Below are 55,379 nucleotides of genomic sequence, written 5' to 3'. Positions count from 1 at the left end.
CCGGGCTTGCCGAAGCTGAAGCCACAGGGCGACGTCGAGGCCGTAGCGCTTTCCCGCCGCGTCGACATCATCGCCGATCGCCTCGAGCTCGACGCGCTCGCTCAAGGATACGGGCTCACCGAGCAGACCCGGGCGATCTCCATGCTGGAGGTCACGGGGATCGCCAACCGAGCCCGCTCGGCCGAGGGCGAGAAGGCGAACCCGAAGGGCTTCGAGGTCGCCGTCCAGATCCCGATCTTCGACTTCGGCAAAGCGCGATCGGCGAGAGCCCGCGAGACCTACATGGGCGCAGTCAACCGCCTGCTGGAGAAGGCCGTCAACGCCCGCTCCGAGGCCCGCGAGGCCTACCAGACCTGGCGCGGCCGCCACGACATCGCGCGCTCCTACCAGGCGAGGGTCCTGCCGCTCCGCAGGACGATCTCCGAGGAGTCGATGCTCCGCTACAACGGGATGCTGGTCGACGCCTTCGAGCTCCTGACCAACGCCAGAGAGAACGTCGCGAGCAACGTCGCGGCGATCCGCGCCAAGCGCGACTTCTTCATCGCCGACGTCGACTTCCAGGCGGCCCTGATCGGGGGCGGCGCGCCCGCCTCCGCGACCTCGGCCGCCGTAGCGTCGGCTTCTCCCGCATCCGCGTCCGCGGCCTCACCCCATTGACCGGGAGACAGACCATGACCGTCTCGCGCCGATCCTTCCTGTCCGCCTCCGCGGCGGGAGCTACCACGCTGGTTGCGGCGAGCGCCGTTTCCGGCCGCGTCCAGGCCGCCTCGATCCCCGAGGCCGCCATCATGAAGGAAGCGACGATGCAGCCGCCCGTCGTCCCTACGACGGGCCCAGACTACAACCCCGTGGTCACGCTCAATGGCTGGACCGCGCCCTGGCGCATGAACGGCGACTGGAAGGAGTTCCATCTCGTCGCCGAGCCCGTGGTGCGCGAGCTCGCGCCGGGCATGGTCGCGCACCTCTGGGGCTACAACGGCCAGTCGCCTGGTCCGACGATCGAGGCGGTCGAGGGCGACAAGGTCCGGATCTTCGTCACGAACCGCCTGCCCGAGCACACGACGGTGCACTGGCACGGCCAGTTGCTGCCGTCCGGCATGGACGGCGTCGGCGGCCTCACCCAGCCGCACATCAAGCCCGGCCAGACCTTCGTCTACGAGTTCCAGCTCAGGAAGAGCGGGACCTTCATGTATCACCCGCACGCCGACGAGATGGTCCAGATGGCCATGGGCATGATGGGCTTCTTCGTGGTGCACCCGAGGGACCCGGCGTTCCGGCGGGTCGACCGCGACTTCGTCTTCCTGATGTCGGCCTACGACATCGAGCCCGGCGCCTACGTGCCGCGCGTCGCCGAGATGACGGACTTCAACCTCTGGACCTGGAACACCCGCGTGTTCCCCGGCATCGACCATCTCGTGGCGGGCAAGGGCGACAAGGTCCGGGTGCGGTTCGGCAACCTCACTATGACCAACCACCCGATCCACATGCACGGCTACGACTTCAAGGTGTCGTGCACCGACGGCGGCTGGGTGTCGGAGGCCGCCGCCTGGCCCGAGGTCACGATCGACTGCGCCGTCGGGCAGATGCGCGCCTTCGACTTCGTCGCCGACGCCCCTGGCGACTGGGCGATCCACTGCCACAAGTCGCACCACACCATGAACGCCATGGGGCACGGGCTCCAGAACTTCATCGGCGTGAACAAGAAGGACGTGGCCAAGCGCATCCGGAAGCTCGCCCCCGGCTACATGCCGATGGGACAGGCGGGCATGGCCGACATGGGCGAGATGGAGATGCCGCTCCCGGACAACACGCTGCCCATGATGACGGGCTTCGGCCAGTTCGGCGCGATCGAGATGGGCGGGATGTTCTCGGTCGTGAAGGTCCGCGAGGGGCTCGCGCGCGGAGACTACCGCGATCCCGGCTGGTTCGAGCACCCGGAGGGGACCGTCGCCTTCGAGTGGAAGGGCGAGGCCCCCGTGGCCTCCAAGGCCGCGGCCGGACCGACCAGGCCCGGCTCCGTCGAGATGAACGTCGTCAAGCCCAAGGGCGGCGGCGGGCACGCCAACCACTGACACACCAACCCACGAGAGAAAGCCCATGAGGAAGCTCATCTTCACCGCCGCGTTCGCAGCGGTCCTCGCGCCAGCCGTCGCGCTCGCCGACCCCGGCCATGACGGCAAGGCGCGCGCATATGGCGAGCCGGGAGATCCGGCCAAGCCCGCCCGCACCGTCGAGGTCGTCATGAAGGAGACCGACGACGGCAAGATGCTGTTCGAGCCCGGCGCCATGGCCGCCAAGCGCGGCGAGCAGGTGCGCTTCGTCCTTAAGAACGAGGGCCGGGTCGACCACGAGTTCATGCTCGCGACCCGCGCCGAGAACGACCGCCACGCGATCGCGATGCGCAAGAACCCGGACATGGAGCACGACGACCCGAACGGGCGGCGCGTCTCACCCGGCAAGTCCGGCGAAATCGTCTGGAAGTTCACCAAGGCCGGGGAGTTCAACTTCGCCTGCCTGATCCCCGGCCACCGCGAGGCCGGAATGGACGGCACGGTCGCCGTCAAGTGACCCGCAAACCCCAGGAGACCCAGATGAAGAAGTTCGTCACCGCCGGCGCCGTTCTGGCCGCTGCGCTGTTCACCGCATCCGCCGCCCTCGCGGCCGATGGCACGGTGAAGAAGATCGATGAGGCCGCCGGCAAGATCACGCTCGACCACGGCCCCATCAAGAGCCTCGACATGGAGGACCCGATGTCGATGGTCTTCAAGGCCGCCGACCCCGCGATGCTCAAGTCCGTCAAGGTCGGCGACAAGGTGACGTTCGAGGCCGAGCGCGTGAACGGCCAGATCACCGTGACCAAGATCCGCAGGAAATGACTTCGAGCGCGCGGGCGCGACCGGCGCCCGTCGACATCCCATCAGGAGATTCGACATGAGCAAGTTCATTCTGGCCGCCGCGGCCTTGGTCGCGACGTGCACGACCGCGATGGCGCAGGACGCCAAGCAGGCCCCGAGAGGCACAGAAAGCCTCCCCAAGGCCTGTCAGGACGCCTCGCCGGGGCAGGGCATGACAGGCAAGGCCATGGAGATGGGCGACATGGCGGCCCATTCGATGTCCGACATGGGCGAGGCCCAGACGGCCTCGATGAAGGCGATGCAGGACATGGACAGGACCATGCGCGCGACCCACGGGATCAAGGACCCCGACCTCGCCTTCGTCTGCGGAATGATCGCCCACCATCTCGGCGCGGTGGCGATGAGCAGGATCGAACTCCAGCACGGCAAGGACGAACAGGCCAGGTCCTGGGCGAAGAAGATCATCGCGGACCAGGAGAAGGAGATCTCCGAGTTCGAGGCGTGGGCGAACGCCCGGGCCAAGTGACGACCACACGGCAGGCGTCGGGGGCGGCCGCGATGGCGGCGCCCGGCGTCGAGGAGACGACATGAGCACGACCACGCACCCGACGGCCTCGATCCACCGCATGGTGATGCCGTCGCACGTCTGTCCCTACGGGACGAAGGCGGTCGACCTCCTGAAGCGCAGGGGCTTCGAGGTCGAAGACCATTGGCTGAGGACGCGCGAGGAGACCGACGCGTTCAAGGCCGAGCACGGGGTGAAGACGACCCCGCAGGTCTTTGTCGAGGGACGGCGCATCGGCGGCTACGACGACCTGCGCCGCCATTTCGGGCTGCACGTCCCGAAGCCCGGCGAGACCAGCTACAGGCCAGTCGCCGCCGTGTTCGCGATGGCCGCTCTGATCGCGCTTGCGGTGAGCCACGCCGCGTTTGGCACGCCCTTCACGGTCCAGGCCGCGGAGTGGTTCGTCTCGATCAGCATGTGCGTGCTTGCGCTGCTGAAGCTGCAGGACGTCGAGAGCTTCTCGACGATGTTCCTCAATTACGACCTGCTCGCGAAGCGCTGGGTTCGCTACGGCTACGTCTACCCCTACGCAGAGGCCCTCGCTGGCGTTCTCATGACCGCAGGCGCGCTGCACTGGGTGTCGATCCCGGTCGCGCTGTTCATCGGCTCCATCGGCGCGGCGTCGGTGTTCAAGGCGGTCTATGTGGACAAACGAGAGCTCAAATGCGCCTGCGTCGGCGGCTCGAGCAACGTGCCGCTCGGCTTCGTCTCTCTGACTGAGAACCTCATGATGGTCGGCATGGCCGTCTGGATGCTCCTGCGGTAACTCGCATGGCCGCCGACAAGAGCGGTCGCCGATCCCAAACATCCAGAGCCGAGGAGGGAACGATGCAGCAGTTGATCACCCGAAGGATAGCGCTCTCCCTGATCGCGACAGTCGTCGCAGTCGGCCAGGCTCGCGCCGGGGCCAAGCCGCGGATGGTGGTCCACAAGGACCCGTCCTGCGGCTGCTGCGAGGCCTGGGTCGACCATGTCCGCGCGGCCGGCTACCCGGCGGAGTCCGTCGAGACCGACGCCATCAACGCCGTGAAGGCGAAGCTCGGCGTGCCCGTCGGCCTGCGGTCCTGCCACACGGCCGAGATCGACGGCTACGTGCTCGAGGGTCACGTGCCCGCCTCGGCGATCGACCGCCTGCTGGCCGAGCGCCTGAAGATTCGTGGCCTCGCGGTTCCCCGGATGCCGATCGGCTCCCCCGGCATGGAGGTCGAGGGTCGCGATCCCGAAACCTACGACGTGATGGCTTTCGGAGATGGCGAGCCGCGCTCCTTCATGAAGTTCAAGGGCGGCAATTCGATCTAGCGCTGCGTTGGAGATCGATGTATAGTGTCTGCACATATGAGGCAGTGCATGCCTGATGTGTGTAGAGCGAAAAAAAAGGCCGCCGGGACTAGTCACCCCGGCGGCCTTTTTATTGACCGATGCGCGCGCGGTGCCGCATAATGGAGGTCAACTTCGCTCTACATCAATTTGCGGCTGACCCCGCACGCGGAAAATGCACCAGCAGCTCGCCTACAACGACGTTCATCACCACGACCACGACCTTCGCAGCGGCCCGCGCTTCCTCGCGGATGTCAGCTCGCGGCCCTCGCACGTGCGCTTGGCGGCCTCCAAGGGCCAGACACACGCGCCCGTCGACGGCCACGAGCCGGCCTCAACTAGGCCGTCGTCGAAGCCGCGTTCTGACAGATGCGTAAATTCGGGCCGCGTGATTTCACGTCGTCGCGACGCGGCGCACGCCTTAGACTACCAGACGTTCGCGCAGGGTCGGCTCAGCGCCCGTCACGGGGTCGGTGTAGTCTATAAGGGAAAGACCTTCTCCTCCTCCTTCCACCCTGAGGCTGAGAACGACAACGAGAAGGCCGCGGACGACCTCCTCGAGGACCTGCTGACCGACGGGGACGCCTCGGCCGCGCCCACGTCGGTCAGCAGCTTTCCGCACTGGTCCACCCGCTGGATCGGCCACCCGACCACGCACCGAACCTGCGCGGCGGAGCGCGACCTCTCGGCCAACATGCGGCTCGACGCGGCGTTCTATGCGGCCCTTGAGGCCGGACAGGTCTACGCCTTCACGCTGCACCTTAACGACGCCAACGAGGCGAAGGCCCGCGCCGTCGACGACGCAGCCGACTGGATCTACCGCCGGATCTGCCTGCGGCTCGGCAAGATCCAGAAGCTCATGCTGTTCGCGATGGCGGTGGAGGATCGCACCTCCGACAAAAAGCGATCGCTGGCGTTCGACCTCGAGCGGGACTTTGACCGCAAGAAGAAGGCGCTCGCCAAGCTGTTCATGCGCGACGACCGGCGCGTTCACGTTCACGGCTTCATCGTCATCGCCGACCACGAGATGAAGGACGTCAAGAAGGCCCTCAAGCTCGCGGGCGGCGTCGGTTTCGGCCGCGGCCGTCAGCTTATGGTCAAGCCCGTCTACAGCGTGGGTTGGGCAAGCTACATGATGAAGCACGCGCATCTCAGCAACCCGAAGTTCCTGCCCCGCATCGCCGGCACGAGCTGGGCGCCGCGCTTCAAGGGCGAGCCCATGAAGATGTCCGGCCCGCTCCGCTCTCTCGCGAAGGCGCACTACGAGGCCTTCAGGGCGCACCAGAAGGCGCGCGTGGCCGGAACGCCCCGCGCCTCGAGGCCGACCCGCAAGCCCCGTTTCCGGTGGCCGACCGACGTGCGGGCGATGCTGGGGTCGACCACGCTGACGCCTCTGTCGCCGCCCGCCTCGGTGCTCGAGGCCCTTGCGGCCCACCTCGATCGTGCCGCCGCGCGCCCATCGGCCGCTCCTCGCTGCGCCCGGCGCGCCGCCGCACGTCACGGTCGTCGCGTCGTCAGCCGCCCGCGCAGCGTTGCTCGGCGATCAGATCCTGTCGCCGGCGCCCGGCGCGCAGAACCACCTGTATTGCTGGCCGCCTGAGTGGGCTCTTCGCAGCAGGGAGCGCCTAAAGCTCCATTGCTGAGAGAGCCACCTCACCGGACATAGCACCGAGGGCTTGATCGAGCGCTGAGGCAAATCTGTTGAGCTCTTCATAGCTCGTCAAGAAGCGAGCGGTGCAGGTCTGCTGAAGGTCAACGTCCGCGCCGTTCCAAACTTCAGTCGCAACATCGGTGTGAACGAGGATTGCTCCTCGAGTTCCATGCGGTCGAACGACTACTCTAAGATGGATCTGATCGAGCTGGCCTTGCACGCCCTGTTTCCAGAACCCTCCCTCAAGAGTGGCGGGATTATCCGAGGAGAGAGGGAACGCCATCAGTGCAGGGACGAATGTCTGGCGAACGCTCATCGGTTCGAAGTGAGCCGCGCTGTAGCCGGAGAACGTCGACGTAGTGACTTTGGCGTGGATCACCACGGTCAGCGTGTCGTCCTGTTCGATTGTTAGGCGGAGTTGGCTCTTGGTCATGGTGCAGCGACAGTCATGCGCCCGTGCCGCGGGCGCCTCGGTGTGCGAGGAGGCGAACCCAGACTATCGCCCGGCGCGCGGTTCGCCGCCAGTCGATCGAAGACGTGAGGCAGGCAGCTTAGGGGATCTGGAATGTCGCCCGGTGACTCAGCGAGCGCCGCTGGCGGCGTTCTCGTTATCGGCAGCTACCCAGCAGCTTCCGACCGCAGTGTAAGCTGGCGAGCGCATGAGCTTGACCAAGCTGCTTGGAATTCGGTTATTGCGAGCCGCAGACTAAGGTCGACCAGACTGGAGTGGGAGGCAACTTTGATGGACGCCAGCCTTCGCGTTGTCACATCGATCCCACTCGATGAACTCTGGGACGAGGTAGGAGCTTTCGGGCGTCGTGTGGCCTATTTGTCTGTAGAAGAAATAAAGACGCGTTTAAGGGTCAGTCCGATGCTGTTCGTTGAGGCGAACGTTGGGGACCGACTTCGCTGGACGTCACCGGACCAATGCTACGAGCGCTGGAAGCAGATCTCGCTTCACATTGCTGACCCTAACAGCGTCTTTCTCGAACATTTTTCTGGCGGCTGGGCCTTCGTCGCCTCCGAATGGGAGGGGCGATTGGCCGAGCAAATGATCGTCTTCGAAATGCATCATTGAACCTTGCCGCAGCGGCGGTAGTAGGTGCCTGGAGTAAGCCGGGAGCGGTCGCTCGCTTGGATATCGCCGAGGCGCGGAAGATCGCTGCCGCCACCGCGAGGGCGTAAGGCCGACGGCCGGGCCGAGGAACTGGTGCCTCTGGTCGAGGAGGCGCGGTCGCAGAACATCACCGCGGTTTCGAAGATTGCGGACTTCCTGAACGCTCGGGGACATCGCCCGGCCCGCGGGGACAAGTGGACCGCCGCGGCCCTGCGTCGGCCTCTCGCGCGGGCGAACGAGATCATCGCCCTTCGCGATGAGGACCGCCGGCGGCAGGAGGAGGCGATTACGCTCGAGGCGAACCTGAAGAACCCGGAGTGGGGCATGTGGTGACGACAAGGTTGGCGCGCCGAGAACGCCAACACGCGCCCCAGCGCGCTCAGGGCGCCGCTGGCCGCAATCTCGACATCGAAGGCCACACCAGCAGCTCCCGGTCGCGCCGGCTGCTGGTGAGTCTGTGAACGAGCCGCAGCACCGACCAGCAGACGATCATGCGCCCGCGGTCGCTTGGTCAGCACGGGCGCGCAACGCCTCGTAGAGCTGCGCAGGCCCCAGCAGCACGTCCTTGAGCCCGTCGCGCACCTTTGAAGAGTCGAGGGCCTGCTTGCTGAGCGACGAGTGCGCCTCGAAGGCGTCGATGATGGCGTTCATCAGCTCCGCCGTCAGGGTCGGCGAGTTGTCGAACTGCGCCTTGGTGTTGTTGGCCGCCTGCGTCACCAGGATCTCGGACTCGAGCATCTTGTCCCGCAGCGTCGTCACGTAGCTCAACTGGTCGCCGTCGGTGGTGTCGCCGCCGAAGAGGTCGTTCACTCGCGCGATGATTTCGGCGAGGAGCGCCTTCTCCTTCTCCTGCACCGAGCCCGAGCCCATCCCGGTGATGGGCATCAGCTTCGTCTCGTCGCGTTCCGAAACGTCGAGGCGGCGCTGGCCCTCGTTCCTGAGGTTGTGGTGGGTCAGCGTCACCTTCGAGAGGTCGACGCCCTCACGCTCCCGGCCGAACTCGAGTAGCGGCACGAGACGCTTGTAGAACAGGAAGCGCTTCTCGACGGCCGTGTTCGCGTAATCGAATATCTGGGACAGGAAGCTGTAGGCGCTCTGGTAGGCGACCGTGTCGGCCCTGAACAGCAGCAGCGCGTCGAGCTCGTCCTTGGCCTCCCCGGCACCGACGCCGTCTTCCTGCTCGGTGGCGCGCAGCAAGCGCTCCTGTGCAGCCTTGAACCGCTTGAGAAGGCGATCCGCCACCGGCTCGATCGCCGCGATCAGGTCGCCTTGCTTGGACTTCGGGTCCATCTCGACGGCGGCGACACGGTCCACCTCGAACTCGTCATAGTGCCCGCTGGCGTCGAGCTTGGCCTTGAGGTCGAGGACGATGTTCGGATCCGTGACGCCTTCGAGCTCCGCCGTGTCGTAGTAGGTGCGGAAGGCGGTCAGGATCTCCTCGGACGAGTTCACGAAGTCGAGGACGTAGGTGGTGTCCTTGCCGGGATGGGCGCGGTTGAGGCGCGAGAGGGTCTGGACCGCCTGTATCCCTGCGAGCCGCCGATCGACATACATCCCGCAGAGCAGGGGCTGATCGAACCCGGTCTGGAATTTGTTGGCGACCAGCAACAGGTGGAAGTCGGCACCGGCGAAGGCCTCGCGGATGTCCCGTCCCTTGAGGCCGGGGTTCAACGTGGCGCTCGCCTCCGTGAACGGCTCTTCGCTCGACTCCCGGTCGTTCACCTCGCCCGAGAACGCCGCCAGCGTGCCGAGCCCGTAGCCCTTCGATTTGATGTAGCTGTCGATCGCGAGCTTCCAGCGGACCGCCTCGACCCGGCTTCCGAGCACGACCATCGCCTTCGCCTTGCCCTCGAGCAACGGCTGGACGTTCTCGCGGTAGTGCTCGACGACGATCTCGACCTTCTTGGCGATGTTGTAGGGGTGGAGGCGCACCCAGCGCATAATGCCCTTTAGCGCGGCGCTGCGCTCGACCTCCTGCTGCTCCCAGTCCTGCCCGTCGTTCGCGAGCCGAAAGGCCAACTTGTAGGGCGTGTAGTTCTTCAGCACGTCGAGGATGAAGCCCTCCTCGATGGCCTGGCGCATGCTATAAACGTGGAACGCCGCCGGCAGGTTGGCGGGGCCGGGCGGCTGGTCAGGGTCCGGCCTGCGGCCGAACAGCTCGAGCGTCTTGGCCTTCGGAGTCGCGGTGAAGGCGACGTAGGTGACGCCGGTCTCGCCGGCTCGCGCGGCCATCTGGGCGGCGAGGATGTCCTCGGCGCTCATCTCGCCGCCGTCCTGAAGGTCGGCGATCTCCTGCGGCGACAGCAACTGCTTGAGCTTCTTCGCGGCCTCGCCGGTCTGAGAGCTGTGCGCCTCGTCGGCGATCACGGCGAACCGCTTACCCTCGGTGGCCGCGAGCTCGCGCACAGCGTCGAGCGCGAAGGGGAAGGTCTGGATCGTGCAGACGATGATCTTCTTACCCTGCGCCAGCGCCTCGGCGAGCTGGCCGCTCTTGGCGCCGCCCTCGCTGCGGATCGTCGCCACGACGCCGGTGGTGCGCTCGAACCCAAACAGCGCATCCTGCAGCTGGGAGTCGATGACGTTGCGGTCGGAGACGACGATCACCGTCGAGAACAGCTTCCTGTCCGCCTCGTCGTGCAGGTCGGCGAGGAAGTGCGCGGCCCAGGCGATCGAGTTCGTCTTGCCGGAGCCGGCGGAGTGCTGGATCAGGTATTTGCCGCCTGGTCCTTCAGCGCGCACCGCCGCCGCGAGCTTCCGGGTCGCGTCGAGCTGGTGATAGCGCGGGAAGATCACGCTAGTGATCGCGTTCTTGGCGTTCCGCTGGGCGACGAGGTAGCGGCCGATGATCTCGAGCCAGCTCTCGCGTTCGAGAACCTCCTCCCACAGATAGGCGGTCCGGTGCCCGTGCGGGTTCGTCGGGTTGCCGGCGCCGCCATGGTCGCCCTTGTTGAATGGCAGGAACCGCGTCGCCGGGCCGGCGAGCTTGGTCGTCATGTGGACTTCGCTGTTGCTCACCGCGAAGTGCACCAGCGCGCCGCCGGGGAACGACAGCAGCGGCTCGCGTGCCTTTCCCTTCGGCTGTGGCAGTCGGTCGAACCGAAACTGGTCGATGGCGTCGGCGATCGACTGGGTGAAGTCGGTCTTGAGTTCGAGGGTCGCGACTGGCACGCCGTTCAGGAACAGCGCGACGTCGATCGAGTTCTCGTTCGCCGCGGAGTAGCGGAGCTGCCGCACGACGCGCAGACGGTTCGCCTGATAGGCCGCGATGATGACAGGGTTCGTCCCGAACGCCGGGCGGAACTGAGCGAGTTCGATGCGCCCCTTCACGCCCACCATGTCGACGCCGTGCCGGATGACGTCGGGAGCGCCACGGTCGTCGATCTGCTTGCGGACGCGGTCGAGCAGCGCCGCGGCGGCGTCCGCGCTGTGGCTGCGGCCGAGAGCCTCCCACGCCTTGGGCTGGGTCTGCTGCACCCATGCCACGAGGTCCGCCGGGAACAGCGCCCGCTGACGGTCGTAGTGCGCGGCGGCGCCCGGCTCGTAGATCCAGCCATGCGCCGCGAGATGCGCGCAGATCTCGTCCTCGAAGCTGATCTCCTTGTGCAGGCTCAAATCAAAGCCTCTACCTGCGCATCCAGCTCCTGAGCTTCCCACTCCTTGTAGGTCAAGCCGCTGCCCTCCAACCGCCAAGACGTCAGGCCGTTGGAGTTGCGGCCTTTGATGACGGCGGCAGCGGCGCTGGGGCTCTTGAACGCGTAGTTCTGAGTGAACACGCAGTGCCCCCCTTGAGGGGCCAGCACACCGGCGCGAACAAGCTCGTTGTGAAGCTTTTCATAGGAGCTGTTGGGCTCCCCGGTCCAATGTATTCGCGCCCTGGATCCGCTCTCAACGACCAATTCACCGTCGAGATAGAAGGCGGTCGCCGTGATCCCGTGCTTCTTTAGGTCGAGCGTGAACCGCACGGCTTCCGACTTCGGGTCCGGCGCTGTCTCCGTTCTCGGCTTCACCGGAGGACGGGCGCTCTGCACGAACAGGTCGACTCGAACAGCAGGCAGAACCATCAGGAGGTTCTCGAGGAACGCCTCCATCTTGGCGATGTCGGCCTCCGAGAGGCTGGGGCGAGCAGGCTGGGGGCCATTCTCGAGCGGCGTGCGGCCGACGCGGCGGGCCACCTCGATCAGCCGCGACTCGAGATACTTCGCGTGCGCCTTGTTCAGGCGGTTCGCGGTCGCCGTGACCAGCACGGCCGTCGTCCACCAGTCGCGCTTGACGTCGTGGCTCCGAATGCGGCTGCTGATGTCCTCGCCTTCTCCCACGTAGGCGAGCGGCTGGCCTTCCTCTGTCTCGCCGAGCAGCAGGTAGACGCCGGTGTATCCCGCCTCGGAGCGCCCGAGCGCCGCCTGGATCTGCGTGCGCGGCGCCGTGAGCACGTGCCCCGTCCAATTGAACATCTCCGCCGTGACCATGCCGTCTGGGCGGCCGTCGACATAGTAGAGCTCCAGCGACTGCCCGACGGTCTGGCTCATGCGAACAGCCCGCCGATGTTGGTCTTCGGCCCGGCGCCTGTCGGCACGAGGCCGTGGCGGCGCATCCAGCCCAACCGGTGCGGAAGCTCATGGCGGTCGAAATTCTCGGCCTTCGTCTTATTCCACGCGGTCAGGAAGCCGTTGACGATCCAGTCATCTGACGGCGTCTCGCCATCGATCAGGGCGTCGTTCCAGACGGCGTAGAGCGTGGCGACGGCCTCGGCGGCGCGCGTGTCGAGGTCGGCGAAATCTGTGATGAGCTTGTCCAGCTTGGCGACGCGATCGTCGCCTAACCATTCAGCGAGTTCACCACGACTACGGCCTCGAGCCGCAACGGGGCGATATCGAACCATCTTGCGGTTGCCGGGATCATCGACGGCGAAACCCATATCAGCGGCCGCACCCTCTATCTCGTCGATCATATCCTGGTCCAAAGGACCGTAGGGCATGCGGACGTAGCGTCCCGCGAGTTCGTTGACGTTGGCGTGGGCCTCGACGAGGTAGAGGAGCTTTTGCAGTTTTGTCCGCCCGAAGGTCGCTTGATGCGCCGAGCGGTCGATGATCTCGGCGGCGATCAGCCGGCGAGCGCGAGCTCGATCGACGGGGAACGGCAGCACCTTGGCGGAGCCGCGCACGTCAATCTTGCCTGTGACTGCCGCCGAGATCAGGGCAGCACGGCGCTCATTCAGCAAATCGATCGCGCTCTCGCAAACGCTTACCGCCTCATCGATCTGGCTTTCCTGCGACTGCAAATATCCGACTATCTGCTCTTGTTCAGTTGGAGGAGGGACGGATACTTTCAGCGGATGGACGTCATTACGATCAACGCCAGGGACGGCTGATTTTGCTGCATTCATCACAAATAGATGCGAGACATTCATTAGCAAATACTTCACGAAATGTGGATTCGGAAGCGCGATCTCGACGCTATAGAGCGCTGTATTTAAAGGCCAACACGGCTGTTGCAATAAGTAAAATTGCCCTATTGAACCATATCGTCCAGTTACGATCGTTGCAGACGACGTTATCGCAGTGTCGTGATAGCCGGAAATACCTGCTGAAGACACTATCGGGATGGGCCCAGAAACCCTGTCATCGGCAGGAAGATCATGCCCTCGCTGGAAGAACACCGCTCTTTTAAGCGCCTTGACCTCCCAGTGCGCCGGCACCTCGCCAAGCCACTCGACGCCGCTGTCCATCATCGCGGCCTCGGGGTTCAGGCCCTTGGTGACGGCGTGGGAGATGACGGCCTGCCGCTTCTCCTTCAGCAGCGCGATCAAGCGCCGCTGCTCCTCCACCAGCGCGTCGATCTTTGCCGTCTCGCGGTCGAGGAAGGCGGCGATGGCTGTTTGCTCGTCCAAGGGCGGAACCGGCAAAGTAAATTCGTTGAATGCGTCAGACGGAAGTCGCCATCTACCTAGTTGCGAGGACCCCTGACCCAATGGATAGAAAAGCTCCTGCTCATACCCCATCTGGAAGATGTATAAGAAATATCGCGAATTGATGTTGTCATTATCTCGTTTGGCGAATACGCGATAATCAGGACTAGTTACGCCGGGAGCGCTCGCGATGTCGATCCATCCGGTTAGCAGGTCCATGTGATTCATGGCGTAGTCGCCAGGGTAAACTAATTGATACTTAGAGTAGTCCATTGAGAGCTGGCCGTCGTTGCTCTCCGTGTCCTTGATGCGAATGCCGGACTGAGTAATGGACAGTATGTCATGGCCGATCTCTCCAGCTATTCGCTTCTTGATGCAGAATAGATGTCTGACGCGAGCAATGGTCCAATGGCTTGGTATTTCTCCTAACCACGCGATATTGCTTTCTGAGACGTTAGGGTAAGATTTGAAACTCATGCCGCCAGCCCCTCGAGCATGGCCTTGATGCGCGTCGTGACAGCGTCGAGGTCAGCGTCGATCTCGCCAAGCGCCCGCGGCGGCTCGAACACGTAGAAGTGCCGCGTGAACGGGATCTCGTAACCCGTCCTTGTCTTGTCGTGGTCGATCCACGCGTCGGCTGCGTGCGGCAGCACCTCGCGCTCGAAGTAGGCCTCGACCTCCTCGTCGAGCGGCACGTTCTCGGTGTCGCGCAGGCTCGAGTCCGCCTGCGGCTTGCCCTTCGTTTTACCGCGCTGGCCGATGACGGGCTTGCCGGCCTCGTCGAGCAGCGGTCGCTCGACCGTGATGGTGCGATAGCCGAAGGCGCTGTTCGCGAAGATGCGTGAGAGCGGCGCGAACTTGACCTTGCCGCCCTCGGGCGCCGCAGGCTCGGCCGCGCCCTCGAGCACGACCTCGCGGCCGATCTCCTTGCCCTCTGCGTTGAACAGCGTCGCGAGCCGCGCCTCGACGAACCCGCCGAACAGCCGCGTCACGGTGTCGATCTGCTCGGGCGACATCTCCTTGCGCTTCGAGCCGAGCGTCTTGCGCATCTTGCGCCAGAACGAGCTTGCGTCGATCAGCTGGACCTTGCCGCGGCGCGTCTCGGGCTTCTTGTTGCTGAGGATCCAGACATAGGTGGAGATGCCCGTGTTGTAGAACATGTCCGTCGGCAGGGCGACGATCGCCTCGACCAGATCGTTCTCGAGCACGTAGCGACGGATCTCGCTCTCGCCGCTGCCGGCGCCGCCCGTGAACAGCGGCGAGCCGTTGAGCACGATGCCGAAGCGACAACCGCCTTCTTCGCGCAGGCGCATCTTCGAGAGCAGGTGCATGAGGAACAGCAGCGAGCCGTCCGACACGCGGGGCAGGCCGGGGCCGAAGCGCCCGTCGAAGCCCCGCTGCTCGTGCTCGGTGCGGACCTGCTTCTCGACCTTCTTCCATTCGACGCCGAAGGGCGGGTTCGACAGCATGTAGTCGAACCGGCGCCCGTGGTGGCCGTCTTCGGAAAGCGTGTTGCCCGGCGCGATGTTGGCGATGTCCTGCCCCTTAATGAGCATGTCCGCCTTGCAGATCGCGTAGGACTCCGGGTTCAGCTCCTGACCGAACATGGTCAGGTGCCCCTGGGGATTGTGCTCGGCGAGATACTCGCCCGCGATCGAGAGCATGCCGCCGGTGCCGGCCGTCGGGTCGTAGATCGTGCGGACGACGCCCGGCTTGGTCAGCGCCTCGTCGTCCTCGACGAACAGCAGGTTGACCATGAGCCGGATCACCTCTCGTGGGGTGAAGTGCTCTCCGGCCGTCTCGTTGGAGATCTCCGCGAACTTGCGGATCAGCTCCTCGAAGGCGAGGCCCATCGCGGCGTTGTCGACCTTCTCGGGGTGGAGGTCGATGCGCGTAAACTTCTCGGTGACCTGATAGAGCAGCCCGGTCTTAGCGAGCCGGTCGATCTGGGTGTGGAAGTCGAACTGCTCGAAGATGTCGCGCACCGCCGGCGAGAAGCCCTCGACGTAGCGGCTGAGGTTCGCGCGGATGTTGTCCTGGTCGCCCATCAGTTTGGGCAGGTCGAGCGGGTCGGCGTTGTAGAAACCGGCCTTGGCGGCGCGCAGCAGGAATGGCTCCGGGTTCACGCCGAGCGCGCTCTTCGCCTTGTGCTCGGCCAGCACCACAGCCTTGGTGGGCTCGAGCACGCAGTCGAGGCGCCGCAGCACCGTAAAGGGCAGAATCACCCGGCCGTATTCGGACTGCTTGTAGTCGCCGCGGAGCAGGTCCGCGACCGACCAAATGAACGACGCCAGCGCTTGATGGTTCATGCTTCACCCGTCGCCCCGGCGGCCCGAGGAACGGCCGCGGAGCGTTTTACCCCGATCGAAAATCAACGATGGTCGCCAACCAGCGCGGCGACGTCTTCCCCGAAGCAGATTCCCCTGCGGGTGCAAGCCTAGATAGCGGCGGGGAAAAGCGGAACACCTGACGGCGACCAGCCGAGCGGATCGCTCGGCGGTGCGCCTGATGGGTCACAGGCACCGGAGGCACACTCCTGAGAGGCCGATCAGGGAGCGGTCTGGTCTGCGCGTCGAGATCGCTCCGGCCGCGTTGCAGGCCAACGACGTCATCAAGTGGCGCGGCTGTAACGAAATAACGAAAGCGCTAATTGACGAAAAATGTAAATAACGAATGACTTACTATTCTTGCTTGCTGGTCAAATACATTTTGACGTCTGCTGACGAATCAAGCATTCGGTGGCTCGGTGTCGGTCACTAGTGATAGCCGCAGATGCGCGAGATGTATTTGTCCGACGGGACTTACTTCCTCCTCCGCGCGCGGATCGTGTGCGGGGGCCCGCGGGAGATCGAGGTCGCGCTCGTCGATATCGGTCGCGAACCATTTCCTGAACTGGTGGACGCCTTATTGAAGGCGGCGGCCACCACCTGCATCCTGACTGGCGGACCGGACGTCACCAAGATCATGCTCGTGCTCGGCGCCGTAGGACGGATCTGGCCTGCCTCGCTTTATCGAGACCTTGATTGAAAGCCGAAGGGGCAGGTCCATGACCTTGTTCAACACCGACGTCTACGACGTGCTGATCGAGGTCGGCATAGCGGACGACAAGGCGATGGCCGTGGCGGTCGCGTTGACGCCGCAGCCGCCGTCTTCAGCTCACCAGCCTGTGGTGGGCGACTTCACCATCTACGACGCCTTGCGCGCCATCGGCGTCGGCGACGACAAGGCCCGGGCCTGCGCGATCGCGCTCACGCCTCAATCGAGATAGGCGCCGGAGTCGCTTGCGGACATTCTGCTGCCGGCTGGCGCTGCCATGGTTTGCTGCCATGAGCGCGCCGGGTGGCGGTCAAGATCTCAAGAGAATGAACGAGTATTGAGAGTTGGCTGGGGGACCTGGATTCGAACCAGGACTGACCGAGTCAGAGTCGGTAGTTCTACCGTTAAACTATCCCCCACCGTCGCCGTCCGTGGCCGGAACGACCGGCCGCTGCGACGCTCCGGGGCGCAGGCCCCGTCGTGGTCCGCTCCCTCTAGCGGGTTCGCCCCGGCGAGGCAAGGGCAAAGCGCGGCGCGGAGCCGCGGAGGAGACCCGGTCCGGCGTCGCCGCGATCGCGCGCGGAACGGCCGGCGGCTTGCGCCGCCGGCCGTCGTTTCGGTCGCGACCGGCGCGCCGTCAGGGCGCGCCGATCACCATGTAGGTGAACGGCGGTATATAGGCTTGGGCCATGATCAGCAGGCCCATCAGGCTGGCGAGCGCCAGCGAGTGGAAGAACACGTAGCGCAGGATGTCGCCCTCGTGCCCGTACCAGCGGGTGGCGGTCGAGGCCACGACGATGGACTGGGCGTCGATCATCTTGCCCATGACGCCGCCGGAGGAGTTGGCGGCCGCCATCAGCGTCGGCGACAGACCGAGCTGCTCGGCGGAGATGCGCTGGAGCGAGCCGAACAGCACGTTGGACGAGGTGTCCGAGCCCGTCAGCGCGACGCCGAGCCAGCCGAGCATCGCGCCGAAGAACGGGTAGAGCCAGCCGGTCTGCGCGAAGGCGAGGCCGAGCGTGGCGTCGACGCCGGAGTAGCGGGTGACGAAGCCGAGCGCGAGCATGGCGGCGATGGTGAGCAGCGAGAACCGCACCAGCACCAGCGTGCGCCAGTAGGTCTTCAGCATCGCGAGCGGCGAGAACCCCATCACGAAGCCGGCGACGATCGCCGACAAGAAGATGCCGGAGCCGGTCGCCGACAGCCAGTTGAGCTTGTAGACGGCGGCCTCGGCCTTCGCCGCCGCGACGACCGGCGGCACGCGCTGGATCAGGTTGTGGACGGTCGGCACCTCGAAGGCGAGCAGCGAGACGCCGTCGAGGAACGCCCGCACTTGCGGGATGCCCCAGCAGAACACGACCACCGAGAGGATCAGCCACGGGATCCAGGCCCGGATCACCAGGCCCGTGGGATGGCGCGTGACGGACGGTTCGGTCGCAGTCGCGACGGCCGCGTCCGCCGGCGCGGAGCCGTCGGCGGAGGTCCAGACCACGGCCGGGCGCCAGACGCGCAGGAACAGCGTCAGGCTCACGATCGAAGCGATCGCCGCCACCACGTCGACCAGCCAGGGCCCGTGATAGTTCGAGACCAGATATTGCGGGATGGCGAAGGTCACGCCCGCGATCAGGATCGCCGGCCAGATCTGCGCCATGCCGCGGAAGCCCGCGAAGGCCGCGATCAGCCAGAACGGCACGATGACCGAGAAGAACGGAAGCTGACGGCCGATCATCGCCGACAGGTCGAGCAGCGGCAGGTCGGTGACCGCCGCGAGCGCGATCACCGGCGTGCCGAGGGCGCCGTAGGCGACCGGCGCGGTGTTCGCGATCAGCGACAGACCGGAGGCGGCGAGCGGCGAGAAGCCGAGGCCGATCAGGATGGCGCCGGTGACGGCGACCGGGGTGCCGAAGCCCGCCGCGCCTTCGAAGAACGCGCCGAAGGAGAAGGCGATCAGCAGGAGCTGGAGCCGGCGGTCCTCGGTGATGCCGGCGATCGAGTCCTGCAGGATCTTGAAGTACCCCTTCTCGTTGGTGAGCTGGTACAGGAAGATGATGTTCAGGATGATCCAGCCGATCGGCAGCAGGCCGTAGGCGGCGCCGTAGAGCGCGGTCATGCCGGCCTTGTCGGCGGGCATGCCATGGGCGAACACGGCGATGACCAGCGCCGCGCCGAGGCCGGCGATGGCGGCGGTGTGCGCCTTCATGTGGAACACGCCGATGCCGGCGAGCAGCACCACGATCGGGATCGCCGCGACCAGCGTCGATATCACCGCGTTGCCGAACGGGTCGTATACCTGGGACCACATCATCAGGGCTTCATTCCTCCCGGAGGCTTCTGATAACGGCGCCGTTACCGCACTTTTGTTCGAAAGGCCAACGAATGTCGCCACGTTCCGCCGCCGTCCGGCCGTTCCTCCACGGATATTCGACGCAAAGGCGGGGAAAGGCGGCGGCGTGGGCCGCGCTTTGCGGGGCGTGGCGCGGCTGATACAGTTTCCGGCAACGCACATTCCCCGAATGGCCTTGAGCGCGCAGGTCGCGCCCGGCTGAAGGACGGTCGCTCTTGTCCGAGCCCATCGCGTCGCTCGGCGACGCCGAAGCCTTGAAGGCGTCTTCTCCGAAGCTTCCGGGGGCGGCGCAGCAGTCGGCCGCGCCGATCTACGCCGCGCTCGATCTCGGCACCAACAACTGCCGCCTGCTGGTCGCGCGCCCGGACCGCTCCGGCGGCTTCCGGGTGGTGGATTCGTTCTCCCGCATCGTGCGGCTCGGCGAGGGGCTCGCCCACACCGGCGACCTCTGCGAGGACGCGATCGGCCGCGCGGTGGCGGCGCTCGCCATCTGCCGGGACAAGATGGCGGCGCGCGGCGTGACACGCGCCCGCCTGATCGCCACAGAGGCGTGCCGGCAGGCCGCGAACGGCGGCCGCTTCCTCGACCGCGTGAAGCGCGAGACCGGGCTCGACCTCGAAGTGATCGACCGCGCGACCGAAGCGCGCCTCGCCGCGGCCGGCTGCGCCTCGCTCGCCGATCCGGCCGCGGGCGGCGTCATCCTGTTCGACATCGGCGGCGGCTCCTCGGAAGTCGTGTGGCTGGAGCGCCGCGGCGGCGGGCCGGGCGCGCTCGCCATGCGGGCCTGGGCGTCGCTCCCCGTGGGCGTGGTGACGCTCGCCGAGCGGTACGGCGGCGTGAAGGTCACGACCGCCGTGTTCGAGGACATGGTCGCCGAGGTCGGGCGGCTGCTGGAGGCCTTCCCCGAGCGCGAGACGCTCGCGGCGTCGCTCAGCGACGTGCACCTGCTCGGCACGTCCGGCACCGTCACCACCATCGCCGGCGTCCATCTCGGCCTGCCGCGCTACGAGCGGCGGCTGGTGGACGGGCAGTGGATGGCCTCGACCGACGTCACGCGCGTGGTGGAGTCGCTGAAGGAGATGTCCTACGACCAGCGCTGCCAGAACCCGTGCATCGGTCCGGACCGAGCGGATCTCGTGCTCGCCGGCTGCGCGGTTCTGGAGGCGATCCGGCGCGCGTTCCCGGTGGCGCGGCTCAGGGTGGCCGATCGGGGCCTTCGGGAAGGACTGCTCGTGGAGATGATGCGCGAGGACGGCGTGTGGCGCCGGCGCGGCCCCCGGCGCAGAGGGCGGCGCTCGTGAGCCGCGGTCCGGCGAAGGGCGGCGGCGGAGCGGGCAAAGGCAAGGGCGCTGGCGCCGGCGGATCGGGACGCGGCGCCCGCAGCCTCGGCGTGCGGGTCTACACCGCGCGCAAGCGCAGCCATGCCTCCACGCTCTGGCTCGAGCGCCAGCTCAACGACCCTTACGTCCAGGCGGCGAAACGCGAGGGCTATCGGTCGCGCGCGGCGTTCAAGCTGATCGAGATCGACGACCGCCACAAGCTGCTGAAGCCCGGCCAGAAGATCGTGGACCTCGGCGCCGCGCCCGGCGGCTGGAGCCAGATCGCGGCGCGGCGGATCGACGTCGAGAAGGGCCGCGGCAAGATCGTCGCCATCGACCTGCTCGAGATGGAGCCGCTGCCGGGCGTCGACTTCATGGTGCTCGACTTCCTCGACGACGCCGCGCCCGACCTGATCAGGCAGCGCCTCGGCGGCAAGGCCGACCTGGTGCTGTCCGACATGGCGGCCAACACAATCGGCCATCAGAAGACCGACCATCTGCGCATCGTCGCGCTGGTGGAGGCGGCCGCCCTGTTCGCCTCAGAAGTGCTGGCGCCGGGCGGCGCCTTTCTCGCGAAGGTGTTTCAAGGCGGCACCGAGGGCGAGCTGCTGGCGGCCCTGAAGCGCGATTTCTCCAAGGTCATCCACGTGAAGCCGCCCTCGAGCCGCAAGGATTCGGCCGAGCTCTACGTGCTCGCGACCGGCTTCCGGGGCGAGGGCGTCCGGGCGGACGGCTCCAACGAGCGATCCGCGGAAGGCGGCCCGAGCGCCGCGGCTACTTGATCGCCGCGCAGGCCACGCGCGCCCCGGCGTTGCCGATCGGCTGCGAGGTGTGGTCGTCCTTCTCGGCGTGGATCACGAGCGCGCTGCCGTTCTCCGCCTTGAGCTCCTCGAGCTTGATTAGGCTCGTGAACAGCGCCGCCTGCGCCGAGCCGTCCGAGAGCACGATCAAGTTCGGCAGGTCGCCCGGCTCAGGTCCGTTCGGGTTCAGCAGACCATGCTTGCCTTCGCCATGGCCGGCGTGGGAGCCGGATTTCTTGTATTCGCCGGCGTCGGAGCAATCGGCGTTCTCGTGGAAATGCATGCCGCGCTTGCCCGCCGCCAGGCTGCCGGCCGCGATCTCCAGATCGATCAGCGTTCCATGCGGGGACCCGGTCAGCGTGACCTCGCCGATGCGCTTTCCGTCCTTGCCCAGAATTTCGTAAGTGTCGGCGGCGAGCGCCGCCGATGACCCGAGAGCGAGCGCGGCTGAGAGGCCGGCCGCGGCCAAGGAACGTCTCATGAGGAACCTCCATCGCGACGCGCCGGACCGGAGGCCGCCGGCCGTCGTCCTGCAAAGCGCCGCGGGCGGACGCTTGGTTCCCGGACGGCGGCTTCGCGACGTCGTGAGGCGCGCGTGAGGCCGCTCCCGCCGTCTCTGCCCCGTTTCGAGGCCACGCTTGGCGGCGCTTTCGAAGCCGAGGGCGCCGGCCTGCACACGGGCAAGCACAGCAGGCTTCGCGCCACGCCCGCGCCCGCCGGCCATGGCGTCGTGTTCCGCCGACGGACGCGCAAGGGCGTCTTCGACGTGCCGGCGCTCTGGACCAACCGGCGCTCCCGCCCGCTCTGCACCGCGCTTCAGGTCGGCGAGGGGCCGCTGGTGCGCACGGTCGAGCACCTAATGGCGGCGTTCGCGGCGCATGGCGTCGACAACGCGCTCGTGGAGATCGACGGAGAGGAGCTTCCAATCTTCGACGGAAGCGCCGAGCCGTGGTGCGAGCGCATTCTCGCGGCCGGCCGCGTGGAGCTCGCCGCGCCGCGCCGCTATTACCGCGTGCGCAAGCGGGTCGCCTATCAGCACAAGGCGCACAAGCAGCGCATCGAGCCGTTCGACGGTTTCGAGATGAGCGTCGCGATCACGCTGTCGCATTTCGGCCAGCTTAAATGGATCGGGCCGACCGACGCCGAGACGTTTCGTCGGGAGCTCGCGCCGTCGCGCAGCTTCGGCCGGCTGAAATGGGCGCTGCCGGCCAAGATCATCGGCCTGTTCTGGTTCGGCGAGCCGGTGCTGAAGGGCGCGTCCGCGCGGAACACGCTGGCGCTGGTCGGCGCCGGCGCGGTCGGCGGCCTGCGCATGCCGGACGAACCCGTCCGCCACCGCGCGCTCGACATGGTTGGCGACTTCGCGCTCGCCGGCGCGCCGCTGCTCGGCCGCGTCACCGCCTCGCGGCCGGGGCACGAGCACAATTACGGCCTGCTCGCCCTGCTGATGCAGGACCGCGCGGCGTGGGAGGCGGTGACGATCGGCGAGGACGGCCGGCCGAGGCCCGTCGTCTGAGGTCAGCCGCGGTCGCGGGCGGCGGTCACGGGATCGGGCGCCGGCGGCCGATGGCCCGACACCTCGTCGCCGGCCTCGGGCGTGAGCCGCGCGAACACCAGGACGGCGGTGGCCGAGATCAGGCCGATGGCGATGAAGGCCGGCGGGAAGTCGGCTGCGGCCAGCTCGGTTCCGCCGCGCAGCGCGAGCACGGTTTCGAGGATGGTCGCCGCGACGCTGACGCCGACCGACAGCGACACCTGCTGGGCGACGCTCGTCAGGCTGGTCGCGCGGCTCATGCGCTCCTGAGGGATGTCGGCGTAGCCGAGCGCATTGACGGCGGTAAACTCAAGCGAGCGGAAGAAGCCGCCGACGAGCAGCGCCGCCAGCATCACCAGCGTCGGCGTCGCCGGCGTGAACAGCGCAGGCATGGTCATGAAGCCGGCCGCGACCACGGCGTTGATCGCGAGAGTGGCGCGGAAGCCGAACCGCTGCAGGATGGGCTTGGCCGCGAACTTCATCACCAGCGCGCCAAGCGCCGATGCGAAGGTGAGCATGCCGGACTGGAACGCGGTCAGCCCGAAGCCAAGCTGCAGCAGCAGCGGCAGCAGGAAGGGCGCGGCCCCGATGCCGATCCGGAACAGCGAGCCGCCGAGGATGGCGACGCGGAAGGTCGGGATGCGGAACAGCGTCAGGTCGAGGATCGGATGCTCGACCTGACGGGCGTGGAACCAGTAGGCCGTGAGCGAAGCGGCCCCCGCGAACAGGATCGCGATCACGATCGGCTTCGGCAAAACGTCGAGGCCGAGCGTGGTCGAGCCGGTGACGAAAGCGGCGAGGCCGAAGCCCGAAAGCACGAAGCCGACGCCGTCGAAGGGCGTGCGCTCCTCGGCGCGGACGTCGGGGATGTAGAGGGTCGCGAGCACGAGGCCGAGCGCCGCGATCGGCAGGTTGATCCAGAAGATCCAGCGCCAGGAGAAATAGGTGGTGATGAAGCCGCCGAGCGGAGGCCCGAGCACCGGCCCGACCAGCGCTGGGATCGTCAGCCAGGCGAGGGCGCCGACGAGCTCCGACTTCGGGACGGTCCGCAGGATCACGAGCCGTCCGACCGGCACCATCATGGCGCCGCCCATGCCCTGAACGATCCGGGCGCCGACGATCTCCGCCATGGAGGACGACAGTCCGGCGAGCATGGAGCCGAGCGCGAACACCGCGATCGCCGCCCGGAAGACGAGGCGCGACCCGAGCCGGTCCGCGAGCCAGCCGGAGACGGGGATGAACACCGCGAGGCTGAGCAGATAGGAGGTCAGCGCCAGCTTGAGGTCGATCGGGTCCTCGTTCAGCTCGCGGGCGATCGCCGGCAGCGAGGTCGCGAGCACCGTCGAGTCGAGGTTCTCCATGAACAGCGCGCAGGCCACGATCAGCGGAACGAGGATACGGCCGGGAATCGAGGTCGGGACGCGGGCGGGCATGCGGCTCCTTGATCGGCGTGGCGCGGACGGCGGCGTCTTGAACCGCCTGGGCGTCCGGTTCAACCGCGTCGCGCGCATGGCCGGTGGGCGTCATCTAGCGCCGAAATGGCGACAAGCCATGCGCGTTCGACGGGACTCCGTCATTTGCGTGGACGAAGCGTCATGCTAAAGGTCCGCGCCACTTCCCCAACCCGCGCCCCCGCATCGGGCGCGACTGAGCGGGGCCGGGCGCCGACGGGCGGCTCCCGGGCGCTTCGGCGCACACGAGGAGGTTCGGCATGGCGCGCATCGAAGACGTTCTCGCCCGAGAGGCGCTCACCTTCGACGACGTGCTGCTGAGGCCGGGCCTCTCCGAGGTCATGCCGGGCGAGGTCGACCTCCGCTCGCGCGTCACCCGCACGATCTCGCTCAACATCCCGATCATGTCCTCCGCCATGGACACGGTGACCGAGGCGCGGCTCGCCATCGCCATGGCGCAGGCGGGCGGCATCGGCGTCATCCACCGCAACCTCGAGCCCGAGGAGCAGGCGGCCCACGTGCGCCAGGTGAAGAAGTTCGAAAGCGGCATGGTGGTGAACCCGGTCACCATCGCGCCCTCGGCGACGCTCGCGGAAGCCTTCGAGCTGATGAAGCGCTACAACATCTCCGGCATCCCGGTGGTCGAGGGCTCCAACGGCCGCTCCGGCAAGCTCGTCGGCATCCTGACCAACCGCGACGTGCGCTTCGCCACCAACATGCGCCAGCCGATCTCGGAGCTGATGACGAAGGAGAACCTCGTCACGGTGCGCGACGGCGTCGAACAAGGCGAGGCGAAGCGGCTGCTGCACCACCACCGCATCGAGAAGCTTCTGGTGGTGGACGACGCCTATCACTGCGTCGGCCTGATCACGGTGAAAGACATCGAGAAGGCGGTCGCGAACCCGAACGCCAACAAGGACGAGCACGGGCGCCTCCGCGTCGCCGCCGCGACCACGGTGGGCGACAAGGGCTTCGGCCGCGCCGAAGCGCTGATCGACGCCGGCTGCGACCTGATCGTGGTCGACACCGCCCACGGCCATTCGCAGCACGTTCTCGACGTCGTCGCCCGCATCAAGCGTCTCTCGAACCACGTGCAGATCGTCGCCGGCAACGTCGCCACCGGCTCGGCCACCAAGGCGCTGATCGACGCCGGCGCGGACGCGATCAAGGTCGGCATCGGCCCGGGCTCGATCTGCACCACGCGGATCGTGGCGGGCGTTGGCGTGCCGCAGCTCACCGCCATCATGGAGGCGGTCGAGGCCGCGAAGGCGTCCGACACGCCGGTTATCGCCGATGGCGGCATCAAGTATTCCGGCGACTTGGCCAAGGCGATCGCGGCCGGCGCCGACGTCGCCATGGTCGGCTCGCTGCTGGCCGGCACCGACGAGGCGCCCGGGGAGGTCTTCCTGTGGCAGGGCCGCTCCTACAAGTCCTACCGCGGCATGGGCTCGGTCGGCGCTATGGCTCAAGGGTCCGCCGACCGCTACTTCCAGGCCGAGGTCAACGACCGGCTGAAGCTGGTGCCGGAAGGCATCGAGGGTCAGGTGCCCTACAAGGGCCCTGTCGGCGCCGTGCTGCACCAGCTCGCCGGGGGTTTGCGCGCCGCCATGGGCTATGTCGGAGCCGCGACGGTCGCCGAGCTGCACGAGAAGGCCGAGTTCGTGCGCATCTCCGGCGCCTCGCTGCGCGAAAGCCACGTGCACGACGTGACCATCACCCGCGAAAGCCCGAATTATCCCAGCATGGTGTAGGCTCCATAGCGTTCGAACGAAGCTCGGAGCGCCAGAATGGCTATCAGTAAGCGTCCGCGTCCGCCCGCAGTCGACCTCGATCGTCTCGTCGGCCAAGCGGCGCCCGGCAGCGGTTCCATGCGTCTGAAAGCGCGCGGGGCTGCTGGAATGATGTCCGTCGCTGAACGTGTGGCGTTCGCAGACGATATCCGTTCTCGGACCAGACCTACGAAAGAGGATTCGACGGATCTGATCCGGCGTGACCGCGACGAACGATGACGGTCGTCGACGCTAGCGTCGCCATCAAGTGGTTTGTGGAAGAACCGAACTCAGACGCGGCGCGGGAGGTCTTGCTAACGGGCGGATTTCTGTCTGCTCCGATGCATGTGATGGCGGAGGTCGCTCGCGGTTTACTTCGCCGCAGACGGGCCGGCGATCTTTCGTCCGAAGACGCAAAAACCGTTCTGGCGCGGCTGCCCGCCATGGTCGCATTGGCGCCGATGCAAGATCCTGCGCCGCTGGCGTTCGACATAGCCGATCGAGCGCATGTGACGATCTACGACGCTTTTTACGTCGCGCTCGCTGATCGGCAAGATGACGTGCTGATCACCGCCGACCGTAGGCTTTGCGAGGGGATTGCCGCGACGCCCTGGGAAGGGCGAATTCAACATCTGTTAGAGCGCGCCTCGCCGCGCGGATCAATCCAGGATAAATGATCTCCATGTCCGTCCAAGCCGTCCTCGCGCCGTTGTTCGCGCAGGTGTTTCTGACCTTCGGCCTGCTGCTGTGGATGGGACGGACGCGGTTCGCCGCGGTGCGGGCCGGGCAGGTGACCGCCAACGCGGGCTCGCCGCGCGCCTTCGGCTGGCCGGACGGCGCGCAGAAGGCCGCCGACAGCTTCCACAACCAGCTGGAGCTGCCGCCGCTGTTCGCCCTGCTGGTGGCGCTGGCGCTGATCACCAAGGACGCCGACCTGCTGTTCGTGGCGATGTCCTGGATCTTCGTCGCCAGCCGGGTCGTCCATGCGGTCGTCCACAACGGGGCGAACCGGCACATGTCGCGCTTCCGCTGGTTCGCGCTCGGCGCCGTCACGCTGATCCTGATGTGGATCATCTACGCCGTCCGCGTGCTGGTGGCCTGACATGACACCCGCCGCCCACGCGCTCGCCGCGATCGAGATCCTGACCGCCGTCGAGGCGAACCATCGTCCGGTCGCCTCCGCCCTCAAGGACTGGGGGACGAGCCACCGCTTCGCCGGCTCGGGCGACCGCGCGCGGATCGCGAGCATCGTCTACGACGCGCTCAGATCGCGGGCGTCGATCGCCTGGCGCATGGGGGCCGACGCGCCGCGCGCGCTCGTGCTCGGCGCGCTCGCCTTCGTGCGGGGCGCGACGGCCGACGACCTCGCCCGCGCCTTCGCGGACGCCCGCCACGCGCCGGAGCCGCCGACCGAGGCCGAGGCCTCGGCGATCGCGAGCGCGTCGCTCGACGGGGCGCCGGCCTATGTGCGCGGCGACTATCCGGAATGGCTCGACGGCCCGCTCGCCCGCGCCTTCGGAGAGGACCGCGCGGAGGAGGGCGAAGCGCTCGCCCGCCGCGCGCCGCTCGACATCCGCGTCAACGCGCTGCGGGCCGACCGGCCGAAGGTCCTGCGCAGCCTCGCGCACCTCAATCCGGTGGAGACGCCGCTGTCGGCCTTCGGCCTGCGCATCCCGCTCGGCGACGACGGCCGCGGCCCGCCCGTGCAGGCGGAGCCGGCCTATCAGAAGGGTCTGTTCGAGGTGCAGGACGAGGGCTCGCAACTCGCGGCCCTCGTGGCGGGCGCGGCGGCCGGACAGCAGGTGGTCGACCTCTGCGCCGGCGCCGGCGGCAAGACGCTGGCGCTCGCGGCCCAGATGCGCAACCGCGGCCAGCTCTACGCCTACGATTCCGACGTGCGGCGTCTGTCTCCGTTGCACGACCGCGCCGACCGCGCCGACGTGCGCAATCTGCAGATCCGCGCCCCGAAGGGCGAGGCCGACGTGTTGTCGGACCTGCGCGACCGCGCCGATCTCGTGCTGGTCGACGCGCCCTGCACCGGGACCGGCACATGGCGCCGCAACCCCGACGCCAAATGGCGCATGCGCCCCGGCGCGCTCGAACAGCGCAACCTCGAGCAGGATGAGGTTCTGGACGCAGCGGCGGGGCTGGTGAAGCCCGGCGGGCGGCTGGTCTACGTCACCTGTTCGGTGCTGAAAGAGGAGAACGAGGACCGCGTCGCGGCCTTCCGCGCCCGCCGTCCGGACTTCGCGGCGACGCCCGCCGCCGCCGCCGCGGTCGAGGCCGGCCTGCCGCAGCTCGCCGCCTTCGCGAACGCCGAAGGGGACGCGCTGCTGCTCAGCCCGCGCCGCTCCGACACCGACGGCTTCTTCGTGGCGGTGTTGCGCCGGACTTGACCGGCCCGGACGCTGGTCCATCTCAGCACGCGAAGGGCGCTGTTCGGGCGGAGACCATGCGAGTCATGAGCGACATTCTGAAGCTGTTCGCGGTGCTGATCATCGCGGCGGCGGGCTATTGGTCGTGGTACGCGGCCTACGGCTCGAATCCGAACGAGCAGGTCGGCGTCGCGCTGACGCGCTGGATGCCGGGACCGCTGAAGGACTGGGGCTGCGGCAAGTTGAACGAGCGCTTCCAGAGCGGCGCGCCGACGGAGTGCAGCCCGGTCGCCGGCGCGACCTCGATCTGACGGGTCCGGTGCGCGCAAAATTCGCGCGGGCCATGCGTCCGCGGGCGTTGCCGCGCGGGGGGCGTTCGGAGTAGTCAGGCGCATGATCGCCGACGCTTCCCACGACCGCATCCTCATCATCGATTTCGGCTCGCAGGTGACGCAGCTGATCGCGCGACGCGTGCGCGAGGCCGGCGTCTATTGCGAGATCACGCCGTTCAATCTGGCCGAGGAGGTTTTCCCAACCTTCGGCGCGAAGGGCGTCATCCTTTCGGGCGGCCCGGCCTCGGTCGCCGAAATCGGCACGCCGCGCGCGCCGCAGGCGGTGTTCGAGAGCGGCGTGCCCGTGCTCGGCATCTGCTACGGCCAGATGACGATGGCCGAGCAGCTCGGCGGCGCGGTCGAGAGCGGCCATCACCGCGAGTTCGGCCGGGCCGACCTGAACGTGGTCGCGCCCTCCAAGCTCTTCACCGGCGTCTGGGAGGACAAGAGCCGCAACCAGGTGTGGATGAGCCACGGCGACCGCATCACGCGGATGCCGCCCGGCTTCCGCATCGTCGGCGTGTCCGAAAACGCGCCGTTCGCGGCGATCGCCGACGAGGCCCGGCACTATTACGGCCTGATGTTCCACCCCGAGGTGGTCCACACCCCGGATGGCGGCAAGCTGCTGGTCAACTTCGTCCGCGACATCTGCGGTTGCGTCGGCGACTGGTCGATGGCGGCCTATCGCGACGAGGCGATCGCCAAGATCCGCGAACAGGTTGGCGACGGCCGCGTGATCTGCGGCCTGTCCGGCGGCGTCGACTCCGCGGTCGCGGCCGTGCTGATACACGAGGCGATCGGCGACCAGCTCACCTGCGTGTTCGTCGACCACGGACTGATGCGCAAGGCCGAGGCGGAGGAAGTCGTCGGCCTGTTCCGCGGGCACTACAACATCCCGCTCGTGCATGTGGACGCCGGCGACACCTTCCTCTCCGCGCTCGCGGGGGCCGACGACCCGGAGGTCAAGCGCAAGACCATCGGGCGGCTGTTCGTCGAGGTGTTCGAGGACGAGGCGAAGAAGATCGGCGGGGCCGACTTCCTCGCGCAAGGGACGCTCTATCCGGACGTCATTGAGAGCGTGTCGTTCTCGGGCGGCCCCTCGGTAACGATCAAGTCGCACCACAACGTCGGCGGCCTGCCCGAGCGCATGAATATGAAGCTCGTGGAGCCGCTGCGTGAGCTGTTCAAGGACGAGGTGCGCGCGCTCGGCCGCGAGCTCGGCCTGCCGGAGGCCTTCGTCGGCCGTCACCCCTTCCCCGGTCCGGGCCTCGCCATCCGCTGCCCCGGCGAGGTCACGAAGGAGAAGCTCGACATCCTGCGCGAGGCCGACGCGGTCTATCTCGACGAGATCCGCAAGGCCGGCCTCTACGACAAGATCTGGCAGGCCTTCGCCGTGCTGCTGCCGGTGAAGACCGTCGGCGTGATGGGCGACGGCCGCACCTACGAGTATGTGGTCGCGCTGCGCGCGGTGACATCGGTCGACGGCATGACCGCGGACTTCTTCCCCTACGACATGAACTTCCTCGGCCGCGCCGCGACCCGCATCATCAACGAGGTCCGCGGCGTCAACCGCGTCGTCTACGACGTGACGTCGAAGCCGCCCGGCACGATCGAGTGGGAATGATTTTGGCCTATCCCCGCGTATCCGAAACTACGCCAAAGTACGTTCTAACCCACTGATAAAAATAAATATTCCATTCTCTACCTATCGGTGTCTATCGGTGGGTAGAGATCGCAGTCGTCGGCCCCGCTGACGGACCTTGCCCATATTGATCACGGCGGAATTTGAAAGTACCGTCAGAGGAGATGAGGCTCCTGACGGTACTTTTTTTAATCTAAGCTGCTGACAATACGCAGATTTTTCCGACGAGAGCCCCCCAGAACCGCGTGACGGTACTTTTTTGGAGGTGGCATATCATGTTGACGGACGCAGCGCTCAAGGCGTTGAAACCAAAAGACAAAATCTACAAAGTGGCGGACCGCGACGGCATGTACGTGCGCGTTGCGCCATCGGGCGCGCTCTCGTTCCGGCTGGACTATCGGCTCAATGGACGACGCGAGACCGTCTACCTGGGCAAGTACGGGAGAGATGGAATCTCGCTGGCCCGGGCCCGAGAGTTGTGCCTGGACGCGCGGCGAGCGATCAGCGAAGGCCGTTCGCCGGCGATTGAGAAGCAGCGCGAAAAGCGCCGCATCAAGGAGGCGAAGAGCTTCGGCGAGTTCGGCGAAAAGTGGCTCGTGAATGCGCCGATGGCCGACAGCACCCGAGCGATGCGTCGCTCTATCTTTGAGCGCGAGCTGTTGCCGGTTTGGCGTAACCGCCTGCTCACCGAGATCACGCCGGACGATCTGCGCGCTCAGTGCGGCAAAATTGTTGACCGCGGCGCGCCAGCGACGGCGATCCACGTTCGGGACATCCTGAAGCAGATTTACGGCTTCGCGATTTTACATGGCGAGAAGGTTGCCAATCCGGCCGATGACGTCGGACCAGCATCGATCGCGACCTTCACCCCAAAGGACCGGGCTCTGTCGCCGGCGGAAATCCGAGTGATGCTGAAAGAGCTGGAAAAAGTCGCGACGCTGCCGACGATCCGGCTGGGAATGCGGCTCTTCCTGCTGACGATGGTGCGCAAGAGCGAACTGCAGGACGCGGTGTGGGACGAGGTCGACTTCGAGAACGCCGTTTGGACGATTCCCAAGGAGCGGATGAAGCGGTCAAAAGCGCACAACGTCTATCTGTGTCGCCAGACTCTCGACATCATGATTGCGCTCAAAACCTGCGCCGGGAATTCCCGGTATCTATTGCCTTCACGCTACGACGCGGATGCTCCAATGTCTCGAGCGACGTTCAACCGGGTCACTTATTCGGTCGTGGAACAAGCCAAGCAAGATGGGCTGCCACTCGAACCATTCACGGTTCACGACCTGCGGCGGACAGGGTCGACCCTACTGAACGAATTGGGTTTCAATAGGGATTGGATCGAGAAGTGCTTGGCGCACGAAGATGGCCGCTCGTCGCGCGGGGTCTATAACAAGGCGGAATACGAGGTGCAGCGCCGGCATATGATGCAGGAGTGGGCAGATACTGTGGACGCATGGGTCGAGGGTCGCAGACATGCCCCCACACTCTTGCCTACGGCTATGCCTTTGTTGGAGCTTGATCCCGCCCTTTGACTGGACGGGATTTGCGCTTGGCAACATCGGGGTGCTGCGCGCGGCGGATCGGTGAGGTCCGCCGCGCGGTCAACCAAGCCTCGACCTCGGTCAGGTCCCACACAATGCAACGTGGCGAGAGCGCGAACCGCCGGGGAAACTCGCCACGCTGCTCCATCTCATAGATCGTACTGTCAGCCAGCGGCACCATCTCACGCAGTTGATGGCGTCTGATTGTCTTGCGGATAGTCACTTCTTGGGCGTGCCTCATGCTCAATCTCCTTCACGACTACCGCCGATAGAGAACGATAGATGCCGGTACTGGAAGGCCTTAAGGATCGGCGTGCGGTGATTTCGGGCCGTAGCGTACACATCGGCGGGTATGCCGTGGGCACGCATCGAAGCAACAGGGACGGACCAAGAGACAGCCGGGGCACAGTGCGGCATCGCGTCTAGATATCTGAAGACGTTATTTACTGTTCGATCAGTACACGCATCTCCCGACATATCGTGCCGGCTACCGAGCTCATTCTCGCAAGCACACTGGATGGTTGCCTAAATATCAATATCTATGCGGATGCGAGATCGAAGTGTTGTTGCAAAGGGTCTCGACCCGTCCGCCTTACTCCATATTGTGTGGCCGACAGCCGATCAAACTATAGGTGATGGGCGTACTCAGGGACGGTCGATGCCTTCGAAGGTGGCAATCATGGACAGGGCGTGGGCGGTAGGGTCGTAGGGCGGACTTCCGATCCCTTGAGTGGTGGGTATGGCCGTCACCGAAGCCCATAGATCGTCGGCCCTGCCCTCTGCGAGGGTGAGGACCGCGTCGCGGACGAAGGTGTCGCGCACGATCTGATCGGACGTGGCACCGGGACAGGTCTGGCCGACGATGCCGTGCATCTCGGTCCCGTGGACGGCAGGGGAACCCTCGACCGGACCGACGCACAGCAGATGGGCGCTTCCCCCGGCCGCTGCGTGCGCGAGGGCCCCTCGCACCTGGGGCAGCGTGAAGCTGAAGTTGGTCAGCAGCGCACCGCGGACCTGCACCGGGGTGCGTCCGTCGACATCGAAGGCGGCGACGACCTTGCGCGCGCGGCTGAGCGGGATGCGGTTGCTGTGCGCAAAATCGGCAACCAGAGCGGCGATGCTGCCGGGATCGAAGTCGTCGGTGCGGTGTAGAACCCACCAGTCCGTCTCCTGGGTGGTGCTGCTGAGCAGGATGTCGATGTCGCGGTGGCGGCCGGACTCCAGCACCCGCATCGGGTGGTCGGCGAGAATCCCACCGGGCTGGTCACGGTCGTCGACGACAGCGATCACCTCATTGTCGACGCCGTGCGGAGCGCCTGGATCCCGCGACTGTGTTGCGCTCATCGTCTCTGCGAGCAGGTACGGATCGACGTCCAGAAGCTTCTCTGGATCATCTTCGATGCCGAGGGCTGCGAGCACCTGGGCCGCACGCTCCTCCGCCCCCCAGGCCGGCACCTGGCGCGACGGCATGCCGGAGAACGCGGCGATGCGGTGGAACAGGCCGTCAGCCGACGGCGCGGCCAGCAGTGCCAGCGCGGAGAAAGCACCTGCGCTGTGCCCGGTCACGGTGACGTTGCCGGGGTCGCCGCCGAAGCGGGCAATGTTCTCCTGCACCCAGCGCAGGGCGGTGATGATGTCCTGCAGGCCCAGGTTGGAGGCTTCCGCCAGGCGTCCCCCGTATTGCGACAACGACAGCCACCCGAATGCGCCCAGGCGATAGTTGATCGAGACGCCGACGGCCCGCCCGGTCGCGGCAAGCCCGGCGGCGTTCGAAACGGTCTGCGTGTTCGCGCCGAGGAGCCACCCGCCGCCGAACACATATACGATCACCGGCAGCGGCCGATCGCCGGTGTCGTCGGGCGCCCAGACGTTGAGGTTCAGGCAATGCTCACTGAAACCGTTGTCCGCCTCTAACCAGCCGGTGTCCCCGGCCTGCAACGGCGCGGGTCCGACCTGATCATAGGGCTGGTCGGGATCGAAGGGCAGCAGAGCGGGGCGGCGGAACCGCTCGGCGGTGGCATAGGGAATGCCAAGCCAGGAGCGAACGCGGTGTTCGCTGCTTAGGGGATTGCCGATACGATTCATCATGGGGCTCCTTCTGAACATCGAGAGTGCTGACTCATAGCTCAGGACTCCTTTTTCTGTTGTCGTGATCTCCGGCCGCGCCATTAGTCGACAACGACGACATGCTTGCCGGGCGTTTTGCCGTTCTCCAGATCGGACTGTGCATCGCGCACGCTTTCCAGCCCGTGATAAACCTTGGCGACACTGACCTTCAGGCGGTTTTCCGCAATTGCCTTGAGCTGACGGTTGAAGACATGGGCCGGCAGATCGGTTGCTTCGCCACCGTAGGATGTCAGCCGCACACCAAATGGAATCGAGAACGGGTCAAACTCGGGGATCGTCCATTGGTCACCCAAGGCCCCGGTGAAGCATGTAGTGCCATGGAGACGAACGGCACTTAATGTATCTGGCAGAGCGCCGCAGCCGACGAGCTCAAGCGCCGCGTCCACGCCACCGGGCACGATCTGGCGCACAGCGTCCGCGATGCTGCCGTTGTCAACGATGGCGTGATCAACGCCGAGCTCCCGCAGCATCTCGATCCGGTCAGCGCTTCGGGTGGTGGTGATCACCGTCGCGCCCATCTCCTTGGCGATCGACGCTGCTGATAAGCCGACAGTGGACGTTCCTCCTCTGATCAGAAGCGTTTGGCCCGCCTTGAGATCAAGTCCGGTCGTGAGCGAACCAAAGGCGGTCTGGAACATTTCCGGCAAGGCCCCGACCACATCCCATGGCAGGTCGGTTTCAAACGGGATGATCTGGCCGACCGGCGCCACGACATATTGGGCGTAAGAACCATCGAAGGAACGCCCCATACCGCCCATCATGGTGGCGACCTTCTGACCAGGCCTCAGGTCACTGCCTGCCGTCGCTTCATCGACTTCACCGACGCATTCGATGCCGGGAATACGCGGCAAGGTGACATCGGGAGACGACAGGCCCTTTCGCGTCGTGACCTCGGATTCGTTGACGCCGAAGGCCCGGACGCGGATCCGCACCCATCCCGGCTGCACCTGTGGAACGGGTCGCTCCTCGAGAACAAGGTTTTCAACGGGACCAGGTTTTGAAAGCACGATGGCGCGCATCTTTTCCATGGTGGGTTCCTTCATGATAGTTCGTAAGACGTATTTGTTTGCAGAAGGAACGATTGTCCCGAGCGATTACTTTGTCAGTTCGTAGCTCTCATCAAGCAGGGCGAAGAGTTCATCCTTCGACACGGATCCGTCGAGGACGACGGTCAGCCAATGCTCCTTGTTCATATGATAGGCAGGCCGGAATCCTGGTTTGGACTTGAGATCGTCGACCTTTTGCGGATGGCATTTGATGTCGATGACTTCGACCGTTCCTTCACCGTCGAGACCGAGCTTGTCCTTCGCGACGTCCATCACCAGCCCGAACCATCTGTCGTCATCCGAATGACGAAGAACGGCGTAGTGGGGAAATTTCTCGAACGGATAATCGGGTTTGGCGTCAAACTTCTTTTCGGCATAGTCAAAGATTTCGGAGCGTGTGATCATGGATGGATTTCCTTTCGTTGCAGACTGTTTGCGGAGTTTCCGTGGACGCATCAGAAGGTCGCAGCCCTCGGTGAGCATGCTCTAGCCATACCAGCTCACGCCCTTTGGAACGCGGGAGAAACCGACGGCCCGCAAGCCAGAGAGCAATGCGCTGCGTCCAACGGGATGGTCGTCTACGGTCTCGAGCGTGAAGCCCTTATATTTGTCGCGTTTCAGGGCAGCGGCGAGGGCAAGGAGCGCAGAGGCCAGGCTTTTTGCATTGGCCGGATCTTCCGCATCGATATAGGACAGCAATTGCTTGCGACCCGAGGTCAGATAAAGCGCAAGCTTGCCGTCAGAGATAATCACGATCGCTCCACTGCGCCGCGTCGGTCTCGTCGAGCCAGGATGTGCCGGCCACCCGAGCAGCGTTCCAAACGGATTGGCAGGGTCAAGGGCAGAGAGCGCCACGGTGACCGGTTCGACCGAACGCGCCTCGGCGAGTTCCCTCAAGCGCTCAATCGTCAGGCGGTCGGCAAACTGGGCGCCGCCAAGGCCTTCGACAAAGCGCCCGCGCAGGACGCGACCGGCATCCTCCATAGCGCGTAAAACCGGCTGAAGCTGCGGAAACCCGCCCGGCACGGCTTCCGCTACGGCAGCACCGCGCGCGACCACCCCGTAGCGGTCGAGTAAACCCTCGACGAGCGCAAAGGCGCGTTCGGTGTCACTGGCAGGTATATGATGCAGTAGCGACCACCGACCCGAAAGGGTGGTGTCACCGAGACTGTAGCCGGAACTCCGGTAGGCAGAAGGAGAGACGGTTGTGACACCCGACGTGCGCGACGGGATGCCAGACCGGCCGGGACGATGGCGCACCGGGCGCGCGGTGAGATTGCGTTGCGATCCGCTCACATCCGCAAGTGCGCGCAAAGGCGCCCAGGTATCGGCGGTAACATGGCCCTTCCAGGCCAGATCCCAAAGCGCTTCCCGCAGTTCCCCGGGATCCACTTCACCAGGCAAACCAAGGTTTGCATTCGCAGCCGACAGGGACATCATCCGAGCGTGAGCCAGAGATGAAAGCTGGCGCACAAAAAAAGCGCCGCCACCTGCCAGGACGTCGAGAATCGCGCGTTGCAGAACGGATAGGTCCTCAACGTCGGACGACGGCTCAGCGGGCAGTGTGTCGCTCATCAGATCGCGCAGATGCAGGGAGACCTGACCATCATCGTCGCCAATTGCGCCGTGACCGGCCCACAGGACTTCGCCGCTGGCGATAAGCTCATCGAGCATGCCCGGGCGATAATCATGCACCCGGGCGGGCAGAACCTGGGTTTCCCATATCGACGCCAGTAAAGGCAATCCGGCGAGTTGTTCGATGACTCGGGCGACGCCATCCACTCCCTCGAGCCGTCCGGAGACGGAATTCTTAGCATTGAGAGCGGCATGCCCCGCGGTCTCGCTGACCAGCAATTGCCGTTCCAGCATCAGCCGCGTGAACGCGATCCGGGAGACTGGCTTGGTGGCCTCACGAGCAGCTTGCAACGAGCGAAGGCGCAACCGCCGGAACACGTCCTCGGAGACCCATTCATGGTTTGCGAGCGGATTGTCGAATACGGCTTCATCTGAACGCGCCTCGAGGCGACGCGCGAGACCGAAGTTCCCGTTCAGCACCTTGCCCTGATCACGCAGACGCTCGAGGGCTGTGTCAGCGACCGCGACACCGAGGCCAAACCGGAGCGCAACCTCGCCCGTGGTGAAGGGGGTATGCGTTCTGGCATAGCGTGCGAACAGATCACGCAAAGGTTCGGCGACCGCCTGCAAGAATGTTTTCGGCAAACCACCGGGGAGTTTGACGCCGAGTGCATCGCGCAGCCGGGCCGCATCTTCGACAATCGCCCACTGGTCCTGTCCGGCAATCGTCACTGAAATGATGCGGCCTGCATGGACAAGCTCTTCCAGATAATCGGCCGTTGCGGCTTGTTCGTCTTCGCCCAGCCGCATCGCAATTTCTGAGGTGCCCATAGGCCCAAGTTCGCGCAGCAAGTCAGCGACGCTCTCCACGCCCTTGACCCGGCGGTCTGCGGCAGTTCTCTGCAACTCCTGTCCGACACGCTCCACCACCCCGGGATCAAGCAATTCGCCCAGGTCGACCTGACCCAGCAGATCACCCAGAAGACCGCTGTCGAGCGCAAGCACCGAGGCGCGCCGTTCGGCGAGCGGGGCGTCGCCGTCATACATGAATTCAGCGACGTAGCCGAAGAGAAGGTTGGCAGCGAAGGGCGACGGGGCGTCCGTAGTCACCTCGACTAACCGCACCGTTCCTTTCTCGATCTTCTGCATCAATCCATGCAGCGCCGGCAGATCGTAAACATCCTGCAGGCATTCGCGCGCGGTTTCGATCAGGATCGGAAAATCGGCATGGTCGCGGGCGATCTCCAGCAACTGACCGGCGCGCAGGCGCTGCTGCCAAAGTGGCGACCGCTTGCCCGGATTGCGGCGCGGCAAAAGCAAGGCCCGCGCCGCACATTCCCGAAACCGGGCGGCAAACAGCGCGGAGCCGCCGACCGCTTCTGTCACAATGCGCTGAAGCGTGTCGGGATCGAAGGTGAATAGCTCAGCGCCCGGTACGCGCCCCTCGGTATCGGGAATACGCGCGACGATGCCGTCATCGCTGGAAACGACCGAAGGGTCGATCCGCAAGCGACTGCGGATCCGCTCAGCGATTGCCAGCGCCCACGGTCCGTGCACACGCTGGCCATACGGGGAATGCAGGATGACCCGCCAATCGCCTGTCTCGTCGCGGCAGCGTTCGATGACGAGCGTGCGGTCGCTCGGCAAAACCTCCGTCGCCTCGCGCTGTTCGGTGAGGAGGCCAAGCACATTGCTGATCGCATTGGGATCGAGACCCACCGCCGCGAGCCGACCGGTCGCATCCACCGCATCCGTGTTCCCACCGGCTTCGCGTTGGCCGTCACGAGGAGATATGCCGGCTTCAATTTCCCGCAGGAAGGCGCCGATGGCTTCGCCAAGCTCGGCAGGCCGGCCAATGCCGTCGCCGCGCCAGAACGGCAGGCGCGCGGAACGGCCGGGCGCCGGCACCACCACGACCTGATCATTGGTGATTTCCTGTATCCGCCAAGAGGTCGCACCAAGCGTGATCACGTCATTGACGCGGGATTCGTAGACCATCTCCTCGTCGAGTTCGCCAACGCGCCGTGACCCTGCTGCCTCTTCGCCCTGGGGCAGCATGACGCTGAACATGCCACGGTCCGGGATCGTGCCGCCACTGATGACGGCCAGTTGCTGCGCGCCGGGCCGGGCTGACAGGAGCCCGCTGTCTCGATCCCAGACCAGGCGCGGGCGGAATTCTGCGAATTCGTCAGAAGGGTATCGTCCGGCCAGCATGTCGAGGGTGGCGTCGAATACCCGGCGCGGTAGCTCCCTGAACGGGTCGGATCGGCGCACGGTCGCATACCAGTCCTCGATCTGGAGCGTATCCATGGCCACCGCGGCAACCGTCTGCTGGGCCAGCACATCGAGCGGATTGCGCGGCGGATCGATGGCTTCGAGCCGCCCGGTCAGCATGCAATCGACAGTGACGGCCGCATCCACCAGATCGCGCCGGGTGCGGGGATAGACGAGACCTGTAGAGGTGCCGCCGACCTGATGACTGGCGCGGCCCACCCGCTGAAGCCCACTTGCCACCGACAGCGGCGCACCTACCTGGATCACCAGATCGACCAGCCCCATGTCGATGCCGAGCTCCAGACTGGAGGTCGCAACAACGCAGCGCAGTGCACCGGTTTTGAGCGCCGTCTCGATCTCGCCGCGCTGTTCCTTGGAGACGGAACCGTGATGAGAGCGGGCGATCAGGGCAGGAGCACCCTCAGACCGGTTTTCGGTCCCACCTGCCGACGAGACGTAGTGCTCCGGCAGACCTGCCTTGCCTTCGATGGCGTCGAGATGGCGTTCGCCGTACAGCTCATTGAGCCGCGCCGTGAGCTTTTCGGCAAGGCCACGCGAATTGGCAAAGACGATGGTTGATTGCCGGGCAAGGATCTGATCGAGGATGCTCGCCTCGACATGCGGCCAGATCGAACCGACGCGACCGGGCTGCGCTTCATCTGAGCCCTGGCTATCCCGAGCGGGAATGTCGGTCATGTCCTCGACCGGCACAATGATCCTAAGCTCCAGTTGGCGGCTGGAGGGCGGGTTGATAACTGTCGTCGGGCGCGCGCCACCCAGGAACGCGGCGATCCGGTCCGCGGGCCGGACGGTCGCCGAAAGTCCGATGCGCTGCGCAGGCTGCCTGAGCAGCGTGTCCAGCCGCTCGAGGCTCAGCGCCAGATGCGCACCACGCTTGGTGCCGGCGACCGCATGAACCTCATCGACGATGACTGTCGTCACCTCACGCAAGGTCTCGCGGGCCTTGGAGGTCAACATGAGATAGAGCGATTCCGGCGTCGTGATCAAAATGTCGGGTGGCCTGCGCAACAAAGCGGCACGCTCAGTGCTGGGCGTATCGCCAGTGCGCATGCCCACCGTGATGTTTACCGAGAGATCACCTCGACGCTGCCGCTCGGCCGCGACGCCATCGAGGGGGATGCGCAGGTTGCGCTGGACATCGGAGCCGAGCGCCTTGATCGGCGAAATATAGAGGACGCGAGTAAGGGTCTTCGCCTTCTTGCCATTGCCCTCCGGTTCCACAGCCTGTTCGTGCGCCTGAAACAACTGGTCGATCGAATGGAGAAAAGCGGCAAGGGTCTTGCCCGATCCGGTGGGCGCGACAACGAGCGCGCAGTCACCCGCGCCGATGGCCGTCCAGGCTGCGGCCTGCGCCGGTGTGGGCGCCGTGAACGCGGCCGTAAACCAGTCTCGCGTCGCAGGCGTAAAGCCTGCGAGCGATGGCGAAACCATATCTGTTACTGGTGCGTCCACTTGCAATACCGCTCGCCTATTGGCCGCCCTTGACGGCCGCCAGATAAGCCGTTTCCGCCCACTCATGCAGCTTGCCGTCGTCTTCGATGACGTCGGCGGGAACTTCCATGTAGGTCTTCAGGGAATGATCGGTTGCTGCGCCCGCGGTATGACCAACTGTCTGCGAGTTCGCAGCTTCGTAGTCTTTGCGCGTCTTGTCATCGACCTTGAAGTAGAGCGAACCGTGCCAGGCCATTCCGAAGATATGATCGCCCCTGTAAAGAGCGCTCGCACCAAACAGGGGGCACCTTGTAACGGTCGCCCAGTCGGAAAGCTGGTCGATATAATGATCTGCAAGCGCGGTCGCTGCCTTGTATTGCTCAGACAATAGAGTGTCCTTTCGTGTTTAAATATGCCGCGCCTCGTGAGCATGCTGGCAATCGGCTGCGGTGAGCGTCACATTCATTGCCATTCGCCCCCGCCAGTCGGGGGTCGAGACAAAAACGAGTCGACTAAGGACCGCGATGTTGCGTACAAATGTACGCTAGCGGCTCGATACAAGCAACCGCAAGAGCGGAGAGGACGAGAATTTGATGAAAGTGCCTGCCCGCCGAACTGACCCAAACCGTCGCGATCGGCTGATCGATGTCGCGCTCGAGGTCATCGCCGAGCACGGCGTCGCGAGAACCACACATCGCAGGGTGGCCGAGGCAGCCGATGTGCCGCTGGGCTCCATGACCTATCATTTCAGGGATCTGGAGGAGTTAATCGCCGCCGCGTTCAGGAGGTTCACCGAGCGGATCACGCGCGTCTACAACGAAGCGATGGCGTCAGCGCATACAAGCGAGCAGGCCACCAGCGTCATTGCGGACCTGCTGTGTGGAGGTCAATGGTTTTCGCCCAAGGACGTCGTTCTGGTCTGCGAACTCTACGTCTTCGCGATCCGCAATCCTGACACCCGCGTGATGTTCGGCGAATGGGCCGCACTCAGCATGCAAATCATGGAAGAACACTATCCGCCCGATATCGCAAGGCAGCTTGAATCCATTGTCGGAGGATTGATCCTCACGAATTATTTCGCACCGGAGCCACTGGCCCGCGAAGAGGTGGCGGCTCTTATCGGAAAAATCGCGGGATCCGCCTCCTGAATTCCTGCACACGATAGATTGCCGTCGCCGCCGCTCACTTTGCTGAGTGATGTGTCTGTTCAATCCAGTGATGCAGCGTGTCAGACGTCTGTGATCCCCGCTGGTCTTTCGCGTCTCGGCACAGTGTCGAGTACGAGCCGGTAAGAGGCTTTCACCACATCGCTCACCACAGTTTGGGTGATGCCCTTGCCTGCGCCAACCGATATCCAGCGGTCCTTGTCGAGATAGCGGCCGGCGGTCACCGATGCAAAGCGTTCGAATAGATTGCCCCTCTGCTCGGGCTCGGCCCTTACCGTGATAATTAGCTCGTTCGGATCGTCCGTCACGATCATGAACACCTTGCCGCCGACCTTATAGACGTCCAGCTTTTCGACAAATGGTCGCCCATGGTCGACACCGGGCAGTCCCGATGCAAGCATGCGAGCAACGGCCTGCAACTGCTTGCCGGACAGACTTCGTTTCCTCCTACCGTCGCTAGTACGCTCAGCCGTCGGCAGTTTGGCGCGTACAAGCCTGTAGGACTCTCGCACCTCGTTTTCAAACACTTCTCTGCTGATGGCATCGCTTGCCGTGATCGAGATCCAGTGCCGCCTGTTCATGCCGTGGCCAGACGAAATCTCGACATACTGCTGCCGCAGTATTTCAGCTCGGATGGGATCGACTTTAATGGTCACCATCGCGCCGTCGGCCGCGTCGGTCACAATCATGAATATCTTTCCATGGATCTTGTAGACCCGTCGGTTGGAACCAACCGCACGTGTTGAATCCACATCGGGGAGTTGGCGGGCGATTGTTTCAACAGCGGCGATTAGAGCCCTGGCATCCACTATTAAGCTGTCCTTATTCTATTATTCGCGGCCATAATACAAAGCATAGCCATGCTCGCCGCGATGTGAAGAGCGACCTGCGGGGGTTGTTCAAGCAGGAGTGAGCTGCAGTGTCTGCAAGCCTGTTTCTCGACGGCTTCATTCCTCGCTTCCCTCGATTTCGACGTCCAGACCGACAAGGACGCGCGAAACCATGTTGTAGGCCGCGATGACCATCATCAGTTCCAGCACCGCGTCCGGTGTGGGAAAAGCGGTGCGTACGGCAGCCATCGTCGCGGGCCGGATCGCGACATCGCGCGTACTGTCCAGAGCCAGGGCGAGCACCGCGCGCTCGGCATCGTCGAACAGCGTCGTATCCATGCAGGCGGAGCCGACGTCTCCTAAGGCGGCGACTTGGGCCTGGGAACCTCCCGCCGCGATCAGCAGCGCCGCATGGCGGTGCGACTCGTAGTCAGCCTGGTTCATGAAGGTGACGGCGCAAATCGCCAGTTCGCGATGCCGCGCCGAGATCCGGCCCGCGTTGCGGATTGGGCCCATCAGCGCGCTCCAGCCCTCGGCGATGGCCGGACTGTGCAGCAGCATCCGATCGAGGTTCAGTAGGCGACCATCGCGGCGGACCCGAAGGACCGCGGCCACGGGGCCGGACGTGTCGTCGAAGACGGTCCTGTAAGGGATGGCGGGCATGAGCGGCTCCGGAGAAGAGAGTGCGTCGGACCTCGCGCGGGGCGCAGGCTTGGCGGATTATGCGGGACGTCCGTCGCGATGCGGACGCCGCCATTATCGACGCCCCGTGCAACTGGGCGGCGCGCTCAGGCCGAAGCCAGGAGCGCGCCGTGGTCTTTCAAGTGGTTGCGGAAGCGGGCGCCATAGTCCGCCGTCACCGCGTCGCGGACGCTCGGACGCTTTCCTATCGCGCGTCGCCAGGATGCGACGCGGTTCAGCCCGCCGAACACATCGTGAGGGACGCTGTCTGCCAGGATGTCGAAGTAGCGGAAGACGGGCGCCGTGACGGCATCAACCATGCTGAAAAGTGCGCCAGCGAAATAGGGCTCGTCCGACAGCACCACCTCGAACCGCTCCAGTTTTTTCCTAAGATCAGCGGCCTTGTTCGCGGCGACGGTCTCGTCGAAGGCGTTCAGATATCCCCAGGCGTCCATCAGCATCGTGGACGAGAACTCGATCCAGGCGCGGTGTTGTGCACGCATCAGCGGATCGGCCGGATGGATGGGATTATCGGAATAGATCTCTTCCAGATATTCGCAGATGGCCATGCTCTCGAACAGCACGACCGGCTGGTCCTGGCCGCGCTCGACCTTGAGCAGCGGCACCTTGCCGGCAGGGGAGATGGCGAGAAACCAGTCGGGCTTGTTGTTTAGGTCGATCTGAATCTGCTCGAAGGGAATGTTCTTCTCGCGCATCACAATGGCGACCCGTTGCACGAACGGGCAAAGCGGATGGCTGATCAGCGTAAGACTGGAGTTCGTCATGGCGACTTCCTGTGGGGAGAAGGGGCGGCCCGGCTCCAGGCGGATAAAGCCGGGCGCGATGGCGGTTACTGCGGCGCCAACAGGAATTCCTGCGTGGTGATGGCGTTGGCGTAGAAGGGCGCGATCTCGGCCACGAAGTCGTCCTGCTGTTTGCGGGTGTAGCCTGCCGACGCGTCGTAGATGACGTTGGTGTGGTAGCCGAGGTCATGGGCGTTGCGCATCGAGGATTCGACGCACTGGCGCAGCGAGAAGCCGGCGAGATAGATGTCGAAAATCCGGTTATTGCGCAGATAGCTGTCGAGCGTGGTGCCGACGAAGACGCTGCTCCCGCCGCCACGCTCGCGAACGACGAATTCGCCTTCCGCAGGCTCGAAGCCCGGGAAAAAGTCTGCCTGCTCGCCCAGGAACGATCCATAGTCGCGCATCATCTTGCGCAGTCCATACTTGCCCTCTCCCAGCACCTTGAATTTGGGCTCGAACTTCAGCGAGGCGTGGATCACGTGCATACCGCGACGGCGGGCCTCAGTGAGCGCGATCTTCGAGTTGGCGATCGCGCTGTCGACCTGCTCGCGATCCTGGAACGACGGATAAATTCCGCCGGTCGGCGAAAGCCAGTCGTTGACATATTCGATCAGGATCAGGGCGCTCTTGGGTTCAGTGTTCAGGTTCGTCATCGTCATTTTCTTTCTGTCTTGGATGGTCAGCCGTTCAGGGTGCGCCCGCCGTCGACGATGATCTCGGCGCCCAGGGTCCAGGCGGATTCATCGGAGGCGAGGTAGAGCACCGCCTTGGCCACTTCCTCGGGCGTGCCGAAGCGGCCAAGCGGAATGCTGGCGGTGATCGCCTGGGTCGCCTGATCGCGATAGGCGTCCGGGATGCCCAGCTTGTCGTAGAGGGGAGTTTCGACCGGTCCGGGGCTAACGGCGTTGAAGCGCACGCCGCGCCCGACCAGCTCGTTCGAGAGCGTTTTCGAGAAGCTCAGGAACGCGGCCTTGGTCGCAGCGTAAACCGAGGAGTTCGTCATGCCGACATGGGCATTGATCGACGTGTTCAGGACCACGGACGCCGGATTGGCGAAGACCGGCAGTAGCGACTGGATCAGGAAGTAGGGGCCCTTGACGTTGATCGCGAAGGATCGGTCGTAGGCCTCTTCGGTCCACGCCTCGATAGGCTGCCAGACCGACACGCCGGCATTGATGAAGGCGACGTCGAGGTGGCCGTACTCGGCGGCGACGGCTGCGGCCAGCTCGCGCTGCGCTTCGACATTGGCGGAATCGGCAGCGAGCACGGTGACGTCCGAGCCGAGTTCGGCCCGGGCGCTGGCCAGGCTGTCGGGGTTTACGCCCGTGATGATGACGCGGGCGCCCTCGGCGAGGAAGCTCTTGGCTGTGGCGAGGCCAATCCCGCTCGTGCCGCCGGTGATGAGAGTGCGTTTGCCGGAAAGGCGGGACATCGGATGCTCCTTGAAAAATCGGCGAGGCGAATGGGTTCGGCTCGGTGATCTCAAGATGCATTCATACTCAGGATATGATAAGTCTGGATCTTCGTATATAATTCATACAGTTTACGCATGATTGGGCAGGATGGATCGTCTACTTTCCATGGAGTGTTTCGTCAGGACGGTGGAGACAGGCGGCTTTTCAGCCGCCGCGCGTGACTTGGGCCTTAGCCAGCCGAACGTGAGCCGCAATGTGGCGGCCCTGGAGACGCATCTTCAGCAGCGGCTCTTGCAGCGATCCACCCGCAAGCTGCACCTGACGCCCGAAGGCGAGCGCTACTATGTCGAAGCCCGCCGCATCCTCGACGCCGTGAACGAAGCCGAGTCGGCGCTGAAGAGCGAGGCCAGTCCGTCAGGTCTGCTACGCGTCGCCTGCCCGACGGCCTTTGCTCACGCGTTTCTGATGCCCCAGGTGCCTACCTTTCTGAAGACCTACCCTGATCTCGATCTCGACCTTCAGATTTCCGATCGTTTCGTGAACCTCATCGACGACGGCGTGGAGCTGGCGCTGCGGATCGGCCATCTCAGCGACAGCGCCTTGCGCGCGCGGCGTGTCGGCCTTTTCACGCGCATCTGCGTGGCGGCGACGGATTATCTCGACGCGCGCGGCACACCCGAAACGCCGGGCGACCTGATACACCATGACTGCATCGTCTATTCCCTGCTGTCGACGGGCGCGACCTGGCGCTTCGCCGACTTGGAAGTCGCGGTGTCCGGCCGACTTCGCGTGAGCGCCCCACAAGCCGCGCGCGAGGCTGCCCTGGCCGGCTTGGGCGTCGCCCTTGGCCCGCATTGGCTGTTCGAGGACGGCCTCAGGAGCGGTCGCCTCAAACGGATCCTCACCGGATATGAGGCCGCCCCCGTTCCCATCCACATCCTCTACGTCGCCAACCGCCTTCTTCCACGTCGCGCCACGGTGTTCATGGACTTCATGGCCGCAGCGTTTTCTAAGGTCGAGACGCTGAACGTCGACCGAAGCTGATGGCCAAGGCTCGATGCGCCCTATGAAGACGTAGAAGAGGGCGGCGCTCGCTAGCGGGGAGCCAAGGGCGTGAAGCCAACCTTGGCTCTTTCGGCATCGCGAGCCGGCGGCGCGCCGAAGAGGCGCTTATACTCGCGGCTGAACTGCGAGGCGCTTTCATAGCCCACCGCGAATGCCGTCTCGGCTGCGGTCCCCTGTTTCGCGATCAGGCGACGGCGGGCCTCGTGGAGCCGGATATATTTCTGATACTGAAGCGGGCTAACGGCGGCGACGGCTTTGAAGCGTTCGTAAAAGACGGATGTGCTCATGCCGGCGATCGCAGCGACTTCCTTGAAATCGACGCGCTCGGCATAATGATCCCGGATCCACGCCATAGATCTTCGGATGTGCGACAGCCGAGAGCCGGCTCCGGCAATCTGGCGCAGCAGGGCGCCATGCGGCCCCATCAGCAACCGGAACATGAGCTCGTGCTCCAGGGGCTGAGCCATAACAGGAATTTCCGCGGGGCGATCGAGCAACTCCAGCAGTCTTCGCCAGGCGCTTACGAGCGAAGCGCTCGCGGGGCTTACGCCATATCCCGACCCGATCGGCAGTTCCGGTAGCGCTTCCATCTCAAGTATGAGGTCCGACAGCAGAGCCGGGTCCAGAAACAGGCCGACCGCGACAAAGGGCTTATCCGGCGACGCCTCGCAGACCTGGCCGAGGGCGGCGATCTCGGCTGCCATGATCATGCTCTGGCCAGGGCCATACTCGAACATCTGGTTGCCGATAAACATGCGCTGGGTTCCCTGAACCACCATGGACGCTGCGGGATCGTAGACCAGCGGGTCGATCTCGGTCGTATGGTCGAGGGTGTAGGCAACCAGCCTTGGCAGTTTTGGGTTCCGGGGCCCGGCGTGCCGCAGCGCCATGTCACGGATATCATCAAGTTCGCTCATCTGGGCAATTAACACTGATTGCCCAACATTATCAAGATTTCCGGAAGATCAGGCAATGATGGCGGATAATCCGGCATCGTGGCCTTGTCCCTCAAAGCCTATCCTTCGGGTCAAGATCGAGGCCGTCAGGCTTCCAGTTCACCCAAGAGGAGTTGCTATGCCCACGCCAATCGAAACTGTTTCGGCTTTTTGCGCTGCGTTCGTCGAAGACGGTGGAAGACCAGCCGTCCGTCGCTGGTTCACGCCCAGCACGAAATGGGTCAACGAAGGCGTTGGCGTTACGACGGGCATCGATGAGGCGATCGGGTTTATCGATGGAGGGGAGACGTCGATGGGCATGGCGACGGTCCATATCGACATGCTCGCGATTGCCGCCGACGGAAACCGCGTTCTCACCGAAAGGCTCGACCGGTTCGAGCGTGCCGATGGCAGCGAAATCGGACGGTTCAAGGTCATGGGCATCTTCGAGCTCGAAGGCGACAAGATCGTCGCGTGGCGGGACTATTTCGACGTTAAAGCCATCGAGTCGTTCGCCGCAGGCTGAGGAGCCCGCTCGCGCTATGCGAAGGCGTGGAGGTTATTTTCTCCGCACCGAGCATAGCGCGCTTAATTCAACTCGCGGCGACAAGGGTAAGACTACGATCAGGTATCGATGCGCTGGTCTTTCCCGCTCACGTCAATTTCACGCATTGGGACTTGGAGGTTGTTCAGATGAGGTCTGCGCTCATTACCCTGGCCGCTGTGATGATTTCTAGCGTTGCCTGGGCTCAACCGCCAGAACCATCTGCCAAGATGGAGGACCGTAGAATGTCAACGCCCATCGAAATCGTCAAAGTCTTCTGCGCCACTTTCCCGGAGGAGGATGGCAAGGTCGCCATCCGGCGATATTTCACGCCCCAGACGGTTTGGGTCAATGAAGGCGTTTCGAAAACGACCGGCATTGACGAAGCCATCGCGTTTCTTGAGCGGCCAAACAGATCGAAGAGCGTCGCGGCAGTCCATTTTGACATGCTCGCGATCGCCGCAGATGGGAATCGCGTGCTGACCGAGCGACTGGATCGCTTTTTACGCGCCGACGGCAGTGAGATCGCCGCAATCAAGGTGATGGGCATATTCGAGGTCGAGGGCGACCGCATCGTGGCTTGGCGCGATTACTTTGACGTCAACGCCGGGGAAAGGATTGCGCCCGACAAGCGCTAACGCCTCGGAAGCCTCGCGATTGCCTCAAAATGATTGGGTTCTATATTGTTCAAAGCCATCCTTGGGGCGGCTTGCAGCCCCGTGGTGGGATGGAAGTTGCCATCGTCTATTATTATTCGCCGTCGACGCGATGAGAGGTCTACCGCCAAAGACGCCGTTCTTGCCCGCGGGCCATCCATCTTCGTCCGAGCTGTCCCATGAGGCAGGCCGTCCGGCAGCTTCAATACTTAAAGGTCGCCGCGCAAGTAGGTAGCTTCAGACGCGCCGCGGAAATGTGCCATGTCGACCAATCCAATGTCAGTCGGGCTCTCAAGCAACTCGAAGACTATCTCGGAGTGTCTTTGTTTGACCGGACCCGCGGCGGTGTGCGGCTGACCCCGGCGGGGCAAAATTTCCTGGCCGAAGCCGCTCCGGCTCTGGAGCAACTGGAGTCGGCCTGGCGCGCGGCGCGCGCAACACGTCGCGCTGCGGCGGGGCTGGTGCGCATCGGAATCTTGACCTCTCTGGCGGGCGGCGTCCTGCGCCAACTGATTCAAGCCTTTGTGGAGAGGCACCCGCAGATCAGTATCGACCTACGTGACGGCGGCCGGCGGGACCATCTGGCGGCGATACGCGCACAGCGATTGGACATCGCGTTCATCACAGGTTCGGGCTCCGTTGCGGGATGCGAGACGCAAGAGCTATGGCGGGAGCGCGTCCATGTCGCGCTGTCGGAAGCCCATCCGCTTGCGGCGAGAGACAAGCTGGACTGGCCAGATCTCAAAGGAGAGCGTTTCATCGCGAGCCGAGCGGCGCCGGGGCCGGAGGTGCATGACTACATCGTTCGCCGGTCTTGCGATTACAGCACTTATCCTGAGGTCGAAGACAAGGCGACGCTGCAGGACACGCTTATGAATCTCGTCAGTCTTGGCCAAGGCATTACCCTGGTCTCGGCTGCATGGACGGCTGTCAGGGTTCCTGGTCTAGTGCTGCGCCCCCTCACGGCGCAGGCTGATATAGTGCCATTCAGCGCCGTCTGGTTGTCGGTGAATGACAATCCCGCATTCCTGAGGTTTTTGCAGACAACGCGAGAGCTTGCGACTAAGCACGCGCCGTTTAGGAGCTATGAAGTAGAAGACGACTGAAGCGGTGCCTATCGATCGCGGGGGTCTTTGTCAGGAATTCACGCAGACGGCATACCGCCGCACTATGCGCGCCCTGAGCCTTCCTCAGCTTCCTGAAAACCCCGCAACTGCTCGCAAGCAGCAGATGCGGATCGTCGCAGAACGAGACCACCCTCGACACCTGAGCCGCGCCTATGACTCCGCAGGGTCCGTCTTTTGCGGCCCTTGACCCCTGCGGGCCTTGGCGAACCCGCGATCAGTCTGGATGAACCGCGCCAGCATCGGCGCGATCAGCTTCGACGGATCGCTGATGTCCTGTCTGTTCTCGCGAGCGAGGACTTCTGCATAGGCCACGAGATCGCGATGAAGCGCCGCTGGCAGTTCGATCGTGACCTTTACGGGCTTGTCGTCGATCAGCGGCCCCAGCTTCAGCTTCGCCATCAAGATCCTCCATAGGGTTCGAGCACCAGATCGCGGGTGACGATCACCCTCACTAGGAAGCCTGGCCGGATCGTAAGCGTAGGCGCGACGTTGAGCTGACGCCTGACGATCTGCTGGCCGGCGTCATTGATGGTGTCCTGGCCACCGTTGCGGATCGCCTGAATGAGACGGTCATCATTGTCTACGGCGAGTTCAGCGCCGACACTTAGCAGCGTCGAGAGGCCGGCCGCCTTGGCAAGATCCCACCAGTGATAATCGACACCGTCCTGCAGGCCGGCGTAGCCCTCGGCGTCAGCACCAGGCTGTCGCTCGAGCACGATAGAGCGGCCGTTCGGGAAGATAAGCCGGTTCCAGACGAGCAGAACGCGGCTCTGCCCGAACTGCACGTTGTTGTCGTACTGGCCAATGACGCGTGTGCCCTGCGGCACAAGGAGGATGCGGCCAGTCGGGCTATCATAGATGTTCTCGGTGACCTGCGCGGTGATCTGGCCTGGAAGATCGGACCGGATGCCGGTGATCAGCGCAGCGGAAATCACGGCTCCTGCCTGAAGGATGTTGGGCGAGGCTGGTGCCGCAACCCTGTCGGGTGCAACGGTCCTGCGATCGGCGGCCGCATTGAGGAAGGCGTTCTGACGGTCCTGCGCAGAAGGTGTCGCCGGCGGCGGCGTTAGACCAAGGCTGGCAAGGTCGGGCACCGGCGGAGGTGCGATAGCGGGTGATGGGGTTCCCGCCCCGGCGCGTGTCTCGGTTCCGGAGAAGAGTCTGCTTGTCCGCGCCGTTTCGATCTCCTGCAGCCTGCGCTGTTCCTCCGGGCTGATGCCGGGGTTCGGGGTGGCCATATTTGGCGTTGGTACAGGCTGTCCACGATCCTGGGCGCTGACGATCGGACGACCGAGATCGCCCGGCAGCGGTGGACCCAATCGCGGCACGCCGCTGTAATCGCGCGGGAGACCGGCGAGGCCGTCCGCAGTTGAGCGGTTCTCCGTCGAATAGAGTTCCTCGTTCGGACGGCCGCCGTCGCGGGTCTGGAGCGCGTAGATCAGGGCGCCGCCGAGTCCGACGCTGGCGACCAGGCCGACGCCGGCGAGAACCTTTCGGGACAAGCGGGTCACGCGCGGCGGCTCCGCGCGCAGCCGCATCGGCGCGGCGCTGGCCGGCTCGCCGGTCAGCGGCTGTGCGTCTTCGTCCGGCACTTCCTCATTCCGGGGCGGGTTCTCGCTCACGATGACGGTCTCCCGTCGGTACGGGTGATGCGGACGCGCCGCTGGCGGTCGCCGGTGCCGAAGCGCAGCTCGGCGGCGGCGAAAAGCCGATCGACGATCATGTGGTGCCCGCGCACGCGGTAGTTCACCAGTTCGGAGGTGTTGCCCTCGGGGCCGACAACGAAGAGCGGCGGCATCTCGCCCTGACCGATGCCGCGCGGGAATTCGATGAAGACCTGGCGGCCGTCGTCGAAGGCGCGCAGAGGCCGCCACGGCGCGCGGTCCCCCTCGATCGCGTAGCGGAAGTTGACGTTGGCGAGGTCGACGCCGGATGCGACCGGCTGCGAGGCTTCAGCCTGCTGGTTCTGGCGGCGTAATGCGATGAGCTGGTCCTGCGGATACTGCCAGGAGACGGAGGCCATATAGGTCCGCTCGGTGGAGCGAAGCTCCATATGGTAGGTGCGCAGGTTGGTGTTGATGACGAGGTTCGTCATCAGGTCGGGCCGCGTTGGCTTCACCAGGATATGGATCTGCCGCGTCGCCCCCGATCCGCTCTCGGTGTCGCCGATGATCCAGCGGACCGTATCGCCGGCGGCGACCGGTCCGGAGCCGACGAGCTGCTCGCCCGGCTGCAACGCGATGTCGGTGATTTGCCCGACGGCGGTGTAGACCTGATAGAGTGCCCCTTGCGTAAAGGGGTAGACCTGCATCGAATTGATGAAGCCGTCGCGCACGGGCTGGATGCGGGCGGCGGCATTGGCCTGGTTTACCCGCGCCGTCGGCTCAGCCGGTTCGGGAGCGCGTCGTGAAGGCTCCACGCGTTGCAATTGGCCCGGGAGCGGCAGCGGGCGCGGCAACTCCACCACGGTGACCGGCGCTGGCGGGTCGACGGTCTGCACGGCGGGAGCCGCGTTGTCGTAGGAGATCTCCGGCGGCGGGTTGGTGGTGGCGCAGCCGGCGAGCGCGGTCGTCGCCAGCAGGACCATCGGGATTGCGACTCTGCGGAGAGCCGGGAATACGAGTGTGTGCGAAGCCGGGTTTCCGGCTTTACGGAAAAACGGCTTCATTGCCCAAGCTCCCGTGACCAGTTGATGGCGTTGACGTAAATGCCGAGCGGGTTCGCTCTCAGCCGATCGGCGTTGCGGGGGACCTGCACGACGATCGTCAGGATCGCTGTCCAGCGCGTGGTCTCGGCGAGTTGGCCGTTCTCGTAGCGGCGCTCAACCCAGGCGACGCGGAAACTGTCCGGAGAGGCGCGGATGACGCTGGAGACGTCGACGGCGACCTGCTGGCGGCCGACGCGCGTGAACGGGTCGTTGGAGCGGGCATAGTCGTTCAACGCCATGGCGCCGCGGTCGGTCGTGAAGTCGTAGGCGCGAAGCCAGTTCTGGCGAACGATGATGGCGTCGGCCGGAATGCTGCGGACCTGCTCGATGAAGCGCGCGAGATGGAAAGCGATCTGCGGATCGGTCGGACGGTAGTCCGCCTCGGCAGGTGCGACCGCTTGCGCTTGACCGAGCCGATCGACCTGCACCACCCAAGGCACGATGGTTCCTCGCGCCGACTGCACCACGAGCGCGGTGGCAAACCCGGCCGAGAGGATCAGGGAGCCGAACGCCATGAGACGCCAGTTCTTGGCCTGCACGCGCGAGGCGCCGATGCGCTCGTCCCAGACCTGGGCGGCGCGTTGATACGGCGTCTCCGGCTCGGGAGCTTTGCCGTAGTGGGTGGAGGGTCGTTTGAACATCAGCGATCGCCTTCGGACAGGTTGACGGAAGAGCCGCCGCCATGGGCGTCGCCGGAGCGGACGGCGTGGGCCGTGGCCTGGACGGCATGGGTCATGCGTTGGGAGCGCCGCATCCGCTGCGCCCAGGCAGGCGGGCCGCCGGCGCTTGCGGGCGCGGCGCCGTCGCCGGCGGCGTCGCCACCGATCGAGCCCATGGTAGATGAGCCGCCTGTAGTTTCGAATGCGGCCTTGCCGCCAGCATTGAAGCTGGAGCGCATGCTCTCGGCGGCACGCGACGCGGCGCGACGCAGCGGCGAGACAGCGGCACTGCCGCCTTCGCGGGCGACACCGCCGAGACCGGAAGCAACGCCGGCCGCGCCGGATTGGCCGGCTGCGCCAAGGCTGTAAGCGGTGGATGCACCTCCCGCGACGGCTGCGCCGCCGCGAGCGGCTGCGGCCGCACCTCCAGCCAGGGCCGCGCCACCGGATGCGCCGGCGCCGACGAGGCCAGCCCCTGCCGCGACCATGCCGCCGGCGGCGAGCCCGGTTCCGACCGCGGCGCCGGCGCTGAGCTGCGGGCCGCCCGAGACGATGCCGCTGGCGATGCCAGGACCGAAGATGCCGAGGCCGAGGAGCGACAGCGCGGCGAGCACGATCGCCATAGCCTCATCGATTGTCGGGTTCTGGCCGCCGAAGCCCGATGTAAACTCAGAAAAGAGCGTCGAGCCGATGCCGATGATGACGGCGAGCACGAGAACCTTGATGCCGGACGAGATGACGTTGCCGAGCACGCGCTCCGCCATGAAGGCGGACTTGCCGAACAGGCCGAAGGGAATGAGCACGAAGCCGGCGAGCGTCGTCAGCTTGAATTCGATGAGCGTGACGAAGAGCTGGATGGCGAGGATGAAGAAGGCCAGCAGGACCAGTGCCCAGGCGAGAAACATGCAGGCGATCTGGATGAAGTTCTCGAAGAAGGACCAATAGCCCATCAGGCTGGAGATGGAATCGAGCAGTGGTCGGCCGGCGTCCAGGCCCGTCTGCGCGACCTTCCCAGGACGCATGAGGTCGGCCGTCGAGAAGCCGGTGCCGCTCGCCTTCAGGCCGAGGCCGGCGAAGCTCTCGAAGACGATCCGGGCGAGGTTGTTCCAGTTGCCTATGATGTAGGCGAAGACGCCGACGAAGAGGGTCTTCTTCACCAGCCGCGCCAGGATGTCGTCGTCGGCGCCCCAGCTCCAGAACAGCGCAGCCAGCGTCACATCGATGACGATCAGGGTTGTGGCGATGAAGGCGACTTCGCCGCTGAGCAGGCCGAACCCGCTGTCGATGTAGCGGGTGAAGACCTCGAGGAAGTGGTCGATGACGCCGGTGCCGCCCATGATGTTATCGTGCCTCGTCGAGCTGCGGGGTGTTCGGTGCGGCGGGTGTCGCGGCGAGTGCGTCGGTCGGTTGCGGTTGAGGGGTGAGACCGTCGCGCGGTGCGGGCGGCATGTCCGGCAGCCGTTCGGCGGGACGGGCGCCGGGCGCGAGGAAGCGCTGGCGGTTTTCCGACCAGGCACGGCGGCAGTCCGGATCGCGCGGTCCCTCTTCGCCGAGCGCCTGGCAGCGGATCAATGCGTCCCGCAGGGGATCGGCCGGCGCCTCCGCGGCGCGGCCGGATGGCCAGGTTTCCGGCGCCTCCTCTTTCCGGGTCATCTCGATCGCGGTCGCGGTGACCGCTACAGCGACGAACACGACGGCGCCGAGTCGCGCGAGCATCTTCCCGTCCATCGCCGTGCCCTCAGTTGCCGTTCGGGAACATGCGGGCGTTGCCGGGCTGGTAGCCGCTGCCCGGTGTGAGGAAGCGGCGGCGCTGTTCGCGACCTTGTTCGGCCGCTGCCGCCCGCTCGGCCTCGGACAGGCTCTGGGCGCGGCCGTTGGCGGCGACGACGGCGGTGAGGTCCGCGAGCTGCTGAGCTTGAAGGGCGAGGAGTTGATTGCCGGCCTGCGTCGCCTGCAACGCGCCGGTCGCGCCCTGGCTCTGGCCGACCAGCGCCGACATCTCGCTGCGGTTGGTGTCGATGTTGCCGACGACTCCGGCCTGCACGCGCATGGCGTCCTTCAAGCCGCCGACGGTGTTCTGCCAACGCTCGCGCGCCTGCGTGACGAGCGCCTGATCGGAGGCGGACATCGACGCATTGCCATAGGTGGTCTGGAAGGCGCGGTCGATTTGCTGGACGTTGAGGGCGATGCCCTGCGCCTGTTGCAGAAGCTGCTGCGTGCGCTGGACGGACTGCTGAAGCTGCTGGAGCGAGGAGTATGGCAAGCTCGCCAGATTGCGGGCCTGATTGATCAGCATGGTCGCTTCGTTCTGAAGCTGGGTGATCTGCTGATTGACCTGCTGGAGCGTGCGCGCCGCGGTCAGCACGTTCTGCGCATAGTTCGTCGGGTCGTAGACAATCCGTCCGAACTGCGCGTGCGCAGGCGTCGCCAGAAACGGGATTGCGGAAACGGATGCGGTGAGCAGCGCGGCGCTGATGCGCAGCGCGCGCGAGCGGGAACGAACGGAACGGGTCATGGACGTGTCTCCGGGTTGGTTTGGGGGATGACATTGGTGAGGTCGGCGATGAGGTCGGAAGCCCAGTCGAGACGGTTCGCGGCTAGCCACTCGCGCAGGAACCCGTCCGTGCCGCTGCGGGCATGAACGTCGGCGATCATCGCCTGGTGCTGTTTCGACGAGACCGCGCACAGCGCCAGGGCCACATCCGACAGGCCCAGCTCGAACAGGCGATTGCCCCGCCGCGACTGGCAGTAATAGTCGCGC

The 55,379-nt window shown here is 65.2% G+C and carries 55 protein-coding genes and 1 tRNA gene (2 of these 56 running past the window's edge); 27 read left to right on the top strand and 29 right to left on the bottom strand.

What is annotated here, in order from left to right; all coding sequences use genetic code 11:
- The 8 genes from PKE78_RS04205 to PKE78_RS04170 all read left to right on the top strand — a co-directional run.
- Positions 1-657, top strand: partial view of a TolC family protein gene (locus PKE78_RS04205; RefSeq protein ID WP_309299089.1) — the 3' portion only. It extends 687 nt beyond the left edge of the window; 657 of the gene's 1,344 nt are visible here — the last part of the coding sequence; its start codon lies off the left edge, out of view; its stop codon occupies positions 655-657.
- Positions 658-671: 14 nt separating this feature from the next.
- A complete protein-coding gene (locus PKE78_RS04200; protein ID WP_271199583.1) occupies positions 672-2,072 on the top strand; it encodes a multicopper oxidase family protein in 1,401 nt (466 codons plus the stop codon).
- A gap of 25 nt (positions 2,073-2,097) precedes the next feature.
- A complete protein-coding gene (locus PKE78_RS04195) occupies positions 2,098-2,568 on the top strand; it encodes a cupredoxin domain-containing protein (protein WP_271199582.1) in 471 nt (156 codons plus the stop codon).
- Between the two features lie 23 nt (positions 2,569-2,591).
- Entirely contained in the window at positions 2,592-2,876 is a 285-nt protein-coding gene (locus tag PKE78_RS04190; RefSeq protein ID WP_271199581.1) for a copper-binding protein, read from the top strand.
- Between the two features lie 55 nt (positions 2,877-2,931).
- Positions 2,932-3,381 (top strand): DUF305 domain-containing protein, encoded by a 450-nt coding sequence (locus tag PKE78_RS04185; protein WP_271199580.1) that lies wholly within the window; start codon positions 2,932-2,934, stop codon positions 3,379-3,381.
- A gap of 61 nt (positions 3,382-3,442) precedes the next feature.
- Positions 3,443-4,186 (top strand): glutaredoxin, encoded by a 744-nt coding sequence (locus PKE78_RS04180; protein ID WP_271199579.1) that lies wholly within the window; start codon positions 3,443-3,445, stop codon positions 4,184-4,186.
- A 62-nt stretch (positions 4,187-4,248) separates the two neighbouring features.
- On the top strand, positions 4,249-4,719 hold the full coding sequence (locus PKE78_RS04175) for a DUF411 domain-containing protein (protein ID WP_271199578.1): 471 nt from the start codon (positions 4,249-4,251) through the stop codon (positions 4,717-4,719).
- Between the two features lie 193 nt (positions 4,720-4,912).
- The gene (locus tag PKE78_RS04170; protein ID WP_271199577.1) at positions 4,913-6,337 is read left to right on the top strand and encodes a hypothetical protein; all 1,425 of its coding nucleotides are present in this window, start codon (positions 4,913-4,915) and stop codon (positions 6,335-6,337) included.
- Positions 6,338-6,362: 25 nt separating this feature from the next.
- Here the strand turns inward: PKE78_RS04170 and PKE78_RS04165 are convergent, their stop codons facing one another.
- A complete protein-coding gene (locus PKE78_RS04165; protein WP_271199576.1) occupies positions 6,363-6,821 on the bottom strand; it encodes a hypothetical protein in 459 nt (152 codons plus the stop codon).
- 309 nt (positions 6,822-7,130) lie between these two features.
- On the opposite strand from PKE78_RS04165, the gene PKE78_RS04160 reads away from it, so the two are divergent.
- Positions 7,131-7,466, top strand: coding sequence for a hypothetical protein (locus PKE78_RS04160; protein WP_271199575.1), 336 nt, complete (start codon positions 7,131-7,133; stop codon positions 7,464-7,466).
- A 132-nt stretch (positions 7,467-7,598) separates the two neighbouring features.
- Positions 7,599-7,838, top strand: a complete 240-nt coding sequence (locus tag PKE78_RS04155) for a hypothetical protein (protein WP_271199574.1) — start codon at positions 7,599-7,601, stop codon at positions 7,836-7,838.
- 156 nt (positions 7,839-7,994) lie between these two features.
- Here PKE78_RS04155 and PKE78_RS04150 read toward each other — a convergent pair whose 3' ends face one another.
- The 4 genes from PKE78_RS04150 to PKE78_RS04135 are packed head-to-tail and all read right to left on the bottom strand — an operon-like array spanning position 7,995 to position 15,719.
- The gene (locus tag PKE78_RS04150) at positions 7,995-11,117 is read right to left on the bottom strand and encodes a type I restriction endonuclease subunit R (protein WP_271199573.1); all 3,123 of its coding nucleotides are present in this window, start codon (positions 11,115-11,117) and stop codon (positions 7,995-7,997) included.
- Positions 11,114-12,031 carry a GIY-YIG nuclease family protein gene (locus tag PKE78_RS04145; RefSeq protein ID WP_271199572.1) on the bottom strand — a complete coding sequence of 306 codons (918 nt, stop codon included), beginning with the start codon at positions 12,029-12,031 and terminating at the stop codon, positions 11,114-11,116. Before PKE78_RS04145 ends, PKE78_RS04150 begins: the two co-directional genes overlap by 4 nt.
- Entirely contained in the window at positions 12,028-13,887 is a 1,860-nt protein-coding gene (locus tag PKE78_RS04140) for a restriction endonuclease subunit S (RefSeq protein WP_271199571.1), read from the bottom strand. Before PKE78_RS04140 ends, PKE78_RS04145 begins: the two co-directional genes overlap by 4 nt.
- Positions 13,884-15,719: a type I restriction-modification system subunit M gene (locus PKE78_RS04135; protein WP_271199570.1), complete on the bottom strand. Its 1,836-nt coding sequence runs from the start codon at positions 15,717-15,719 to the stop codon at positions 13,884-13,886. The genes PKE78_RS04140 and PKE78_RS04135 overlap by 4 nt, the downstream gene beginning before the upstream one ends.
- Before the next feature lie 463 nt (positions 15,720-16,182).
- Between PKE78_RS04135 and PKE78_RS04130 the strand changes: the two genes are divergently transcribed.
- Positions 16,183-16,437 carry a hypothetical protein gene (locus tag PKE78_RS04130; RefSeq protein ID WP_271199569.1) on the top strand — a complete coding sequence of 85 codons (255 nt, stop codon included), beginning with the start codon at positions 16,183-16,185 and terminating at the stop codon, positions 16,435-16,437.
- Between the two features lie 19 nt (positions 16,438-16,456).
- The gene (locus tag PKE78_RS04125; protein ID WP_271199568.1) at positions 16,457-16,678 is read left to right on the top strand and encodes a hypothetical protein; all 222 of its coding nucleotides are present in this window, start codon (positions 16,457-16,459) and stop codon (positions 16,676-16,678) included.
- A 113-nt stretch (positions 16,679-16,791) separates the two neighbouring features.
- Here the strand turns inward: PKE78_RS04125 and PKE78_RS04120 are convergent.
- Together PKE78_RS04120 and PKE78_RS04115 are read right to left on the bottom strand one after the other, a co-directional pair.
- Positions 16,792-16,865: transfer RNA gene (locus PKE78_RS04120), tRNA-Gln, on the bottom strand.
- A 218-nt stretch (positions 16,866-17,083) separates the two neighbouring features.
- Positions 17,084-18,751, bottom strand: a complete 1,668-nt coding sequence (locus tag PKE78_RS04115) for an L-lactate permease (protein WP_271199567.1) — start codon at positions 18,749-18,751, stop codon at positions 17,084-17,086.
- 254 nt (positions 18,752-19,005) lie between these two features.
- Here PKE78_RS04115 and PKE78_RS04110 point away from each other — a divergent pair, with 254 nt between their 5' ends.
- Entirely contained in the window at positions 19,006-20,091 is a 1,086-nt protein-coding gene (locus tag PKE78_RS04110; protein WP_428981221.1) for a Ppx/GppA phosphatase family protein, read from the top strand.
- The gene (locus PKE78_RS04105) at positions 20,088-20,891 is read left to right on the top strand and encodes an RlmE family RNA methyltransferase (protein ID WP_428981220.1); all 804 of its coding nucleotides are present in this window, start codon (positions 20,088-20,090) and stop codon (positions 20,889-20,891) included. The genes PKE78_RS04110 and PKE78_RS04105 overlap by 4 nt, the downstream gene beginning before the upstream one ends.
- On the opposite strand, the gene PKE78_RS04100 is transcribed toward PKE78_RS04105, so the two are convergent.
- Positions 20,884-21,390: a superoxide dismutase family protein gene (locus tag PKE78_RS04100; RefSeq protein ID WP_271199566.1), complete on the bottom strand. Its 507-nt coding sequence runs from the start codon at positions 21,388-21,390 to the stop codon at positions 20,884-20,886. The two genes, PKE78_RS04105 and PKE78_RS04100, sit on opposite strands and share 8 nt — an antisense overlap.
- 114 nt (positions 21,391-21,504) lie before the next feature.
- Here PKE78_RS04100 and PKE78_RS04095 point away from each other — a divergent pair, with 114 nt between their 5' ends.
- On the top strand, positions 21,505-22,425 hold the full coding sequence (locus PKE78_RS04095) for a UDP-3-O-acyl-N-acetylglucosamine deacetylase (protein ID WP_271199565.1): 921 nt from the start codon (positions 21,505-21,507) through the stop codon (positions 22,423-22,425).
- 2 nt (positions 22,426-22,427) lie between these two features.
- On the opposite strand, the gene PKE78_RS04090 is transcribed toward PKE78_RS04095, so the two are convergent.
- Positions 22,428-23,876 (bottom strand): DHA2 family efflux MFS transporter permease subunit, encoded by a 1,449-nt coding sequence (locus PKE78_RS04090; protein ID WP_271199564.1) that lies wholly within the window; start codon positions 23,874-23,876, stop codon positions 22,428-22,430.
- 278 nt (positions 23,877-24,154) lie between these two features.
- Between PKE78_RS04090 and guaB the strand changes: the two genes are divergently transcribed.
- From guaB to PKE78_RS04055, 7 genes are all read left to right on the top strand, one after another.
- Positions 24,155-25,645: an IMP dehydrogenase gene (guaB, locus tag PKE78_RS04085; RefSeq protein WP_271199563.1), complete on the top strand. Its 1,491-nt coding sequence runs from the start codon at positions 24,155-24,157 to the stop codon at positions 25,643-25,645.
- 254 nt (positions 25,646-25,899) lie between these two features.
- On the top strand, positions 25,900-26,340 hold the full coding sequence (locus tag PKE78_RS04080) for a type II toxin-antitoxin system VapC family toxin (protein WP_271199562.1): 441 nt from the start codon (positions 25,900-25,902) through the stop codon (positions 26,338-26,340).
- A gap of 5 nt (positions 26,341-26,345) precedes the next feature.
- Positions 26,346-26,765, top strand: a complete 420-nt coding sequence (locus PKE78_RS04075; RefSeq protein ID WP_271199561.1) for an MAPEG family protein — start codon at positions 26,346-26,348, stop codon at positions 26,763-26,765.
- 1 nt (position 26,766) lies between these two features.
- Positions 26,767-28,059 (top strand): RsmB/NOP family class I SAM-dependent RNA methyltransferase, encoded by a 1,293-nt coding sequence (locus PKE78_RS04070; RefSeq protein ID WP_271199560.1) that lies wholly within the window; start codon positions 26,767-26,769, stop codon positions 28,057-28,059.
- A 65-nt stretch (positions 28,060-28,124) separates the two neighbouring features.
- Positions 28,125-28,349, top strand: coding sequence for a hypothetical protein (locus PKE78_RS04065; RefSeq protein WP_271199559.1), 225 nt, complete (start codon positions 28,125-28,127; stop codon positions 28,347-28,349).
- Positions 28,350-28,431: 82 nt separating this feature from the next.
- The gene (gene guaA, locus PKE78_RS04060) at positions 28,432-29,994 is read left to right on the top strand and encodes a glutamine-hydrolyzing GMP synthase (RefSeq protein ID WP_271199558.1); all 1,563 of its coding nucleotides are present in this window, start codon (positions 28,432-28,434) and stop codon (positions 29,992-29,994) included.
- A gap of 293 nt (positions 29,995-30,287) precedes the next feature.
- Complete coding sequence (locus tag PKE78_RS04055; RefSeq protein ID WP_271199557.1) at positions 30,288-31,544, top strand: tyrosine-type recombinase/integrase; 1,257 nt, start codon at positions 30,288-30,290, stop codon at positions 31,542-31,544.
- Here the strand turns inward: PKE78_RS04055 and PKE78_RS04050 are convergent.
- From PKE78_RS04050 to PKE78_RS04025, 6 genes are all read right to left on the bottom strand, one after another.
- Positions 31,510-31,794 (bottom strand): helix-turn-helix transcriptional regulator, encoded by a 285-nt coding sequence (locus PKE78_RS04050; protein WP_271199556.1) that lies wholly within the window; start codon positions 31,792-31,794, stop codon positions 31,510-31,512. The genes PKE78_RS04055 and PKE78_RS04050 overlap by 35 nt on opposite strands.
- Before the next feature lie 404 nt (positions 31,795-32,198).
- Positions 32,199-33,641: a carboxylesterase family protein gene (locus PKE78_RS04045; protein ID WP_271199555.1), complete on the bottom strand. Its 1,443-nt coding sequence runs from the start codon at positions 33,639-33,641 to the stop codon at positions 32,199-32,201.
- An 80-nt stretch (positions 33,642-33,721) separates the two neighbouring features.
- Positions 33,722-34,723: a zinc-binding dehydrogenase gene (locus PKE78_RS04040; protein ID WP_271199554.1), complete on the bottom strand. Its 1,002-nt coding sequence runs from the start codon at positions 34,721-34,723 to the stop codon at positions 33,722-33,724.
- Between the two features lie 51 nt (positions 34,724-34,774).
- Positions 34,775-35,131 (bottom strand): MmcQ/YjbR family DNA-binding protein, encoded by a 357-nt coding sequence (locus tag PKE78_RS04035; RefSeq protein WP_271199553.1) that lies wholly within the window; start codon positions 35,129-35,131, stop codon positions 34,775-34,777.
- Between the two features lie 81 nt (positions 35,132-35,212).
- Positions 35,213-40,048: an ATP-dependent helicase gene (locus PKE78_RS04030; RefSeq protein ID WP_271199552.1), complete on the bottom strand. Its 4,836-nt coding sequence runs from the start codon at positions 40,046-40,048 to the stop codon at positions 35,213-35,215.
- Positions 40,049-40,064: 16 nt separating this feature from the next.
- Complete coding sequence (locus PKE78_RS04025) at positions 40,065-40,415, bottom strand: TfoX/Sxy family protein (protein ID WP_271199551.1); 351 nt, start codon at positions 40,413-40,415, stop codon at positions 40,065-40,067.
- Between the two features lie 205 nt (positions 40,416-40,620).
- On the opposite strand from PKE78_RS04025, the gene PKE78_RS04020 reads away from it, so the two are divergent.
- On the top strand, positions 40,621-41,175 hold the full coding sequence (locus tag PKE78_RS04020; protein ID WP_271199550.1) for a TetR/AcrR family transcriptional regulator: 555 nt from the start codon (positions 40,621-40,623) through the stop codon (positions 41,173-41,175).
- Between the two features lie 80 nt (positions 41,176-41,255).
- On the opposite strand, the gene PKE78_RS04015 is transcribed toward PKE78_RS04020, so the two are convergent.
- From PKE78_RS04015 to PKE78_RS03995, 5 genes are all read right to left on the bottom strand, one after another.
- Positions 41,256-41,945, bottom strand: a complete 690-nt coding sequence (locus tag PKE78_RS04015) for an MmcQ/YjbR family DNA-binding protein (RefSeq protein ID WP_271200062.1) — start codon at positions 41,943-41,945, stop codon at positions 41,256-41,258.
- Between the two features lie 195 nt (positions 41,946-42,140).
- Positions 42,141-42,686: a carboxymuconolactone decarboxylase family protein gene (locus PKE78_RS04010; protein ID WP_271199549.1), complete on the bottom strand. Its 546-nt coding sequence runs from the start codon at positions 42,684-42,686 to the stop codon at positions 42,141-42,143.
- Positions 42,687-42,811: 125 nt separating this feature from the next.
- A complete protein-coding gene (locus PKE78_RS04005; protein WP_271199548.1) occupies positions 42,812-43,489 on the bottom strand; it encodes a glutathione S-transferase family protein in 678 nt (225 codons plus the stop codon).
- 65 nt (positions 43,490-43,554) lie between these two features.
- Positions 43,555-44,163 (bottom strand): cysteine hydrolase family protein, encoded by a 609-nt coding sequence (locus PKE78_RS04000; protein ID WP_271199547.1) that lies wholly within the window; start codon positions 44,161-44,163, stop codon positions 43,555-43,557.
- 26 nt (positions 44,164-44,189) lie between these two features.
- Positions 44,190-44,942, bottom strand: a complete 753-nt coding sequence (locus PKE78_RS03995) for an SDR family oxidoreductase (protein WP_271199546.1) — start codon at positions 44,940-44,942, stop codon at positions 44,190-44,192.
- Positions 44,943-45,090: 148 nt separating this feature from the next.
- Between PKE78_RS03995 and PKE78_RS03990 the strand changes: the two genes are divergently transcribed.
- Positions 45,091-45,969: a LysR family transcriptional regulator gene (locus PKE78_RS03990; protein WP_271199545.1), complete on the top strand. Its 879-nt coding sequence runs from the start codon at positions 45,091-45,093 to the stop codon at positions 45,967-45,969.
- A gap of 50 nt (positions 45,970-46,019) precedes the next feature.
- Here the strand turns inward: PKE78_RS03990 and PKE78_RS03985 are convergent, their stop codons facing one another.
- Entirely contained in the window at positions 46,020-46,907 is an 888-nt protein-coding gene (locus PKE78_RS03985) for an AraC family transcriptional regulator (protein WP_271199544.1), read from the bottom strand.
- A 157-nt stretch (positions 46,908-47,064) separates the two neighbouring features.
- Here PKE78_RS03985 and PKE78_RS03980 point away from each other — a divergent pair, with 157 nt between their 5' ends.
- The 3 genes from PKE78_RS03980 to PKE78_RS03970 all read left to right on the top strand — a co-directional run bounded on the left by PKE78_RS03980 (position 47,065) and on the right by PKE78_RS03970 (position 49,231).
- Positions 47,065-47,451 carry a limonene-1,2-epoxide hydrolase gene (locus PKE78_RS03980; protein WP_271199543.1) on the top strand — a complete coding sequence of 129 codons (387 nt, stop codon included), beginning with the start codon at positions 47,065-47,067 and terminating at the stop codon, positions 47,449-47,451.
- Between the two features lie 263 nt (positions 47,452-47,714).
- Positions 47,715-48,107 carry a limonene-1,2-epoxide hydrolase gene (locus PKE78_RS03975; RefSeq protein WP_271199542.1) on the top strand — a complete coding sequence of 131 codons (393 nt, stop codon included), beginning with the start codon at positions 47,715-47,717 and terminating at the stop codon, positions 48,105-48,107.
- Positions 48,108-48,304: 197 nt separating this feature from the next.
- The gene (locus tag PKE78_RS03970; protein ID WP_271199541.1) at positions 48,305-49,231 is read left to right on the top strand and encodes a LysR family transcriptional regulator; all 927 of its coding nucleotides are present in this window, start codon (positions 48,305-48,307) and stop codon (positions 49,229-49,231) included.
- A gap of 171 nt (positions 49,232-49,402) precedes the next feature.
- Here the strand turns inward: PKE78_RS03970 and PKE78_RS03965 are convergent, their stop codons facing one another.
- The 8 genes in view from PKE78_RS03965 to trbE are tightly spaced (at most 10 nt apart) and all read right to left on the bottom strand, a layout consistent with a single transcriptional unit that may run on beyond the window.
- The gene (locus tag PKE78_RS03965) at positions 49,403-49,651 is read right to left on the bottom strand and encodes a DUF2274 domain-containing protein (protein ID WP_271199540.1); all 249 of its coding nucleotides are present in this window, start codon (positions 49,649-49,651) and stop codon (positions 49,403-49,405) included.
- Positions 49,651-50,874 carry a TraB/TrbI/VirB10 family type IV secretion system protein gene (locus tag PKE78_RS03960; protein WP_271199539.1) on the bottom strand — a complete coding sequence of 408 codons (1,224 nt, stop codon included), beginning with the start codon at positions 50,872-50,874 and terminating at the stop codon, positions 49,651-49,653. The genes PKE78_RS03965 and PKE78_RS03960 overlap by 1 nt, the downstream gene beginning before the upstream one ends.
- Positions 50,871-51,920 (bottom strand): P-type conjugative transfer protein TrbG, encoded by a 1,050-nt coding sequence (gene trbG, locus PKE78_RS03955; RefSeq protein ID WP_428981219.1) that lies wholly within the window; start codon positions 51,918-51,920, stop codon positions 50,871-50,873. Before trbG ends, PKE78_RS03960 begins: the two co-directional genes overlap by 4 nt.
- Positions 51,917-52,600, bottom strand: coding sequence for a conjugal transfer protein TrbF (gene trbF / locus PKE78_RS03950; RefSeq protein WP_271199537.1), 684 nt, complete (start codon positions 52,598-52,600; stop codon positions 51,917-51,919). Before trbF ends, trbG begins: the two co-directional genes overlap by 4 nt.
- A complete protein-coding gene (gene trbL / locus PKE78_RS03945) occupies positions 52,600-53,955 on the bottom strand; it encodes a P-type conjugative transfer protein TrbL (protein ID WP_271199536.1) in 1,356 nt (451 codons plus the stop codon). The genes trbF and trbL overlap by 1 nt, the downstream gene beginning before the upstream one ends.
- 4 nt (positions 53,956-53,959) lie before the next feature.
- On the bottom strand, positions 53,960-54,346 hold the full coding sequence (gene trbK-alt / locus PKE78_RS03940) for a putative entry exclusion protein TrbK-alt (RefSeq protein ID WP_271199535.1): 387 nt from the start codon (positions 54,344-54,346) through the stop codon (positions 53,960-53,962).
- Between the two features lie 10 nt (positions 54,347-54,356).
- Positions 54,357-55,133 (bottom strand): P-type conjugative transfer protein TrbJ, encoded by a 777-nt coding sequence (trbJ, locus tag PKE78_RS03935; protein WP_271199534.1) that lies wholly within the window; start codon positions 55,131-55,133, stop codon positions 54,357-54,359.
- Positions 55,130-55,379 carry the end of a conjugal transfer protein TrbE gene (gene trbE, locus PKE78_RS03930; protein ID WP_271199533.1) on the bottom strand. The gene runs 2,207 nt beyond the window's last position, so the window shows 250 of its 2,457 coding nt (coding positions 2,208-2,457); its start codon lies off the right edge, out of view; it ends in the stop codon at positions 55,130-55,132. The genes trbJ and trbE overlap by 4 nt, the downstream gene beginning before the upstream one ends.

Source organism: Methylopila turkensis (assembly GCF_027922325.1).
Lineage (GTDB): Bacteria > Pseudomonadota > Alphaproteobacteria > Rhizobiales > Methylopilaceae > Methylopila > Methylopila turkensis.
This window is presented reverse-complemented; position numbering and strand designations above follow the sequence as displayed.

Coding starts and splice junctions, on each gene's coding strand:
- PKE78_RS03975 (WP_271199542.1), top strand. CDS start 47,715: ATGTCAACGCCCATCGAAATCGTCAAAGTCTTCTGCGCCACTTTCCCG.
- PKE78_RS04045 (WP_271199555.1), bottom strand. CDS start 33,641: ATGATGAATCGTATCGGCAATCCCCTAAGCAGCGAACACCGCGTTCGC.
- PKE78_RS04065 (WP_271199559.1), top strand. CDS start 28,125: ATGAGCGACATTCTGAAGCTGTTCGCGGTGCTGATCATCGCGGCGGCG.
- PKE78_RS03970 (WP_271199541.1), top strand. CDS start 48,305: ATGAGGCAGGCCGTCCGGCAGCTTCAATACTTAAAGGTCGCCGCGCAA.
- PKE78_RS04140 (WP_271199571.1), bottom strand. CDS start 13,887: ATGAGTTTCAAATCTTACCCTAACGTCTCAGAAAGCAATATCGCGTGG.
- PKE78_RS04070 (WP_271199560.1), top strand. CDS start 26,767: ATGACACCCGCCGCCCACGCGCTCGCCGCGATCGAGATCCTGACCGCC.
- PKE78_RS04035 (WP_271199553.1), bottom strand. CDS start 35,131: ATGATCACACGCTCCGAAATCTTTGACTATGCCGAAAAGAAGTTTGAC.
- guaB (WP_271199563.1), top strand. CDS start 24,155: ATGGCGCGCATCGAAGACGTTCTCGCCCGAGAGGCGCTCACCTTCGAC.
- PKE78_RS04090 (WP_271199564.1), bottom strand. CDS start 23,876: ATGCCCGCCCGCGTCCCGACCTCGATTCCCGGCCGTATCCTCGTTCCG.
- PKE78_RS04115 (WP_271199567.1), bottom strand. CDS start 18,751: ATGATGTGGTCCCAGGTATACGACCCGTTCGGCAACGCGGTGATATCG.
- PKE78_RS04200 (WP_271199583.1), top strand. CDS start 672: ATGACCGTCTCGCGCCGATCCTTCCTGTCCGCCTCCGCGGCGGGAGCT.
- PKE78_RS04130 (WP_271199569.1), top strand. CDS start 16,183: ATGCGCGAGATGTATTTGTCCGACGGGACTTACTTCCTCCTCCGCGCG.
- PKE78_RS04080 (WP_271199562.1), top strand. CDS start 25,900: ATGACGGTCGTCGACGCTAGCGTCGCCATCAAGTGGTTTGTGGAAGAA.
- PKE78_RS04020 (WP_271199550.1), top strand. CDS start 40,621: ATGAAAGTGCCTGCCCGCCGAACTGACCCAAACCGTCGCGATCGGCTG.
- PKE78_RS04135 (WP_271199570.1), bottom strand. CDS start 15,719: ATGAACCATCAAGCGCTGGCGTCGTTCATTTGGTCGGTCGCGGACCTG.
- trbF (WP_271199537.1), bottom strand. CDS start 52,600: ATGTTCAAACGACCCTCCACCCACTACGGCAAAGCTCCCGAGCCGGAG.
- PKE78_RS04160 (WP_271199575.1), top strand. CDS start 7,131: ATGGACGCCAGCCTTCGCGTTGTCACATCGATCCCACTCGATGAACTC.
- PKE78_RS04170 (WP_271199577.1), top strand. CDS start 4,913: ATGCACCAGCAGCTCGCCTACAACGACGTTCATCACCACGACCACGAC.
- PKE78_RS04145 (WP_271199572.1), bottom strand. CDS start 12,031: ATGAGCCAGACCGTCGGGCAGTCGCTGGAGCTCTACTATGTCGACGGC.
- PKE78_RS03965 (WP_271199540.1), bottom strand. CDS start 49,651: ATGGCGAAGCTGAAGCTGGGGCCGCTGATCGACGACAAGCCCGTAAAG.
- trbL (WP_271199536.1), bottom strand. CDS start 53,955: ATGGGCGGCACCGGCGTCATCGACCACTTCCTCGAGGTCTTCACCCGC.
- PKE78_RS03985 (WP_271199544.1), bottom strand. CDS start 46,907: ATGAGCGAACTTGATGATATCCGTGACATGGCGCTGCGGCACGCCGGG.
- PKE78_RS03980 (WP_271199543.1), top strand. CDS start 47,065: ATGCCCACGCCAATCGAAACTGTTTCGGCTTTTTGCGCTGCGTTCGTC.
- PKE78_RS04100 (WP_271199566.1), bottom strand. CDS start 21,390: ATGAGACGTTCCTTGGCCGCGGCCGGCCTCTCAGCCGCGCTCGCTCTC.
- PKE78_RS03995 (WP_271199546.1), bottom strand. CDS start 44,942: ATGTCCCGCCTTTCCGGCAAACGCACTCTCATCACCGGCGGCACGAGC.
- guaA (WP_271199558.1), top strand. CDS start 28,432: ATGATCGCCGACGCTTCCCACGACCGCATCCTCATCATCGATTTCGGC.
- PKE78_RS04180 (WP_271199579.1), top strand. CDS start 3,443: ATGAGCACGACCACGCACCCGACGGCCTCGATCCACCGCATGGTGATG.
- PKE78_RS04010 (WP_271199549.1), bottom strand. CDS start 42,686: ATGCCCGCCATCCCTTACAGGACCGTCTTCGACGACACGTCCGGCCCC.
- PKE78_RS04050 (WP_271199556.1), bottom strand. CDS start 31,794: ATGAGGCACGCCCAAGAAGTGACTATCCGCAAGACAATCAGACGCCAT.
- PKE78_RS04185 (WP_271199580.1), top strand. CDS start 2,932: ATGAGCAAGTTCATTCTGGCCGCCGCGGCCTTGGTCGCGACGTGCACG.
- PKE78_RS04000 (WP_271199547.1), bottom strand. CDS start 44,163: ATGACGAACCTGAACACTGAACCCAAGAGCGCCCTGATCCTGATCGAA.
- PKE78_RS04195 (WP_271199582.1), top strand. CDS start 2,098: ATGAGGAAGCTCATCTTCACCGCCGCGTTCGCAGCGGTCCTCGCGCCA.
- PKE78_RS04055 (WP_271199557.1), top strand. CDS start 30,288: ATGTTGACGGACGCAGCGCTCAAGGCGTTGAAACCAAAAGACAAAATC.
- PKE78_RS04190 (WP_271199581.1), top strand. CDS start 2,592: ATGAAGAAGTTCGTCACCGCCGGCGCCGTTCTGGCCGCTGCGCTGTTC.
- trbG (WP_428981219.1), bottom strand. CDS start 51,920: ATGAAGCCGTTTTTCCGTAAAGCCGGAAACCCGGCTTCGCACACACTC.
- PKE78_RS04125 (WP_271199568.1), top strand. CDS start 16,457: ATGACCTTGTTCAACACCGACGTCTACGACGTGCTGATCGAGGTCGGC.
- PKE78_RS03990 (WP_271199545.1), top strand. CDS start 45,091: ATGGAGTGTTTCGTCAGGACGGTGGAGACAGGCGGCTTTTCAGCCGCC.
- PKE78_RS04040 (WP_271199554.1), bottom strand. CDS start 34,723: ATGAAGGAACCCACCATGGAAAAGATGCGCGCCATCGTGCTTTCAAAA.
- PKE78_RS04175 (WP_271199578.1), top strand. CDS start 4,249: ATGCAGCAGTTGATCACCCGAAGGATAGCGCTCTCCCTGATCGCGACA.
- PKE78_RS04075 (WP_271199561.1), top strand. CDS start 26,346: ATGTCCGTCCAAGCCGTCCTCGCGCCGTTGTTCGCGCAGGTGTTTCTG.
- trbK-alt (WP_271199535.1), bottom strand. CDS start 54,346: ATGGACGGGAAGATGCTCGCGCGACTCGGCGCCGTCGTGTTCGTCGCT.
- PKE78_RS04165 (WP_271199576.1), bottom strand. CDS start 6,821: ATGACCAAGAGCCAACTCCGCCTAACAATCGAACAGGACGACACGCTG.
- PKE78_RS04005 (WP_271199548.1), bottom strand. CDS start 43,489: ATGACGAACTCCAGTCTTACGCTGATCAGCCATCCGCTTTGCCCGTTC.
- trbJ (WP_271199534.1), bottom strand. CDS start 55,133: ATGACCCGTTCCGTTCGTTCCCGCTCGCGCGCGCTGCGCATCAGCGCC.